Below are 57671 nucleotides of genomic sequence, written 5' to 3'. Positions count from 1 at the left end.
GACGCGGCGAGCAGCTCGGCGCGAACGTCGAGCGGCTCGACGCATACCTCAAGCAGCTCAACCCGGCCATGCCGACCATCGCGGAGGACATCCGGAAACTGGCGGTCGTGCTGGACAGCTACGACGCCGCGCTGCCCGACCTGCTCGCCTTGCTGCGCGACGTGACCGTCACCTCCCGCACCGTCACCGACCAGCGTGAACAGCTGGCGGCGTTCCTCATCGAGACCACCGACACGGCGGACCTCACGCGCGGCTTCCTGGACCGCCACGGCGACCAGCTCATTTCCCTTGGCCAGGTCAGCCGACCGGTGCTGCAACTGCTTGCCACGTACTCCCCGGAGTACGCGTGCATGATGAGCGGCCTGGTCGCCCTGCAACCCCGCGTCGAGGAGGTCTTCGCCGGCGGGCGGATGCACATCACCCTCGAGGTCACCCGCGACGGCGGCAAGTACGAGAAGGGTCGCGACGAGCCGGTCTACGGCGCGCACGACGGCCCGCACTGTCGGGGCGTGCCCGACCCGGGGAAGCCGGCGCCCGAGGTGCCCATCAACGACGGTTACGACTACCGGGGCGAGCGCCCTCGTACGCCGCTGCCGGTCGGCCTGCCGGGGACCTCGCCGGCCGGCGGGTCCCCGGGCATGGGCCGGGCCGGCACCGCTGAGGAGCGTGCCCTGGTCAATCCTCTCGTCGGTGCCGTCACCGGCACCCCGCCGGCGGAGGTTCCCGACATCGCGGTCCTGCTCTGGGGGCCGTTGCTACGCGGAGGGGTGGTGAACGCCCGATGACGAGCAAGACCATGGCGCCCCTGCTGAAGCTGGTGGTCTTCGCCGCGGTGACCCTGCTGCTGACCGCGCTGCTCGCGCAGACCCTCGGTGCCTTCCCGCCCGGCGGCGTCACCTACCGGGCCCGGTTCACCGACGTCACCGGGCTGCTCCCCGGGGACGACGTACGCGTCGCGGGGGTGAAGGTCGGCCAGGTCAGCCGGATCAAGGTGGTCGACAGCACCGTCGCGGAGGTGGCCTTCAACGTCACCCGCGACGTCCCGGTGGCTACCAGCGTTCGCGCCAAGATCCGCTACCGCAACCTGGTGGGTCAGCGATACCTGGCGCTCAGCGAGGGGCCGGGGGAGGGGCGGCCGCTGCGGGCCGACGGGCTCATCCCGCTCGGCCAGACCACGCCGGCGTTGGACCTCACCGTCCTGTTCAACGGGTTCCGGCCGTTGTTCACGGCCCTCGATCCCGACGACGTCAACAAGCTCGCCTACGAGATCATCCAGGTGCTGCAGGGCGAGGGCGGCACGGTGAGCAGCCTGCTGCAACGCACCGCGTCGCTGACCAACACCCTCGCCGACCGGGACGCCGTCATCGGACGGGTCGTCATCAACCTCAACGGCGTCCTGGCCACGCTGGCCGAACGGGACCGCAACCTCGACCAGAGCATCAGCCAGCTGCAGCAGTTCGTCTCCGGGCTCTCCGCCGACCGCAAGGCCATCGGCGAGTCGTTGGTCAGCATCGGTGAGCTCACCACCGCCACGTCCGCGCTGATCGACGAGGTACGACCACCGCTCGCCGCGGACATCCGAGCCCTGGACGAACTCAGTGGCAACCTCAACCGCAACGCGGCCGTCATCGACGGCACCCTCGGCCGGCTCCCGGAGCGGTACGCGTCCCTGACCCGCGTCGCCTCCTACGGCTCCTGGTTCAACTTCTACCTCTGCGACTTCGACGGCAACGTGGCGGTGGCCGGCCGGGCGCCGATCGACGTGCCCACGTTCAGCGCCCCGGCCGCCCGATGCGCGGGAGGCAGCCAGTGAGACCGTTCCGGGAACGCAACCCCGTCGTCGTCGGCACGGTCGGGCTGGCGCTGATCGTCGCCGCGCTGCTGGGCGCCTTCCAGCTCGACCGGCTGGCCGATCTCACCGGACGCGCCTACCAGGCGGCCTTCCACGACGCGAGCGGCCTCACCACCGGCAACGAGGTGCGGGTCGCCGGGGTGCGGGTGGGCAAGGTGACCGCGGTGGAGCTCGCCCGAGACGGTGCGCCCTACGTCCGGGTCCGGTTCCGGCTGGACGACGACAGCGTCCGCCTCGGCAGCGACACCAGCGCCATGATCAGGATCAAGACGGTGCTCGGCCAGAAGTACCTGGCGCTGATACCGGCCGGGCCCGGGCGGCTGCGCGAGGGCGGGCAGATCCCCCTCGCCCGGACGGCGGCACCGTTCGACGTGGTGCAGGCGGTCACCGGACTCGCCGACACCCTCGACAAGATCGACACCGAACAGCTCGCAGCCGCCTTCACCACCCTGTCCGAGACCTTCGCCGACACGCCCGACAGCGTGAACGCCTCCCTGGTCGGACTCTCCCGGCTCTCCCGCACGGTCGCCGACCGCGACGCCGAACTGCGGACCCTGCTCTCCCGCGCCCGCTCGGTCACCACGGTGCTGGCCAGCCGGGACGAGGAGTTCCGCAAGCTGGTCGCCGACGGCGAGGCGCTGCTGGCCGAGGTGAGCCGGCGTCGGGACGCCATCCACAAGCTGCTCGTCGGCACCGACGAACTCGCCACGCAGCTCTCCGGACTGGTCACCGACAACCGAGCCCGGATCGAGCCCGCGTTGCGCAAGCTGCGCGAGGTGGTAGCCATCCTGCAGCGCAACAAGGACGACCTGGAGAAGACCATCCAGCGGATGGGCCCCTTCGTCTCGACGTTCGCCAACGTGGTCGGCAACGGCCGCTGGTTCGACTCGTACGTGGCCGGTCTGCTCCAGCCGTACCAACCGACGAGGGGAGGCCGCTGATGCCCGGTCCCATCCAGCGCTGGCGACGACCGGTCGCCGTCGCCACCGCCCTGCTGGTGGCCGTCGCCGCCGGCGTGATCGTCCTCCGTGACGGCACACCCGACCGGCGGGTGGTCGCCTACTTCTCCCGTGCCGTCGGGGTGTACCCGGGATCGGACGTGCGGGTGCTCGGCGTTCGCGTCGGCGAGGTGCTCACGGTCACCCCGCAGGGCCGCAGTGTCAAGGTCACCATGTCGTACCACCCGGGGATCGACGTCCCCGCCGAGGCGCAGGCGCTCATCGTTCCGCCCAGCGTGGTCAGCGACCGGTACGTGCAGCTCACCCCCGCCTACGCCGGTGGCGCCAGGCTCACCGACGGGGCGGAGATCCCGCTGCAGCGGACCGCCGCGCCGATGGAGATCGACGATGTCTACCAGGCGCTCGACGACTTCAACCGCACCCTCGGCCCGGCGGGGGCCAACCGCGACGGCGCCCTGTCCGACCTCGTCGCGACCGGCCGGGCCAACCTGGAGGGCAACGGGCAGAACCTGCACGACACCCTCGACGGCCTGTCCCGGGCGCTGACCACCCTCTCCGACGGCCGGCAGGACCTCTTCGGCTCCGTCGCCAACCTGCAACGCTTCACCACCGCGCTGGCCCGCAGCGACCGGGAGGTGCGCGCCTTCAACCGGCAACTCGCCGACGTCGCCGAACAGCTGGCCGGCCAACGCGACGAGCTGGCCGCCGCGCTGCGCAACCTCGCCACCGCGCTGGCCGACGTCACCGCATTCGTCAAGCAGAACCGGGCCGCGTTGACCTCCAACGTCGCCGCGCTGACGGAGATCACCAGCGTGCTGGTCGGCCAGCAACAGGCGGTCATCGAGATCCTCGACGTCGCCCCGCTCGCCGTGAACAACCTCGCCCTCTCGTACAACCCACGCTCCGGGACCCTGGACACCCGCGACAACGCGATGGGCCCGTACGACCCAGCCAGCTTCGCGTGCTCCCTGCTGGTCGACCAGCTTCCCGCCGCTGAGGTGCCCGCGAAGTGCATGGCGCTCGCGCAGACCCTGCACCAGCGCGGGCTGCCCATGACCGACCAGCTGCGCAAGCTGCTCAAGCTGCCGCCCGGCGCCCCGGTGACCGGCGGGTCCTCACCGGGACCTCCCATCAGCTCCCCCGGTGCGCCGATCCCCGACCAGGCGCCGGGCGGCTCCGGCATCACCAGCGACCCCACCCTCGGCGGCATCCTGCGGGGCACCCCGTGACCGCCCGGGCGCTGCGCGCCCTGGCCGGCGCGGTCCTGGTGGCGCTGCTCCCGACCGGGTGCGGCCTGCCCGACCTCGCCGACCTGCCGCTGCCCGGCGGCGCCCCGAAGGGCGCCGGGTACACCGTCACCGCCGAGTTCAGCGACGTGCTCGACCTGGTGCCGCAGGCCGCCGTCAAGGTCGACGACGTGACCGTCGGAAGCGTGGAGAAGATCTCCCTCGCCGGCTGGACCGCGCGGGTCACCCTGCGTATCGGCACCGACGTGCGCCTGCCGTCCAACGCCACTGCCGCGGTCCGGCAGAGCAGCCTGCTGGGCGAGAAGTACGTGACCGTCGCGGCGCCGGTCAGCGGAGCCTCGACCAACCGACTCGTCGACGGCGACGTCATTCCGCTGTCCCGCACCAACCGCGGCGCCGAGGTGGAAGAGGTCCTCGCCGCCCTCGGCCTGCTGCTCAACGGTGGCGGGTTGGCTCAACTGCGGACCATCAACCAGGAACTCGGCACCGCACTCGCCGGACGGGAACCCGCCGTCCGGGACGCGCTGGGCCAGCTCGACGAGTTCATCGGCGGGCTGGACAAGCAGAAGGCCGACCTGGTCCGCGCCCTCGACGCCCTCGATCGGCTGACCGGCCGGCTCAACCGGCAGAAGCAGGTGCTCGGCGACGCGGTGGACTCCCTCGCCCCCGGCCTGACCGTGCTGGCCCAACAGCGCGCCCAACTGACCAGCGCGCTGACCGCCCTGGACAAACTCGGCGACGTCGGCACCCGGGTCGTCAACCGCAGCCGCGACGACACCGTGGCCAACCTCCGGGCGTTGCAACCAATCCTGGAGGAGCTGGTACGCGCCGGTGACGACCTGCCGAAGTCCCTGGACTTCATGCTGTCGTACCCGTTCCCGCCGAACGTCACCGGCGCGATCGTCGGCGACTTCGTCAACCTGTCCGTCACCGCCGACCTCGACTCGGCCTCGATCCTGGCGAACCTGGCCGCCGCGGCCCCCGCGCCGGCAGGCCCGACGGCGCCGCCGAGAACGGCCACTCCGGCCAGGCCGCCCGCCGCCGGCGGGCCGTCGCCCGCCGTCCCGCTGCCCGGCACCGGTTCGTTGCCCGGCCTGCCGATCCTTGAGTGCCTGCCCGACCCGGACAGGTTCCCCGCCACCTGGACGCCGCCGAAGGACTGTCTGCTGCCGGAGGGCTGCGTCCTGCTCAAGCCCGGCTCGACGGTGCCCGTCGGCGGACTGATCCTGCCCAAGGGCGTCGTGCCACCGGGCACCGCCTTCCCCGCCGGGACCGAACTGCCCCCGGGCACCGTCATGTCGGCGCAGTGCGTGCTGCCGGTGACCGGCGCGGTGACCGGACAGATCGGCGGCCTGCCGGACATCCTCGGAGGGGGACTGAAGCCATGATCGGACGTACCGCGAGACTGCAGGTTCTGGCGTTCGTGCTGGTGAGCGTCCTCGGCGTCGGCTACGTCGCCGTCCGCTACGTCGGTGTCGGCGACCGGCTGCTCGGCGGAAGCTACGTCGTCCACATGGACCTCACCCGAGCCGGTGGGATCTTCCCCAACGCCCCGGTCACCTATCGCGGGGTGCCGGTCGGCCAGGTCACCGCGGTCGCCCTGCACGGCGACGGGGTCCGCGCCGACCTGCGGTTGCAGCGCGACGTCCGGGTGCCCGACGATCTGCGGGCCGTGGTGGCGCAGCGCTCCGCCGTCGGCGAGCAGTACGTGGACCTGCGCCCGGACCGCGACGGCGGACCGTACCTCGCCGACGGGGCGGTGATTCCGGCGGACCGGACCGGCGTCCCGCTCGCCCCGGAGGTCCTGCTGACCAACCTCGACGCCCTGGTCCGCTCGGTCGACCCGGAGGACCTCACCGTCCTGATCACCGAACTCGGCACCGCGTTCGAGGGCAACGAGACGGCGCTGGCCAGCATCCTCGACGCCGGGGATGCGCTGCTGACCGAGGCGGACGCCCGGCTGCCGGAGACGCTCGCGCTGATCGACGACGGACGTACCGTGCTCACCACCCAAGCGGAGTCGGCCGAGGCGCTGCGCCGGTGGGCGGCCGGCCTGGCCCAGCTGGCGGCCACCCTCCGCGAGGCCGACCCGGACCTGCGGCGGCTGCTCGCCGCTGGACCTCCCGCCGGGCGTGAACTGTCCGCGCTGCTACGGGGACTGGAACCGACGGTCGGCACCCTGCTCGGCAACCTGGTGACCGTCAACGGCATCGCCGCCCGGCGGCTGCCCGGCATCGAGCAGATGCTGGTGGTGTACCCGATCGCCGTCGCCGGCGGTTTCACCGTCACCCCGGGCGACGGCACCGTGCACCTCGGTCTGGTGGTCAATGCCAACGACCCGCCGTCCTGCGTGTACGGGGGTGGCAACGCGAAGTGCGACGCCGGAGAGCGGGCGGCCGGCGCCAGCGTGCGCGGCAACGCCAACGCCCCCCGACCGGGGGGCCGGGAACCGGCGGCCGGCCCGGCGTCGTCCGGCGCCGCGCCGAGGGCCGGAACCACCACCGGTGGGTACGACCCGGCGACCGGCCTGGTGCTCGGCGCCGACGGTCGACCGTTGCAGTTCGGCGGGACCGGTGGTCAGTCCCGGATGGCCGGGGACCAGTCGTGGAAGCAGTTGCTGCTCGCCGGGGTGACCCCGTGACCGGCGCGAAGAAGGAGGTGGCGATGCAGGCACGCAGGAACCACACGCTGAAAGTCATCAAGGGGGCGAAGCCTGGAGTGCCGGGCCGGGCGGCGCAACGCCGGATGGTCCCCCGTCAGCTTCCCCAGCCGGAGGAGCCGATCGAGGACCTGCTGAAGCGGCTCGACCAGGAACCGGCCGAGGACCCGGCGGAGTTGGCGGATCCGGCGGCCGGTGACGACCCGGCGGACGCGGACGCTCCCCCGGAAAAGGCCGCCGGGGGCCGCCCCGCGGAGAAGCGGGCCACGCCAGCGCCGACGCGACGGCGGCGCCCGCTGATCGTCCTGCTCGTGGTGGTGCTCGCCGCGGCCCTCGCCGCCGCCGGCATGGCCGGTCACCGGTGGTACGTCGACCGGGCGACGGACCAGGCCCGGCAGGAGGCGATCGCCGCCGCCAAGCAGGCCAGCGTCAACTTCGTCTCGGTCAGCGCGGCCAGCGTGGACCGGGACATCCAACGGATCACGGCCGGGGCCACCGGTGACTTCAAGGACGAGTTCAGCCGGGGGCAGTCCCAGGTCCGGGCCGCGGTGGTGGAGAACAAGGTCGACTCGCGCGGGTCGGTGCTGCGGGCCGGGCTGGTCTCCGGTGACCGCAGCCGGGCGGTCGTGCTGGTGGCGGTCGACGCCACCGTCAAGAACATCAAGTCGCCCGAGGGGCGGCCGTCGCACTACCGGATCCAGATGGACCTGGTCCACGACAAGGACTCCGGCCGGTGGCTGGTGTCCCGCCTGCAGTTCGTCGGATGAGAAAGGGAGGACCCGTGCGTACCCTGGTCGACTTCGCGCGACGGCCGCGCGTGCTCCGGCGGCCCGCCGCCCGGATCGGGCTCGTCCCGGCTCTGGTCGTGGCGATCGTGGTCGCGACCGCCGTCGCCGGTCTGGCGTGGTGGGGCGACCACCGCGCCGAGCAGCGGGACACCGCCGTACGTCAGGCGCTGGCCACCGCGCCCGCCGCCGCCAAGGCGATCTTCTCCTACGACTACCGCACCTTCGACGACAGCGTCGCCAACGGCCGCAGCTTCGCCACCGGCTCCTTCGGCAAGGAGTACGAGCAGACCACGGCGGCGTTGAAGCAGACCGCCGCGAAGCAGCAGGCGGTCGTGGCTGCGGAGGTGTCCGCGACGGGCGTGGTGACCGCGACCACCGACCGGGTCGAGCTGCTGGTGTACCTCAACCAGTTCCGGCGCAACGTGAACACCGCCGGGGAGAAGGTCGACCAGAACCGCGTGGTGCTCACGCTGGTCCCGGTCGACGGCGAGTGGAAGGTAGCCAAGGCCACGGCCATCTGAGGTCCTCGTAGGCGGCTCTCCCGGACGGCATCGCCACCCCTTCTGTCCGACGGCGGCGATCCGGACCGACGGGCGCCGGCGGCGTACCGCTGGTCAGGAGCGGTGGCGGGTGACCGCCGTCGCCTGCAGCGTCGGACGACGCACCACGGCTATCCGGTCGCCGCGGGCGCGGATCGACGTGCGGCCGCCGCGGCGGCGGCGGACGGTGAGGTCGACGGTGGCCCGTCCCACCTGTACGCCCTCCAGCGTCAGGTCCGGCAGCCACTCCGGCAGGTGCGGGTCCACGAAGATCGTCCGCAGCGGTGCGGCCGGGCGCAGCGCCAGCAGCGCCTGGACCAGCGCGACCACCGAGCTGGCGGACCACGCCTGGGGCGAGCAGGAGTCGGGATAGACGCCGGGATGCGGATGGGCGTCGTCGCGGGGCAGGCCGCTGAGCACCTCGGGCAGGCGGTGGTCCGCGAAGAGCGCCGCCGCGGCGAACATCCCCTCGGCCAGCCGGTGCAGCTGCGTCCAGCAGCCGTACCGGGCCAGGCCGAGACCGATGGTGCCCGCCTCCACCGGCCACACGCTGCCCCGGTGGTAGCTGAACGGGTTGTACGCCGGATGCGCCGCCGACAGGGTGCGCACCCCCCAGCCGCTGAACATGTCGGGCGCCAGCAGCCGGCGGGCGACCAGGCCGGCGACCCGGGTCGGCACGATGCCGGTGGTCAGCAGGTGGCCGTCGTTGGAGTTGACCGACCGCACCTGCCGCCCGTCCGGCCCGAGCGCCATCGCGTAGCAGCCCTGATCGGGCATCCAGTAGGCCCGGTGGAAGCGGCGACGCAACGCGCGGGCCCGGGCCACCAGCTTCGCGCCGAGGGCGGGCCGGCCCGTCGCGGCGAACACCACGGCGGCGTGCCGCAGCGCGGCATACCAGTACGCCTGGAGTTCGCTGCTCGCGATCGGGTTCAACACCACCTGCCCGTGCTCGTCGACGACGGCGGTGTCCGAGTCCTTCCACCCCTGGTTCTTCAGGCCGGACCGGGCGCGGCAGTGGTACTCCAGGAAGCCGTCCCGGTCCAGGTCGCCGTACCGGTCGAGCCAGTCCAGGGCGCGGTGCGCCGTCGGCAGCAGTTCCCGCACCGTGTCCAGGTCCCCGGTCCAGGCCAGGTACTGCCCGAGGAAGACCAGGAAGTCCGGCGCCGTGGACCAGTCGCCGTGGTAGTGGGTGAACGGGTCGAGCCCGAGCACCGACACCGGGCCGAGGCGGGCCTCGTGCAGCGGTTTACCCGGCTCCTCGTCGCGCCGGTCGTCGACGCGCTGCCCGACGTGGCGGGCGTTGAGCCGCAGGCTGTCCGCCAGCATCGTCGGCCCGGCCAGCAACGCCTGCCACGACGCGGTCATCGTGTCCCGGCCGAAGATCTCCTGGTAGATCGGCAACCCGGCCATCGGCGCCGTCGGCCCGGCCGGCTCGCCGAGCGGCAGCACCGTCAGGTCGTCGACCGCGCACCGCCAGGCCGCCGTGACGTCGAAGTTGCTGCTGCTCAGCCGGGTGAACTCGCGGGCGAGGCGGGCGCCGGCGGCCGTGGCGGCGTCGGTGGGGCCGGTGAACGTCGGCGGCGGCGCGACCAGGCGCTCGCCGTCGAAGACCGGCTCGACGAGGAGATCCACCCGGCTGCTGCCACCCGGCGGCACCGTGACGTCGACGGCGAGCGCGCCGTCGACGTACCGGACGGGGACGTCGGCGCGTACCCGGATCGCCACCGCCCGGTCCAGGTCGTCGCGCAGGTAGGTCAGGAGCAGTTCCCGCTCCGCCGGGTCCCACGCCCGGTCGACGTCGCCGAACTGCCGGCGGCGTCCCGTCTCGGCCTCGCTGGTGTCCGCGAAGTCGGCGGCGAGGTGGATCCGCACCGGCAGGGTGCGTGGCCGGGCGGCGTAGCTGACCACGGTCAGCCGGGTGCGCAGCCCGTCGCCGACGAAGCGTTCCGTCAGCAGGTAGACCGCCTGCGCGGGCAGCGCCTCGCCGTCGCCGAGTTCGGCGTACGACAGTTGCGCGTGACCCCGCACGTTCGCGGTGCTGAACGCGACCGGTTCCCGGCCGTCCACCGTGAGCCGCTCGGCGCTGAGCACCCGGGTGTTGCGCGCGAAGAAGCCCTGCGGGTCGACGCCGGCGATCCGGCCCCGCACGTCGGTGACCAGGGTGCTCCACCCGCTCGCCACGTACAGCAGGTCGGGGCGGACGCGCAGGTTCCGGACCCGGCTCATCGGCGGTGCGGCGGCGGGTGGCGCGGGCCGGTTCGGACGCGGTGACCAGGTGACGCCTGCGCAACCAGCATCCCTCCTCACCCCCCCTGATCCCCGACTCAACCCCGGCCGCAGCCAGCCGGTCCGCCGGCCCTGCCTACCCCCTCCCACCGCCGGTACACCCCGCCGCCTCCCCGGTGCCCTCTTTCAGAGAAGGAGTGGCCATTCCGGCTCCCAAGGCCACTCTTTCTCCGAAAGTGCACCCGCATGCGCGGGCGGGCGTCGGCGCGGGCGGGGGGTGGCGGGTCGGGGCGCGCGGGGCGGAGGCACCGGCGGCGCCCGGACGCACGAGGGTGCGGGCGTGCACCGACAAGGTTTTGCCCCGACGGCGGCGGGTAGCCGTCGCCGGACAGATCCACCACCGACGGGAGACGGCCGTGGGGTACAGGGCGCGGCAAGGAAAGCAGCCGGTCGATCCGGAGCACGCCGAGGACGAGGCCGGCCAGGCCCGGCTCGTCCAGGTGGAAGCGGACACTGAGGTCCCGGCCCCGGACGACACCGACGTACGCCCGGACCTGGTCACCGAGGACGACGGCTCGGGCGTGGCCGGTGGTTCCTCCGGTGGCAGCGGCGGCAGCTCCGGCATGCGCGGGCACCCGGACGCCGCCCGCTGACCCGTCCACCGGTTGACAGCGGTACGCGACCAGCCGGGCGTTCACACCCCTGCACTCGACGGCAGCGAACAGCAGTACCCGGCGGTCCACGTCGCCTGGTTAGGGGACCGTGATGAACTGATGGTTAACGGGTCGGATGCGATGCTTCACACCCTTTGGGGTTCTTCGCTCGTTTAGCGGGCTTACCCGGCGGTAGCTATTGGCGCATGAAGAACCTGATGAATGCGCCGCGGTTGGCCGCGGGCGCGCTGACCCTCTCGTTGACCGTCGTCGCCGTCCCCGGCGCCCCCGCCTGGGGCAGTGCGGTAACCCCGCCGCCGGGGAGGTTCGAAGTGGACAGCACCTCCGACGCTCCTGATCCGACGCCCGGGGACGGGCGGTGCCGCACCGCCGACGGCCTCTGCACGCTGCGCGCTGCGGTGATGGAGGCCAACGCACAGTCGGACTCGACCATCGTGGTTCCCGCCGGGCGGTACACCCTGCGCATCCGCCCGCTGGCCGGCCGCGCCTTCACCGACTACACCCTCGCCGACACCGCGCACGGCAACCTGAAGATCTTCAAGCCCACCACCATCGTGGGCGCCGGCCGGGACCGTACTGTCATCGACGGCGGTCGGCTCGACCGGGTCTTCACCGTCCTGCGACCGGCCACCATCTCGGACCTCACCATTACCGGCGGCGTGTCGGCCCCGGTCGCCTCGGTCTACAACTACTACGGCGGGGGCGCCGCGCTGAACGCATCCGACCTCACGATGGAGCGGGTCCGGCTCACCGGCAACAGCGCCCGCTTCGGCGGCGCGGTCCAGAGCATCCCGTTCACCTCCTTCACCCTGCGCGACAGCCTGGTGGACGACAACGAGGCGGGTGAGGCTGGCGGGCTGCGGTTCGACTCGGTCGGCCTGGTCGAGCGGTCGACGATCACCCGCAACCGGGTCAGCAATCCGCACGACCCCACCCGCCCGGGGGAACTGGCCGGGCTGGGCGGTGGCATTGACGTCCGCGGCGTACGTACCGTCACCGTGGTCGACTCCGAGGTGACCGAGAACTACGCCGAGGACGGCGGGGGCGGTATCAACATCTCCCTGGCCTACCTGCCGGGGAGCACCGAGGACCGGTCCGGACCCGGCGCGGTGGAGCTGAAGGGCTCCGTGATCAGCGGAAACACCAGCCGGAGTGGTCCCGGCAACTGCCGGGCCGTCCGGGCGCGCATCGTCGACCTCGGCGGCACCACCGACTCCGACGGCAGCTGCACGACCACCCGGTAGCCCACCGGGCGGCGTCGCGCGGGTTGTTGGCCCGGTCTGCTGGCGCCGCCCACTGGCGCCCGGTTTCATGCCGAATGCCGGGGTTTACTGACCGTGACGGCGACAGGATCGACTCAAGAGTCGGCGTGATCTAGGTACGTCCTGCCGAATCAGGTACCGTCGCCTGTCACATCGTCTTTGCACCAACACTGGCTGCCTGTCATACGGGCGCCGAACCGGAGGGACACAGCGTGACTTTCCACAGCGCAGTCCGTAAGGCTGGCCTGATCGCGGCGATCGCCGCCCTCGCGGTGAGCGCAGGATGCGCCAAGAAGGATGACAGTGAGGTCCAGGCCAGCGGGGTCAAGCTCGTCGAGAAGGGCAAGCTGACCGTCTGCACCCACCTGCCGTACGCGCCGTTCCAGTCCAAGGATCCCAGCGGCAAGGTGATCGGGTTCGACGTCGACGTGATGGACCTGGTCGCCAAGGAACTGGGCGTGGAGCAGAAGATCGTCGATACACCGTTCGAGGGGATCAAGTCCGGCCAGGACCTGAACACCGGCAAGTGCGACGCGGCTGCCGCCGGCATGACGATCACCGAGGAACGGCAGAAGGTGATGAACTTCTCCGACCCGTACTTCGACGCGACGCAGGCGATGTTGGTCAAGACCGGCAAGCCGCTCAAGTCGCTGGACGACCTCAAGGGGAAGAAGCTGGGCGTCCAGGCGGCGACCACGGGCCGTGACTACGCCCGGAAGTTCGAGAAGGAGAAGGGCCTGCAGCTCGTCGAGTTCGAGGATCTCGCCGCCCTGCAGCAGGCCCTCGCCAACGGCCAGGTGGAGGCCGCCATCAACGACCTGCCGGTCTGGACCGAGTACATCAAGGAGCACCCCGGCGGCTTCGAGGTGGCGGCCGAGTTCGACACCGGCGAGCAGTACGGGTTCTCGGTGAAGAAGGACAGCAACCCGGAACTGCTCAAGAAGATCAACGAGGTGCTGGCCAAGGCCAAGCAGGACGGCAGGTACGACGCCGTCTACGAGAAGTGGATCGGCAAGCGGCCGAACGCCTGATCGAACCCCACGACCGGAGGGTGCGCGCCTGTCGCGCGCCCTCCGCGTATTCAACCTGTGCGTAGCGCGTATTCAACCTGTGCGTAGCAAGGAGCATCGAACAGTGAAGCTGCGACGCCGCCAGCGAGAGCGGCTGTTCCTCTGGCTCCAGTACCTGGCCTTCATCGCCGTCATCGCCGCGGTGATCTTCGCCGCGGACTGGGACAGGCTCAGCGAGGCGTTCTTCCGCGTCGACATCATCGAGTCGATGTTCCCGACGATCATCACCGTCGCGCTGCGCAATACGATCCTCTACACGCTGGGTGCGTTCGCCTTCGGCCTCGTGTTCGGCACCATCCTCGCGCTGATGCGGCTGTCCCGGGTGGCGCCGTACCGCTGGGTCGCAACCGCGTACATCGAGCTGTTCCGGGGTCTGCCCGCGCTGCTGGTGCTCTTCCTCGTCGGGTACGGCATTCCGATCGCCTTCCCGGAGCGCGAGATTCCGGGCGGCGTGTTCGGTTCGATCGCGATCGGTCTCGGGTTGACCGCCGCGGCGTACATGGCCGAGACCATCCGGGCGGGCATCCAGGCCGTGCCGAAGGGGCAGATGGAGGCGGCGCGCACCCTCGGCATGTCGCACTTCACCGCGATGCGCACCATTGTCATCCCGCAGGCGTTCCGGGTGGTGATCCCGCCGCTGACGAACGAACTCATCCTGCTCACCAAGGACTCGTCGCTCGCGTACGTGCTCGGCGTGACCGCGCAGACCATCGAGGTCACCAAGTTCGGTCGGGACACGCTGAACGACCGGGTGAACGCCACCCCGCTGCTGGTGGCCGGGTTCGCCTACCTGGTCATCACGCTGCCCCTCTCCCAGGTGGTACGACGTCTCGAACTCCGCTACGCCAAGGCTCGGTGACCAACATGACGACCACCCAACCCCGCCCCGCCGTCGAGATCCGCGACCTGCACAAGTCCTTCGGTCCGCTCGAAGTGCTCAAGGGCATCGACTTCGAGGTCGGCCACGGCGAGGTGGTCTGTGTCATCGGGCCGTCCGGATCCGGCAAGTCGACGCTGCTGCGGTGCGTCAACCTGCTGGAGGAGCCGACCGCCGGCAAGATCTGGGTGAACGGGGTCGAGATGACCGACCCGGATGTCGAGATCGACTCCGTACGTCGCGGCATCGGGATGGTCTTCCAGTCGTTCAACCTCTTCCCGCACCTGACCGTGCTGAACAACCTCACCATCGCCCAGCGCCGGGTGCTCCGGCGCGGCCGCGCCGAGGCAGAGCGGATCGCGCGCAACAACCTGGAGCGGGTCGGGCTGACCGACAAGGCCGACGCGTTCCCGGCGCAACTCTCCGGCGGGCAGCAGCAGCGGGTGGCGATCGCCCGGTCGCTGTCGATGGAGCCCAAGCTGATGCTCTTCGACGAGCCGACCTCCGCGCTCGATCCGGAATTGGTCGGTGACGTGCTCACCGTCATGCGCAACCTGGCCGAGGACGGCATGACGATGATGGTGGTCACCCACGAGATGGCGTTCGCCAGGGACGTGGCCGACCGGGTCGTGTTCATGGATGGGGGCGTGGTGGTCGAGCAGGGGCCGCCGCAGGAGGTGCTCGGTGCGCCGCGGCACGAACGGACCCGCTCGTTCCTCTCTCGGGTCCTCGATCCGACCCAGGTCGCGCAGCTTGGTCAGCCCGACCAGTCGCCCGAGCCGCCGGAACCGCCTCGCCTGCCGGCCGACGACCGCCACAATCTGTGACAGCCGCTCATCCTGACCTGCCGTGCCGGAACCGTACCGGAGGGCGGGCATGGGTACGCCGCCGCATTGACCCGCCCCGCGTCAGCTTCTCCTGAACGCGGCTTCGCTGTGTCGATCCCGTTGGTGGCGGATGCGATGTTCCTACCGCGGTGAGCGCGGCTGTGCGGACTGCCGCCGTCGTTGGCGTGGCCGATGCGGTGTGGCCGTGTCCTGTCCTGACGGATGCGGACGTTCGACGCGGGTGGGGTTGCCCCGTACGAGCTCGTCGTGGATGCGCCATCGGGCGGTGGTGGCGGCGCGCCGCGCTGTCTCGTCGCCGTGCTCGATGCGCTGGCGCAGCAACTGGATCGCAATGCGGCGGTTGAGGCTGAACTGCCGCTCGGTGTCGACCACGACGACGATGCCGGAGGGACGGTGGGTCGCCCGTACCGCCGTGCTGGCCTTGTTGCGGTGCTGGCCGCCGGGGCCGCCGGTACGGCAGGCGACGATGTCGACATCTTCTTCCGTGAAGGTCGTGACCGGGCTGTCGAGCCGACACGGTCGGACGGTGACGTACCAGTTCTTCCGGCCGGCGTCCGCGCGGTAGGGGCTGGGGGCCTGCCAGCACAGGGTTCCGCTCCACGAGGCGGCGAACGCCTCGGCGCCGGCGCCGGAGATCTCGACCAGTGCCGACCGGTAGGTGCCGGGCCGGTCCCCGGGTACGGTCTGGACCCGATGGGTCACCAGATTCTGCCGGGTGGCGTCGGCCGCCAGACGGCCCAGCAGCTGGGCCAGCGCCCAGGCGCACTCCTGCGGGCCACGCCCGGCGGACATGAGCAGGTGGACGCTCATGGCCGGCCCCGCTCACGGCGGTGGTTCCGGCGGTCCGATCGGGGCGCCGACCCGATGTCGGGCGTCTTGTAGGTGACCAGGGGGACGGTGGTGGCCACGGGGGTGGCCAGGTCGTGGTCGACGAGGTCGCTGATCACCTGCTCGATGCGTTTGTAGGCAGTGGGCGCCTCCTCGAAGAGCAGTTGACGGTCCCCGCACACCACCAGCGACCCCACCGGGGTACGGCGCAGTTCCTCGACGGTGTGCTTGGCCCGGCCCCGGCGCAGGGCGTCCGCCCGGGACATCTTGCGCCCCGCGCCGTGGGCCACGGAGTGGTTGGCATCCGGGCCGGCGTGGGCGGCCACGAGGTAGGAGGGAGTGCCTCGCGTACCGGCGATGAGCACGTCGCGGCCGTCACCCGGCGCCGCGCCCTTGCGGTGCAGGTAGACCCCGTCGCGGACCTCGACCAGGTTGTGGCACTGATCGACGATCGGCTCGGTGGGTTCCGCTCCCAGGGCGTGGGCGACCCGGGCGGCCATCAGCCGCCGGTTGAGCGAACCCCAGCGTACGGCGTCGCCATGCATCGCCAGGTAGGCGGCGGCATCAGGGGCGCGGCCCGCGCCGTGGACCTCGGTGTGCGCCCGCAGGATCCGCTCGCCCAGCCCTCGGGAACCGCTGTGGACGATGAGAACGAGGTCGCCTACGGCAAGCCCGAGACGGCTCGCGTGGCCCGGCTCGACGACGCTGTCGATCCGCGCCAGCTCGACGAAGTGGTTACCCCGGCCGACCGTTCCGAGGCCCTCGACGTGACCGGCGGGAACGTCGCCCTCCACGACGGCCCAGGCCCGGTCGTCGGCATCCCGCTCGGGGTCCAGCGGGCGGTCGAGGTCGGGGAATCGGGCGGCGAGCTTCTCGGGTACGGCGCGCTTGAGCTTCATGGGAAACACGGCGATGCCGCAACCGATGTCGGAGCCCACCAGGAACGGATACAACACGGTCGACGCCATGGCGGCGCCGATGGGGGCGCCCTTGCCCGGGTGCAGGTCCGGCATGCCGGCGACGTGGATCATGCCGTCGAGGGCGGCCACCTGCTGGCACTGCGCGAGGGCATTCGACTCGATCCAGCTTGTGGGGGAGGCGAACACGGTGACGGTGGCCGGGGTGGACGGCGGCAGGGACTCCCGCCGGGAGTGGTGCTGAGACAAGGACGCTCGCTTCTCGCGGAAGGGTACGGACGGGCGGCATGACGGCGCCGGTCGGCGCCGCGATGGCCTGGAGCAGGGGGTGCTGTCCGTCAGAGCGTCATGGACACACCATCCCGGAGCCCACCGTGCGCGGCAAGCGACTTTCGACCGCGCGGGGCGGAGGGACAGCGGACCGGAGAGCCTCCGGCAGCTCCTCGCCTGATCTGATCAGCGCGCGCTTCCCGCCTGCGCAGGCGTCACTCAGCCGCCGCGGGCGAACAGGGCCAGGCGTACCCGGTTGGGGCTGTTGGTCTTGGTCATCAGGCTGGTGATGTGGGTCTTCACCGTGGTGACGCCGATGTGCAGCCGGTCGGCGATCTCCGTGTTGGACAGCCCCTCGGCGACCAGGTTCAGCACGTCCTGCTCGCGCGCCGTCAGCCCCGGGGCCGGCTGCGGCGTCTCGGGGCGGGCGTGCACCGCGCGCTGGACCAGGCGTTGCAGCACCTCCTGGCTGAACGGGCTGTCGCCCACGGCGGCGCGGCGGACGCCGTCGAGCAGGTCGGCGGGCGGTGCGTCCTTGAGCAGGAACCCGCAGGCACCGGCGGTCAGGGCCGGATAGAGGTGGTCGTCGTCGCCGAAGGTGGTCAGCACCAGCACGCGGGTGGCGGGACGGTCGGCGAGGATCCGGCTGGTCGCGGTGATCCCGTCGACGCCGGGCATGCGCAGGTCCATCACGACGACGTCGGGTACCAGCCGCGCGGCGAGGCTGATCGCGTCGCGACCGTTGTCGGCCTCGCCGACGACCTCGATGTCGGGCTGGGCGTCGCAGAGCATGCGCAGGCCCGCGCGGATGAGGTGCTGGTCGTCGACCAGCAGGACGCGGATCATGCGAGCTCCGTCCCGTGGGGTGCGGCCGAGCCGGCGCGGGGGACCGGCGGGCAGGGGGAAGCGGTCGACGCGGCGGCCGGGAGCACGGTGCGTACCCGCCAACCCGCGCCGGTCGGGCCGGCCTCCAGCCGGCCGCCGAGGACCTCGACGCGCTCGCGCATGCCGGTGATGCCGTGGCCACCGCCGGGCGGTACCGCCGCCGGCACCCGCCCGCGCCCGTCGTCGCGGACCTCCCAGTGCACGGCCCCGTCGACCACCGACACCGCCAGGCGCGCCCGCGCGGACGTGCCGACGTGTTTGGCCACGTTGGTCAGTGCCTCCTGGGTCAGCCGCAACACCGCCAGGCCCCGGACGGCGTCGAGCGAACCGACCGCCGGGTCGATGTCGGCCTCCACGGTGACACCGGCCTGGCGGGCCCGGTCGACCGCCGCGCCGAGGGCCGCCGGAAGCGCCGCCGGCTCGATCGCGGTCAGCGCCGCGTCCCCGCGTACCCCGGCGGGGTCGCGCAGGACCGCGACCAGCCGGCGCAGGTCCGCCAGGGCGGCGGTCCCCGTGCCGTGCACGTCGTCGAAGACCTCGCCCACCCGCGGATCCAGCTCCGTCAGCACGTGCCGGGCCACGCCCACCCGCAGCACCATCGACGCCACGTGGTGCGCGACCACGTCGTGCAGCTCGCGGGCGATGGCGCTGCGTTCGTCCGCGCGGGCGGCGCGGCTCTCCGACTCGCGCCGGCGCTGCTCGGCCGCGGCCCGCTCCTCGGCCTGCCGGCCGAGCTCCCGGGTGGTACGGATGACCAGGCCGAGCAGCAGCGGCACGCCGACCTCCGCGGTCAGCCCGAAGACGCCGGAGAGGAACCGCCGGAACTCCTCGCCGATCGAGTCGGTCAGGTCCACCGCGGCCAGTAGCCCGGCGGCCAGCCAGATGAGCCGCGGCCGGTCCGCCCGCATGGCCAGCTCCAGCAGGGCCCAGCTGGCACCGACCTGGTTGATCGTGGTGTCGTCGACGAGCTGGATGGCGACCGCCAGCAGCGCGGCCTGCGCCACCAGGTTGACCAGCGCCCGGCGGTGGCACACCAGCCCGACGGCGAACGCGACCAGCGCGAGGATCCACTGTGTGGTCGTCGGTGACCGTCCGGCGTGGGCGCCGAAGACCAGGTAGCCGACGCCGCTGAGGTCGAGCAGCAGCATCCGCGCGAACGTGTCGCGCGCGTCGAAGAGCCGTCCCACCCACCCCATCGGATCAGCCTAGGCGCTGCGGCTCGCGGGCCGGAACGACCGCCGGCCGGGCCCACCTCGCCCGGAGACCGAGGTAGGCGGCCAGCCCGAGCGGCCCGAGCAGGATCGTCAGCACCAGCACCGGAGCCATGACCAGCGCCGGCACCCCCCGTTCCCGACTGTCCAGCCAGGCCCACCGGCCGACGAACAGGTCGAACCCGACCATGTGCGCCCAGGCCGCCGCCGCGCCGCCGGTGCTGCCGAGCAGGTCGCGCACCCCCGGCAGGGTCGGCGCCGTCACGGCCGGCAGCACGTCGGCGAGCGCCGGGAGCACCAGCAGCGCGTAGCTCACCAGGACCGGCAGCACGATCAGCGGAGAGGAGATGATCCAGGCGGTCCCGGACCAGCGCGGCAGCAGCAGCATCAGCGCCCAGAACGGCGCGGCCAGCGCGAAGGTCAGGGTGAACAGCGTCCCGGTCATGCGGCCAGCGCCAGTTCGCGGCGGCGTCGGCGGACGAGGACCAGTGCGGCGGCGGTCGCGGTGGCGGCCGCCAGGGCCGCGGCGGCGGCCAGCGTGAGGGCGTCCGGCCGCAGCAGCGGCTGTCCGCGCAGCGCCTGCCAGGTCAACAGGATCGTGAGTACGCCGTAGGCGGCGCCCGCGACGACCACCAGCCGCACCTGGCTGCGCTCGTCCAGCCACGTCCCGAGGAACCGGCTCAGCAGGATCGCCAGGATCGGCAGTGCCTGCAGGGCGTGCAGCCCCACGAAGTGCCCGATCCGCAGGTCCCCGCCGGTGGTGCTCCAGCCGACCAGCGGAAGCCCGGGCCCGCCGTCCGGTACGCCCACGCTGTGCGCCCCGGCGATCCCCTCGGCGGCCACGTCCTGGCCGGGCACCACCATCGGTATCGCCGCCAGCATGCCGAGCAGGGACAGGCCGAGCCCCCACCCGACCGCGTACCTGGCGACCCGGTCCGCCATCGGCTGCCGCAGGACCACGATGCCGATGACGAGGTGCGCGACGAAGAGCACCATGATCGACGCGCCCATCACCTGCCACAGCGCGGCGTTCAGCGGAGTCGTCTCGTTGTAGTGGCTGGTCGTGCCGCGCAGCACCTGCCCGACGATCACCGCCATCTCGGCCAGCGACATCGCGACGATGACCGTGCCCGCCCGCTCCGCGGTCCGGCTGCTTCGCGGCAGCAGGGAGAGCATCCAGGCGAGGGTGGTGCCGTACAGCACGAACGACACGGCGAACTTGAACGGCTTGAGCCAGATCGGGACGCCGGTGAGGACGCGGGGATCGGCGAGGATGCCGATCGCGGCGACGACGGCGAGCACCGCCATCCCCGCGACGAAGACCATCATGGGGCGGTGCCAGTGTGCCGCCCGGCGCAATGCGGTAGCCATACCTGTAGATGCTCGTGAACCCGCCTCCCGATCGCGCCCGACCTCGGGCCCTTGAAGCGGCCGGCGGTCGGAGCCGCGCCTCCTCCCGAGGGAGGAGACGGACCATCGGACCCGGGAACGGCTGCTGGCCCGCGTACCCGGAGCGAGAGGCTTGTCCTCGTCGCCGGTCGAGGTGGGCGGCGGCCTGTCCGGAGGTGACCGCCCCGGCCCGGATCCGGGCCGGGGCGGTCGGGCGTCGGTCAGAAGGTGGCGACGTTGAGCAGCTTCTCCTGGATGCCGTCCGGGTCACCCGCCGGCCAGCTGTAGTTGGTGGTACCGGCCGACTGGAGGGCCGACTTCACGGCGCTCGGGGTGGCCGTGGGGTGGGTCGCCTTGTAGAGGGCGGCGCCACCGGCGACGTGCGGGCTGGCCATCGAGGTGCCGGAGATGGTGTTGTAGCTGCCGCCCTTCCAGGTGGAGTAGATGCAGACACCCGGGGCCATCAGGTCGACGTCCGCGCCGAAGTTGGAGAAATCGGCGATGGTGTCGTCGACGTCGCTGCGGCAGGTGGCTGCCGCGCCGCCACCGGGGAGCCCGTTGAAGTCGGCGAGAGCGCTGACGGTGATGACCTCGTCGTATGCGGCGGGTACGTGGTTGGCGGCGTTGTCGGTCTCGTTGCCGGCCGCGACGACGTACGTCACGCCGGAGGCGACGGACCTGCAGACCGCCTCGTGCATGGCGTCCTTGTTGCTGCCGCAGGCACTGTCGGAGCCGGATCCGCCCAGGCTCATGTTGGCGACCTCGATCTCGCTGGCGTGCGCGGTCACGTAGTCGATGCCGCAGATGATGGCCGAGAACGTGCCGCTACCGGCGTTGTTGAGCACCCGTACCGGCCAGACCCGGGCGCCCGGGGCGACGCCGACCGCGCCGATGCTGTTGTCGAGCGCGCCGATCGTGCCGGCGACGTGCGAGCCGTGGCCGTTGCCGTCGTTCGCGCTGTTGCCGGTGGAGCAGTTCTTGGCGCCGGCGGTGTAGACGTTCAGGTCGGGGTGGGTGAGGTCGATGCCGGTGTCGATGACCGCCACGTCGACGTCGACCCGCTCGTCCGCGCCATTGATCTTCGCGGTCGGGCTCAGCTCGGCGTCGGCCCGGTTGATGCCGGTCGGCGTGGTCTGGGCGGTGGCCGTCACCACCCCGTCGGGCTGGACGAAGAGCACCCGCGGGTCCCGGGCGATGCGGCCGGCGGCGGTCGCGCTCATCCGGGCGGAGTAGCCGCGCAGGGCGTGCTCGTAGACGTGGCCGATCGTGGCGCCGTTGGCCCTGGCCTGCTCGGCGGCGACCGACGACGAGTTGGCGTCGGCGCGGAGGACGACGATGTAACCGCTGTCCGCCTCGGCGCGGGGGGCGGCGGTGGCGCCGGTCGCCGAGGCGGCGACGACGATGCCGGTCAGCATCGCGACGCCCAGTGTCTTGCGCATGGGGGTTCCTCTCCACGTGCGGTAGGGGCGGTTGGCCCATGCCGAGGTTGCCGCAGCCGGCCCCGCCCGAACCAGAGGACAGGGGCATCCGTTATTGGAAATATATAAATCAGTACAAAATGGGGCACGACGTCGGACCTGGCGTCGGCGGCCAGGTGGGCGGAGCGCTCGTACTCCTGCCGGGTTATCGCCGGATGTCGGTGCGGTGTTTCATCACCGTCGTGTTGGCGGCGGGACGGCGGACGGCTACCGTCGATCCAGCTGCACCGAGAAGGGCCCGCGACCGCGATGGACACACCGCCACCCGATGTCGTACGTCGCGCCGCCGCCGGTGACCCGGCCGCCGTCGCCGAGGTCCTGAAGGGAATCAGGCCGGTCGTCGTGCGCTACAGCCTGGCCAGGCTGGGGCATGTCGGCGCCGGTGGCGCCACCGCCGAGGACGTCGCCCAGGAGGTCTGCCTCGCCGTGTTGCGCGCCCTGCCGCGCTTCACCGATGAGGGGCGTCCTTTCCTCGCCTTCGTCTACGGCATCGCCGCCCGCAAGGTCGCGGACGCGTGTCGGGCCGCGAGCCGCGACCGTACGGACAGCGTCGCGGCCGTTCCGGACGCGCCGGACCCCCGCCCCGGCCCGGAACTACGTGCTGTCACGGCTGACCTGGGCGCCAGGCTCAGCGCCCTGCTGGCGCAACTGCCGGCGACGCACCGGGAGATCCTGGTGCTGCGGCTGGGGGTCGGGATGACCGCCGAGGAGGTCGGTACGGTGCTCGGTATGACCGGAGGCGCGGTACGGCTGGCGCAGCATCGCGCCCTGAACCGGTTGCGCGTCCTCGCCGGCGACACCCTCGCCCGGATGATCCCGTGACCGCCGACGTACCCCCGCCGACCGACCCGGTCCTGCGGGACGACCGACTGTTCGACGCGCTCAACCGCGGCGAGCCGCCGCCCCCCGATCACCCCGCCGACGACCCGGTGACCGCCCTGCTCGCCGACTGGCGCACCGAGCTGGTGACGCGATCGGAGCAGGTGGAATCCAGGATGGAGCGGAATCAGTCCGGGGAGGGGACGGGCTCCCCGGCGGCTTCGCCGTCCGCAGCACCCCCGGCCCGCCGGCTCCGGCCCGCCGCAACCGCCGGGCCCGCTACTTCGGCGCGGCCCGGGGGACGGCGGCGGACGGCGCTCGTCGGTGCGGCCCTCAGCCTGCTCACCGTCGTCGGGGGCCTGTGGCTGGGTGCGGCCCGGGCTGAACCGGGCGGCCTGTTCTGGCCGGTCACCGAGCTGGTCTACGCGGACCGGGCCGATTCGCTGATCACCGAACGGGACATCGGCCGGCTCCTGGACGAGGCGCGGCAGGACCTCGCCGACCGCCGGTACGCCGACGCCCGCCACCACCTGGAGCGGGCAGCGGTCCTGCTGGGCAGCCTCGGCGACGACGAGACCGTCGTCCGGTTGCGGGGCGACATCGACGAGCTCCGGCGCCTGTTGCCGTCCCCCGCCGCGACGGCCCCGGCGACGCCCGGCGCGGAGATCGACACCGCGACCGTGCCGGTGCCGTCCGACCCGGACCCCGCCACGTCCACGGTCCCCGTGCCTGTGCCGACTGATCCGGCGTCGTCGCACACCCCGGCCCGGCCGACACCGACCGCACCGGCAAAGGCGGTCCGGCCGACGAAGCCGACCGGAGGGGCGCCGGACGGCCGGCTGCGCACCCCGATGGGGGGCCCGCCACGGCAGTTGCCGTCGGTGCCGGCCCCCACGGCCCTGCCGCTCGGCGGGAAGCCCCACCCGGACGGCGCGCCCGTGGCGCGCCCCGGGCGGCCGGTCGGCGCTCCGTCCGCCCCGCCGTCCGCGATTACGCCATGGCCGGCCGGGCCAGATCGCGCCCCGGTGTCCCCGAGCGGGCCGGGGAGGGCCAGTCGACCATCAGAGACCTGACCCTCCCCGGTAGATCTCGTGACCACGCCTCCTGATCGCGCCCGACCTCGGGCCCCGGTCGCGGCCGGCGGTCGGCGCGCGCCCTCCTCCCTGGGGAGGCGCCCACGGGCGCTACCCGGGGGTCGGTGCCACGCAGTAGACGTCCCCGGAGTTGACCTCGTGCGGCAGCGACCTGAGCCGCTCCGCCAGCTCCGTCGCCGACATCCACTCCCCGAAGGCCAGGGCCATGTCGTCGCCGAACGCGATGTTGAACGCGTCGAAGCCGAGCGCGGTGAGGCGGGCGACGCAGCGCCGCGCCACGGCCCGCTCGATCGTGGTGAACTCGAAGGACAACGCGGGCAGCGGGCGGCTCAGCCCCGCCAGCACCGCCTCCTCGAAGCCCTCCACATCGATCTTGACGAAGGTCGGCGTGCCGTGGCGGCTGATCAGGGCGTCGAGCGTCGTGCCGGCCACCTCGACCGTGGCGTCCCACACCTCGTCCTCCCAGCCGCCGGCGCCGTGCGCCGCCTGCAGGAAGTGCGAGGACGCCGTGGTCACCGTGGGATTGCGGGAGTTGACGTGCAGGCGGACGCTGCCCTCGTCCGCTCCGCAGGCCGCCTCGACGACCACGACGTCGTCCTCCCCGGCATAGATCCGCCGGATGGCGCGCACGCACAGCTGTTGCGGCTCCACGGCCACGACGCGTGCCCCGAGGCGACGGAAGCTGCCGGTCCGGTCGCCCACGTGGGCCCCGATGTCGAAGACCACGTCGCCGGGCCGGACGAAGCGGGCGTAGAACTCGTCCATCGCCGCCTCGCGCTCCGGATCGCCGTAGTAGGACTCCAGCGACCGGCGCAGCGACGACATGGCCGGATCAGCCTTGAGTGCCTCCACCGCGCGGGTACGAGCCCTCACCGGAAGACCGTAGCCCGGACCGGGCCCGGAAACGCCGGCAATCGACAACAGTCAGGCGATCCCCGGCCGGGCGGGGGAGGCTCCGCCGACCACGGGACGGGGCAGGATGGGTGGGTGGACATCGAGTCGGTCGACTGCGCCCCGCAGCAGCGGTTCCGGCGGGCGATCCTGGGGCAGCGCTGGGAGCACCTCACCTTCCTGCACTGGGCGGTCGCGCCGGAGGTGGTCGCGCCCCTGCTGCCCGCCGGCACCCGTCCGGACACGCTCGACGGGCTCAGCTACGTCGGCCTCATCGGTTTCCGGATGGTGGGGCTGGGCCTCGGCGCCGGGCCGGGGGTGCCGTACTTCGGCACCTTCGCAGAGACCAACGTCCGGCTCTACTCGGTCGACCACACCGGCCGGCGGGCCGTGGTGTTCCGTTCGCTCGACGCGTCCCGGCTGGTGCCGGTGCTGGTCGCCCGGGCGACCCTGCGACTGCCGTACCTGTGGTCGGCGATGCGGCTGGACCGCGACGGTGACCGGTACACCTACCGGTGTCGGCGGCGCTGGCCCGGACCGGTCGGAGCGACGAGCCGGATGGTGGTCCGGGTGGGGCAGCCCATGGCCGACCCGACCCCGCTGGAGCACTTCGTCACCGCCCGCTGGGGGCTGCACACCCGCGCGTACGGGCGCACGCTGCACCTGCCGAACTGGCATCCCCGCTGGCCGCTGCACCGGGCCGAGCTGTTGCGCCTGGACGACGAACTGGTCGCCGCCGCCGGGTTGCCGCCGCCGGCGGGACCGCCGGCCAGCGTGCTGTACTCGCCTGGCGTCCCGGTCCGGTTCGGGCCGCCGGTCACCCTGCCCGAGACCCGGTGACCGCGGCGCCCGTCGCTCGGCGAGGTGGGACGGGACCGGCGCGCCGCCGTCATCTGGTGGCGGTGGCCGACAGGATGGGCAGGCGGGCCAGGACGTTGGCGGTCGCGACGCGCACCGGATCGGGGTCGGCCCAGCTCCAGTTCGGGTGGGCCCGGTTGGTGAGGAGCACGAAGACGGTCCGGCGGGCGGGGCTCACCAGCAGCGACGTGCCGGTGAAGCCGGTGTGCCCGAAGGTGGTGGGGGCGCTGAGCCGACCCATGAACCACGGTTGGTGCAGCACCACGCCGAGCCCGTGGTCGGCGGTCCGGTTCGGGCGTTCCGGGTCGACGGCGGGCAGCCCGGGGTTGGCGTTGGTCAGCATCCGGCGGACGGTGCTCTCGGCCAGGATCCGCTGTCCGCCGTACGTGCCGCCGTCGAGCAGCAACTGGCCGATGACGGCGACCTCCTGGGCGGTGCTGAAGATGCCGGCGTGCCCGGCGATGCCGCCCAGGTGGTTGGCCACGTCGTCGTGCACCACGCCCCGGAGCAGCCCCCGGGAGGAGCGCGCGTCGGTGGCGACCAGCCGGGCGGCCCGGTCGGTGGCGCTGAGCCAGGTGTTCGGGTTGAAGCCGGTCCAGCGCAGCCCGAGCGGGTCGGTCAGCTCGGTCTTCAGCGCCTGGTCCAGCCGCTGCCCGGTCACCTTCTCCACCAGCTTGCCCACGACCATCAGCCCCACGCTCGAGTAGCGGAACACCCGGCCCGGTATCGCCCCGCTGACCAGCGGGGTGGCCAGGACGGCCTGCCACTTCTCGGCCAGCGTGGCGTAGCCGGTCACCGTGGCGCCCACGGGCAGCCCGCTGGTGTGCGCGAGCAGCATCGCCACCGTGACGGCCGACTTGCCGGCGCCGGTGAACTCCGGCAGGTAGCTCACCACCGGCGCGTCGAGGTCGAGTCGGCCCTTGTCGACCTGCCGCAGGGCGAGGATGGACGTGTAGACCTTGGTGATCGAGGCGAGGTCGAAGATGGAGTCGGTGCGCATCCGGACCCGCTCGCCGGCGGGCAGGAGAACCGGCCCGGCAGCGAAGCGCAGGGCCTCGCCGACGGCCGCCTCGGCGTACGGCTGCCCGCCGTTGAGCGCGAGCGCGACCGCCCCGGCGTACATCGGGTGGGCGGGGTTCTGGCTGGTCGGCTTCAGGTGGCCGGTGAGCACGGTGGTCAGCCGCCGGCTGACCGGGGAGGTGCGGACGACCGGCCCGGTGACCGCGGCGGCGCCCTGGCCCGGGGCCGACGCGCCCGGCGTCCGCCACGCACCGGCGTGGCCCGCGGGCGGTGCCGCCCGGCAGCCGGCGAGTGCCGCGGTGGCGGCGGAGAGCCCGAGTCCGAGCAGCGAGCGACGGTTGACCGGCATGGCTGGATCATGCCAGGCCAGCGGGTGCGGAGACACGTCGTCCGGAACACCGCCGTGGTCGCCGCCACCCGGTGCCTCGTCGAGCACGTCGCCGGCGGGGTCACCGACGCGCCGCACCGCTAGGCCGGTGGCTCGTCGCCCGCCTGTTCGTGCCAGCGGGCGCGCCAGGCGGCCTCGTGCTTCTCGTAGCTCGTCCGCTCGTTGAGGGCGGCCCGCCGCAGGGCTCGCCGGGCGTCCGCCATCACCACGACCTCCACGGCCACCAACGCCACGCAGATCGCGGTCAGCAGGGCGAAGGCGGCCAACCCCGGCAGGTGCGTCGCGACCGGTATGGCGGCGGTGAGCGCGAGCACGGTGCCGACCCGGCTCCAGGACAGGGTGTGCAGGGTGCGCAGCTGGAACAGCAAGTCCGCGCACAGGTAGCAGATCACCCCGCCGAACAGCAGCGGCACGCCGGGACCGTGCACCGGCTCGGCGAGGCTGATCGACGGGTCGGCGATCTGCCGTACGATCTCCTCGGCACCGAGGGCGAACAGGATCACCCCGGCGATCATCACCAGGTGCAGGTAGGCGTACGCGTCGCGGGCCATCGACACCCGGGCCTGCCCCTGCGCGACGTGCTGCGCGATCCGGGCGGCCGGCGCGACCACGTCGTAGTGCGCCCACCACAGGGCGGCGGTGAAGACGATGCCCAGCACGGCCGCGGTGATCGCCGGCCAGGTGACCGGCTGGCCGAGGAGGTTGCCGCCGACGCCGACGGAGATGATCGACTCGCCCAGCGCGATGATCAGGATGAGGTCGTAGCGCTCCGTCCAGTGTTCGGCGGAGGTGACCATCCAGCCCCACGCGCCGGCGATCAGTCCGGCGCTGTACTGCAACAGGACGACGCTGACCCACAGCCCGTCCCGGACCAGCCCGGCCACGCCCGCGTCCTCGATCCGCGGCGGGATCAGCGCGGCGCCCAGCAGCAGCAGGGTGCTGGCCACCAGCTCCGGGGAATACTTCAACAGCAGTCGCCGCTCGCCCGGCCGCTCCTTGGCGACGTGCCAGTACAGCAGCAGGTGCACCCCGCGGAACACCACGTAACTGATCGCCACCACCATCGGCCCGGCGGCCGTCTGTTTCGGGTGGTCGAATGCCTGCGGCAGCGACAACGCGAAGCAGAACACCGCCGCCATCCCGGCGACCATCAGCACCGGGACGAAGCCTTCGCCCAACCGGACCCGGGTGGCCACCACGCTGTGCACCACCCAGCACCACCACAGCACGGCCAGCACGAGCATGGCGTGCAGCAGTTGCCGGCCGGTGATGTTGGCGGCGGTGGCCCGGGTGAGGATGAAGAAGGAGAAGACGAAGACCAGGTCGAAGAAGACCTCGAACCGGTCCACCCGGGCACCCGGCGCGATCCCGACGGCCGGCCCCAGTCGCCCGCGCCACCGGTTTCCCACCAACCCACTGTGCCAGCCGAGGACCGGCCGGGGGTCGAATTGGCAGCCGGCCCCGTCGCCCGATCGCTACTCGCACCTGTCCTCGGAGCCCCGGCCGTACGGTTCGCAGCAGTCGACGCGGTGCCGGTAAACCCGCAGGTCACGCCCTCCCTCATACTTAGGCCGATGGCTAAGTATTCCGGCGATGGTGGCGGCGCGGTCGACGCGCCGCTGGACGACGTGTTCCACGCGTTGTCGGACCCCACCCGCCGGCGCGTCGTCGAACTCCTGGGCCGGGGCCCCGCCACGACCAGCGACCTCGCGCGTCCGTTCGAGATGACCCTGCCGTCGTTCACCCAGCATCTGAGTGTTCTCGAACGCTCGGGCCTGGTGACCTCGGAGAAGAAGGGACGGGTGCGGACCTACCGCCTGGCGCCCCGGTCGCTGGAACGGGCCGACAATTGGCTCGCTGCGCAACGGGCGCTCTGGACCCGCCGCCTCGATCAACTCGATTCGCTTCTCTACGACCTGAAGGAGCAGCAGACATGACCGCCTACACCACGAACCCCGAGCTCGACCTCGTCCTGGAGCGCACCGTCGACGTCGCCCCGGAACTGGTCTGGAAGGCCTGGACCACGCCCGAGCTGATCGTGCGGTGGTTCGCCCCGAAGCCCTGGTCGACCTCGTCCTGCGAGATCGACCTCCAGCCCGGTGGCCGGTTCCACACCGTCATGCGCTCGCCGGAGGGTGAGGAGTTCCCCAGCGACGGCTGCATCCTGGTGGTCGAGGAGGGCTCGACCCTGGTGTTCACCTCCGCCCTGGGCCCAGGGTTCCGCCCGCAGGTCGCCGAGGACGGCTTCCCGTTCACCGCGGTGGTCCGCATCGCGCCGGACGGCGCCGGTACCAGGTACACCGCCACGGCGATCCACGCCGACGCCTCGGCCCGCAAGCAGCACGAGGACATGGGCTTCGCCGAGGGCTGGGGCGCGGCGCTCGACCAGCTGGTGGACGTCGTCAAGTCCCGCTGACCCGCGACCGGGGCCCACATCGGACCGGACCGGCCGGGGCGGTCGACGTCGGGCGCCCGGTGGCGGCGGCCAGGGGTCGGCCGCCGCCACCGGATCGCGGGAGACCGCCGTCAGCCGCGATGCCACTTCTGGTTCGCGCCGCCGGTGCACTCCCAGAGCTGGAGCACCGCGTCGTTGTCCGGGTTCCAGCCGGCGATGTCCACGCACTTGTTCGCCTGCGGGTTGACCAGGTCACCCGCCGCGCTGAGCACGAACTGCTGGGCCGGGTTGCCGGAGCAGGTCGCGATCTGGATGGCGGCGCCGTTGGCGGTGGAACCCCAGGCGACGTCCATGCACTTGTTGTTCTGGGTGCGTAGGGTGCCGTTGACGAACTCCCAGCGCTGGTTGGTGCCGCCGTGGCAGTCCCAGACGATGAGCCGCTGGCCGTCGGCGAAGTTCCAGTTCGGCACGTCGACGCACTTCTGGTGCCAGTTGCTGACCACCAGGTCGCCGGTGGCCGGCGGGGTGGTCGGCGGCGGTCCGGTCGGGCCGCCGGCGCCGAACGGCGTCAGGGTGATGGCGGCCGAACGCGGATCGCCGCTGTGCACCAGCGACTCGAAGCCGCCGACGTCGTCGTAGGCGAAGCCGTACGCCTTACCGTCGACCATGTTGGCGTGGATGATGCGGGAGTAGTGGTTCGGGGCGCTGTTCCGGTAGAAGGTGGTGGCGTCGAGCCGGGGCTCGGTGTCGAACTGGCCGAGCGTGCCGCGGTTGAGCGCGGTGCAGAGGGTGCGCTTGATCTCCGGCTCGATGAACGGCGGGGTGTTCGGGGCGTTGAAGACGCCGTCGCAGCCCCACACGTTGCCGGTGGTCGGCCTGGCGACCGTCGCCACCTGGGCGCCGGAGGAGTCGGTGAAGACCATGGTGCTGCCGACGGTGCGGCCGAAGAACCGGCGGTTCGGCTCGTTGGTGCGCGGCACCACCGTGAGGGTACGGCTGGTGTACGCGTTCCACGCCGAGCTGATGTACGAGTCGAGGTAGGCGGGGTCCATCAGGCCGGCGTCCATGGCCTTGCCCGGCGCGAGGACGCGCAGCACGGTGCCGTCGGCGCGGGTGACGACCGACCGGGCGAAGGCCGGTTGCGCCTTGACGGCGTTGATGACGTTGTTCCGGCCGTTGTTCAGCAACTCGCCGGTCTTCGTGGTGACGCCGCTGCCGCTGGTGACGGAGACGGCGTGCGGCACGGCGAACTGGTCCACCTGCGAGCTGTTCAACCAGAGGCCAGCGTCGTTGTAGGTGAACTCGGACCAGTCGAACAGCACGTCCCGGTTCGGGTCGCCGGCCGCCCAGGGCGCGGGCTGGACGACCCCGTCCGGGGTGAGGCGGAAGTCGAGCTTGCGGCCGAACGAGAAGTACATGCGCCCGGAGATGAAGCGCGGAATCCGGACGGTGACGCTGCCGCCGTTGGGCGGGCCGGCGATCGACACGTCCGGCGCCGGGGTCGGTGGGATGCCGCCGGCGGGCCAGCGGGTGAACGCGCCGGCGGCGTTGACGTAGCCGAGGCCGCCGCCGGGGCGGATGTCGGTGCCCAGGATGTAGAGGTGGACCGCCTCGCTGCGGCCGGTGTTGTTGGCGACGGTGACGGGAAGCAGGTCGGGACCGACGGCGAGCGCCCGGGTCTGGGTGGCGGTGAGCGTGACGGGTACGGCGAGCACGAGTGCGGCCAGCGCACCGATGGCGGCGGCGAGTCGTGCCCGGTACGAGCGGCTGTTGGTCACGGGAAACTCCTCGATGGTGGGGACGGGCACCATCTCGTCGACCCCGGGTCGCGGCCGGCCGACGAAGGGCGTGGGGGATGGGGGGTACGTCGCGCGGGACGGGTCTAGGCGCGCGACCACTTCTGGTTGGCGGCGCCGGTGCAGTCCCACAGTTGGAGCTTGCCGCCGTTGGCGGTGACCCGGTCGCGTACGTCGACGCAGCGGTTGGCGCTGAGGTTGACCAGGTCACCCGCGGCGGTGAGGGTGAACCGTTGGGCCGGGTTTCCGTTGCAGCTCACCAGGTTGACCTCGGTGCCGTTGGCGGTGCCGGCCCAGGCCGGGTCCATGCACTTGCCCATGGCGCGCAGGGTGCCGTCGGCGGCGAAGGTCCACGCCTGCGCGGCGGTGGTGTTGCAGTCCCAGATCTGCAGCTTGGCCCCGTCGACCGGGTTCGCGCCGGGAATGTCGATGCACCGGCCGCTCGCCGCGCCCCGGATCCGGGTGGTCCCCGGCGCCGGCTCGCCGCCACCCGAGGTGTAGCCGGAGACCCGGACGTAGTCCACCAGCATCTGCTGCGGGAACTGGGTCGACGCGTCCGGGTAGCCCGGCCAGTTGCCGCCGACCGCCACGTTCAGGATCATGAAGAACGGGTGGTCGAACACCCAGCGGTTGCCGCCGAGCCGGGCGGGGTCGACGCGGTGGTACTCGACGCCGTCGAGATACCAGACGATGGAGTTCGGCTCCCAGTCCACCCGGTAGGTGTGGAAGGCGTCGGCGAGCGGCGCGGCGATGGTCCGGCTGCCGGTGATCCCGCCCGCGCCGGAGTAGCCCGGGCCGTGGATGGTGCCGTAGACGGTGTTCGGCTCCCGGCCGATGTTCTCCATGATGTCGATCTCGCCGGCGTTCGGCCAGCCGACGCTGCCCATGTCATTGCCGAGCATCCAGAACGCCGGCCAGATGCCCTGCCCCCGAGGGATCTTGATGCGGGCCTCGAAGCGGCCGTACGCCTGCGTGAAGGTGGCGGCGGTGAGCAGCCGGGCCGAGGTGTACTCGCACCGGCCGTAGTGGCACTGGTAGTTGGCCGGGTTCTCCCGGCGCGCGGTGATGACCAGGTTGCCCTGGCCGTCGTGCACCGCGTTGCTGGTGCTGTTGGTGTAGTACTGCCGTTCGTTGTTGCCCCAGCCGCTGCCGCCGATGTCGAAGCGCCACCGGCTCTGGTCGACCGGGGTGCCGGCCGCGGCGTTGAATTCGTCCTGCCAGGTGATGCCGCCGATCGCCGCCTCGGCGGGGCGGGAGTGAACCGGTACGGCGAGGGCCACCGTGGCCGCGACGAGCGCGGCGCCGGCGAGGGCGAGCGCGCGTGGCCGGCGGCGGGTGCGGACGGGGAACATGGGACCTCCTGCGGGACGGGCGCGAACCTGTCGCGGGTTCGACGGGGGAGAGGCGACCGGCGCGGCGGCGGGATCGGTGGGGTGTCGGGGGTGCCGCCGCGCCGGGGCAGAGCGGTGGTGTCAGCCGCGACGCCATTTCTGGTTGGCGGTGCCCGCGCAGTCCCACAGTTGGAGGCGGGCGCCGTCGGAGTTGTTCCAGTCGGTGATGTCGACGCACTTGTTGGCCTGGGGGTTGACCAGGTCGCCGGCGGCGGAGAGGACGAACTGCTGGGCGGGGTTGCCGCTGCAGTTGGCGATCTGGATGGTGGCGCCGTTGGCGGTGGAGCCCCAGGCCACGTCCATGCACTTGTTGTTCTGGGTCCGCAGCGTCCCGCCGGTGAAGGCCCAGGCCTGGGCGCTGGTGCCGTTGCAGGTCCAGGTCTGCAGGAGTACGCCGTCGGAGAAGTTGGAGTTCGGTACGTCGATGCACCGGTTGTTCCAGTTGCTGACGATCCGTTGCCCGCCGCCGGTGGTGACGAGCGACAGCCCGTAGACCCCGAGGATCTCGTTCACCGGCTGGAACCAGGTGGTGCCGCCGGAGGAGCAGTTGCCGGAGCCGCCGGAGGTCACCCCCTGGGCCTGGTTGCCCGAGATCCACGCGCCGCCCGAGTCGCCGCCCTCGGCGCAGGCGTTGCTGCGGCTCAGCCCCGACACGGCGCCCTGCGGGTAGACGACGGTCTCGTTGCGGCCGAGGATGGTGCCGCAGCGCCAGCCGGTGGTGCGCCCGGAGCGGCAGACCGAGCTGCCGATGGCCGCGTCCTGCGATCCGGCCACGGTCACGTTGCCCCCGGAGTAGCTGTTGACCCACGGCTGCGGTGTCCAGGAACTGTTGGTGCGCACCCAGGCGTAGTCGTCGCCGGGGAACGACGAGCCGGCGAATGTGCCCTGCGAGACGTTGTTGAAGCCGAGGGTCGGGCTGCCGGCACGTCCACAGTGGCCGGCCGTGACGAACCCGCCGACGACCGCGAAGCCGACCGAGCACAGGGTGTTGCCGTTGATGACGTACTGGTCTCCGCCCCGGATGTCGTAGAGCGGGCGCGGGGCGGCCGGGGAGGTGACCACCCGGACGGCCTCGGCGGGAACGCCGCTGGCCCGGACGTACGCGGTGGCCGCGGCGGTGGCGCCGGGTCGGGCCGTCACGACGACGCTGTTGCTGACCACGTCGACGTGCCAGCCGTGGAGGTCCCGGGAGTCGGCCCTGGCGCGCCGGCTGTCCAGCGCCCGTTTGACCGCGTCGAGCCTGCTCTCGCTGCGGTCGGCGACGGTGACGTCGGCGCCCTCGGCGCGGACCACCGGGGCGAGCGCGGGATCGGTGACCGCGACGGTGAGGCGGTTCCCGTCGGTGGGCAGCCACGCGCCGGCGAAGGCGGGGCCGAGCTTCGCGCGCAGCCGCCGCTCGACCGCCGGGGCGGCGGCCTCGGTGCGCAGGCGGTCGCCCACCTGTGCGGCGGTGAGACCCAGGTCGCGGCGCATCGCCTCGACCAGGCCGGGAGGGAGGTCCGCCGGGGCGGCGCGGTGGGTGGCGGCGGTGGTGGCCGGCGGGCCGGCGACGGCCGCCGCCGGCGCCGCGCCGACGAGCAGGAGGGCGGCGGCGAACGAACCGAGCAAGCGCGGGTGTGGGGACATGGGGGGCCTCCCGGGGTACGGCGAGGGCGGCGGGCGGAGCGGACGAGAGAGCGCTCTCACGATGAAGTTTGTCGATGGTTAACAAATCTGTCAAGAAGGTTGCCTATTGTGCGCCCCGGACCCGCCCGCGCCCGCCCGGTCAGCCGGCCCGGAGGTGGCCGACCGGCGGCGTCACGCGCCGACGGTGTCGGTGGACAGCAGTCCGTGGCCGTCGAGCGGCCGGTCGCCGCCGTGGCGCTGCTGCTTCACCCGATAGAGGCGCCGGTCGGCCACGTGCAGCAGGGTCTCCAGCGTGTCGCCGTCGCGCGGGGCGGTCGCCGCGCCGATGCTGACGCCGGTGTGCCGGCGTACCGCCGCTTCGATCCGGGCCGCCACCGTCCGTGCCGTCGCCTCGTCGGCGTCGCTGAGAACGACCACGAACTCGTCGCCGCCGACCCGGGCGACGGCGTCCTCGGGGCGCAGCACCTCCCGCGCCGCCGCCACCGTCCGCTTCAGCAGCTCGTCGCCGGCGGCGTGCCCGAGGCGGTCGTTGACGCTCTTGAAATCGTCGAGATCCAGACAGAGCATGGCCGGGCCGGCGCGACCGCATCTGCGGAACAGGTGTTGGGTGAAGTCCGCCAGGCCGCGCCGGTTCAGGGCGCCGGTCAACGGGTCCAGCGCCGCCAGGGCGCGCAGCTGGGACCGCTGCCGCGCCAGCTTCCGGGTCTGCGTGCCGCAGACCGAGATCAGGACCAGCATGCCCGCCATGTAGAGGAAGACGTGGCCGGGCCGTGGCGGTTGCCCGAGGGCGGCCACGGCGAGGTACGACGCGAGCAGGAGCGCCTCCAGCGCCATCATCAGCCGCAGGTGCGGGGTGTAGGTGGCCACGAACACCGTGGTGGTCACGAACCCCAGGGCGGCCGGTGAGGCGGCCCCGCCGTCGCAGTACGCGCCGAGCGCCGCCATGGCGATGGTGACCAGCAGGATGGTGAACGAGACCCGGTAGCCGGCGGCCTTCGTGGTCACCGTCCGTGCCGCCCAGATGCCGACGGCGCCGGACGCCATCCCGCAGCTGTAGGCGGCGAGCATCAGGGGCCGATGCGGCTCGCCGGGCGTCATCAGGCAGTAGAGGACGGCGATGCCGTGCGAGACGACGTGCAAGGCCGCGGTGAGCAGCATCCTTCGCCGGCGCTCGTTCACTCCGCCCACCGCACCCTGACGACGGCTCCTGGGGAGGCAGCAGCACGAACGGTCGGGGTGGCCATGTCGGTGGTACGTGTCGAGGCCGCTGCGCGGAGGGGCCCTGCCACGCCGCCATTCAATGATGTGTGTTACATCACCGTCAATACCCGAAACGGCGCATCTGCCCTGGCCAGCGCACAGGTGGCCGAATTCGGTCGGCCGCCGCACTGTGCGTGCCCGTCCCGCTGCGCCCCGCGCTGGCCGGTCACGGGGGATGACAGCCCATCCGGCGGCGTGCCACCATACCGACCAGTCGGTATTCCATCTCGAGGGGGCCCGCGATGCCGGGAACGACTGCGACGCGTACCGCGTACCGCACCTGTCCGCTCTGCGAGGCGACCTGCGGGCTGACCCTGACCATCGCCGACGACCGGGTGACGCACGCCCGGGGCGACCGCGAGCACGTCTTCAGCCACGGCTTCGTCTGCCCGAAGGGAGCCGCGTTCCCGCAGCTCCTCGCCGACCCGGACCGCCTGCGCCGACCGCTGCTGCGGGTCGACGGCACGCTGCGCGAGGTGGGCTGGGACGAGGCGTTCGCCGCCGTCGAGGCCGGCCTGACCGCCGCCCGGGCCGGCGGCCGCGACGCGGTCGCCGCCTACCTCGGCAACCCCACCGTGCACACGATGGCCGGCGGGCTCTACGCCGGCCCCCTCCTGCGGGCGCTCGGCACCCGCAACGTCTTCACCGCCAGCACCGTCGACCAGATGCCCAAGCACGTCTCCTCCGGCTACCTGTACGGCGACCCCAACACCATCCCGGTACCCGATCTCGACCGCACCGACCTGCTGGTGCTGCTCGGCGCCAACCCCTGGGAGTCCAACGGCAGCCTCTGCACCGCGCCCGACTTCCCGGGCCGGCTGCGTGCGTTGCAGGCACGCGGCGGCCGGTTCCTGGTCGTCGACCCCCGGCGCACCCGCACCGCGGCGGCCGCCGACGAGCACCTGCCCATCCGGCCCGGCACCGACGCGCTGCTGCTCTTCGCCCTCGTGCACACGCTCTTCGACGAGAACCTGGTCCGGCTCGGCCGGCTGGCGGAACACGTCACCGGCCTGGACGACGTCCGGGACCTGGCCACCGCGTTCGCGCCCGAGCGGGTGGCCGATCAGTGCGCGGTGCCCGCGCCGCGCATCCGGCAGCTCGCCAGGGAACTGGCGGCCGCCCCCACCGCCGCCGTCTACGGACGCGTCGGCACCTGCACGGTCGCGTTCGGCACGCTGACCAGCTGGCTGGTCGACGTGGTCAACGTGCTGACCGGCAACCTGGACCGGCCCGGCGGGGCGATGTTCCCGCTCGCCGCCCACCAGCGAACCCGGACCGCCGGCCCAGGCAAGGGGTTCCGCACCGGGCGCTGGGCCAGCCGGGTGCGAGGCCTGCCCGAGGTCAAGGGCGAACTGCCGGTCGCCACCCTCGCCGACGAGATCGAGACGCCGGGGGAGGGCCGGATCCGGGCGCTGATCACCGTCGCCGGCAACCCGGTGCTCTCCACCGCCAACAGCGACCGGCTGGACCGCGCGCTCGCCTCGCTCGACTTCATGGTCAGCGTCGACCCGTACCTGAACGAGACGACCCGGCACGCGGACGTGGTGCTGCCGCCACCCGACCCCGCCCGCGCCGGCCACTACGACTTCGCGTTCCTCACCCTGGCCGTGCGCAACGTCGCGAGCTACTCGCCGCCCGTCCTGCCGCTGGCTCCCGACAGCCTCGACGAGTGCGACATCCTGGCCCGGCTCACGCTGATCGCCGCCGGGCAGGGCGTCGACGCCGACCCGGCGGGGCTGCACGAACAGCTGCTCGGCCAGGTGCTCGCTGACGCCGCCGAGGCACTGGACCGGCCGGCGGAGGAGCTGCGGGCGCTGGTCGCCGGGGACCGGCCGGCCGAACGCCTGCTCGACGCGCGGCTGCGGCTCGGCGCGTACGGCGACCGGTTCGGAGAGCGACCGGACGGGCTGTCCCTGCCCCGGCTGCTGGAGCACCCGCACGGCGTCGACCTCGGGGCGCTGCGACCGCGGCTGCCGGAGGTGCTGCGCACCCCGAGCGGCACCGTCGAGCTGTGCCCGCCGCCGATCGCCGCCGACGTGGCCCGGCTGCGCGCCGCCCGCGACGCGCCCCCGGAGGGCTTCGTCCTGGTCGGGCGTCGGCACCTGCGGTCCAACAACAGCTGGATGCACAACGTGCCGGCGTTGGTGAAGGGCCGCGACCGCTGCACCCTGCAGGTGCACCCGGAGGACGCGGCGAAGCTCGGGCTGGCCGCCGGGGAGGACGCCCGCGTCACCTCGCGGGTCGGCTCGCTCGTCGTGGCCGTGGAGGTCACCCCCGACACCATGCCGGGCGTGGTCAGCCTGCCGCACGGGTGGGGCCACGACGTGCCCGGCACCCGGCAGGCGGTGGCCCGCGCCCACGCCGGCGTCAACGCCAACGTGCTCACCGACGAGACAGCCGTCGACCCGCTCTCCGGAAACGTCGTGCTCAACGGCATCCCGGTGCGCGTCCAGCCGGCCTGATCGGCGGCGCCTTGCGTACGCTGGCGCACCGGGCCGGCGGGCGGCCCGGAAGGGCGGGGGCACCGGTGGGTCGGACGGGCGACGGGGAGGCGCTGCCGCAGCGGCTGCTGGCGGTCGCCACCAGGCTGTTCGCGGAGAAGGGCTTCGAGAAGACCTCGGTCCGGGAGATCGTCGAGGCCGCCGGGGTCACCAAGGGCGCGATGTACCACTACTTCGCCGCCAAGGACGACCTGCTCCAGGAGATCTACCAGCGGCTGCTGCGCATGCAGCGCGACCGCCTGGAGGCCATCATGGCCCGCGACCAGCCGGTGGCGCTGCGGCTGCGGGCGGCCGCCGCCGACGTGGTGGTGACCGCGATCGCCAACCTGGACGACGCCACGATCTTCCTCCAGTCGATGCACCTGCTCTCGGCCGATCGCCGGCGCGCGGTGCGGGCGGCCCGCCGGGAGTACCACGAACGCTTCCGCGAGCTGGTGGAGGAGGGCCAGCGCGCCGGGACCTTTCGCGCCGACGTGCCGGCCGACCTGGCCGTCGACTACTTCTTCGGCGCGGTGCACCACCTCGGCGCCTGGTTCCGTACCGGCGGCCGGCTCACCGCCGAGCAGGTCGGCGCGAACTTCGCCGACCTGCTGCTCTCCTCGCTGCGCCCGGACCCGGCCGCCGACCCGCGGCCATCGCGGTGACGGTGCGTTGTCGGGCCGGTCGCACCCGTCGAGCCGAGCCGCTGCTGGCCGCGCCCGTCGTTCGCCGGCCAGCCGCGCGAGCAGAGCCGGCCGCTAGGCGGCCTTCTCTCCTCGACGGGGGAGCTTCCAGTCCGGCCGGACGAAGTGGCAGGTGTAACCACCGGGATTGCGCTCCAGGTAGTCCTGGTGTTCGGGCTCGGCCTCCCAGAACGGGCCGGCGGGAGTGACCTCGGTGACCACCTTGCCCGGCCACAGGCCGGAGGCGTCGACGTCGGCGATCGTGTCCTCCGCGACCTGCCGCTGCTGCTCGTCGGTGTAGAAGATCGCCGACCGGTAGCTCACTCCCACGTCGCCGCCCTGACGATTCTTCGTGGTCGGGTCGTGGACCTGGAAGAAGAACTCGAGAAGATCCCGGTAGGAGAGCTTCTCGGGGTCGTAGACGATCTCGATCGCCTCGGCATGGGTGCCGTGGTTGTAGTACGTGGCGTTCGGCACGTCCCCGCCGGTGTATCCGACCCTGGTGGCGAGCACGCCAGGGCGTTTCCGGATGAGATCCTGCATCCCCCAGAAGCAGCCGCCGGCCAGGATCGCCTTCTCCGTCGTCTCGCTCATCGCTCTGCCCTCCGGTGCGGGTGCTCGTGCTCGTACCTCGGGAACCCTGTGCGTCCTGCTGGCGATCCTGGCCTTCCCGTTCCGGCTGCCACCATGCCGACCGACGAGAACCTGGCGGCCGGTACGGGCGACCCGCGCCGCGCCGGGCGGGCTTTCCACCGGATCAGCAGAACCAGCCGTCCAGACCGTCTCGAGGGCCGCTGACCGAGTCGTAGTTGTCGTAGCAGCTTGCGCTCTGCAGATGACCACGGCGTGCCGGGGCACCACCGGTATCAAGAACGTCAACATCTGGCGATGTCCGACCCATCGGCGGTCACCGCTTGTCGGTGCGCTCGGGCGGCCACCTCCGCGGCCGTACGGCGATGGGCGGCGGCGTCGTCGGGACGGCCGAGCGCGGTGGCGAGGTCGGCGAGGTGTCCGGCCACCGGCCCGAGGGTGACGACCCCGCTGCCCGCGCCGGCCAGCTCGTCGGCGGCGGGCAGCAGCTCCACGTACGCGTACCGCATGGTGGTGCGGTCGTCGAGGGCGAGCGCGGCGCGGGCGGCGAGGCACAGCCGCGCCTCGCGGAGCAGGTCGTGCGGTGACTCGGGGAGGGCGCCCAGCGCCGCGCCGGCCTCGTCCCGGCGGCCGGCGGCGAGCAGGACCAGCGGCCGGACCCAGGGCTCGTGCGGTCCCCAGTCCTCGCGCTGCCACCTGTCGGCGGGCCCGTGCGGGTCGGCCGGCCGGTCACCGGCGGCCGGTTCCGGCAGCCGCAGCGACAGCAGCGCAAGTGGGAGCAGGCCGTTCTCCATGCCGGGCATCCCGGCGGCGGGGAGGCTCGCATGGGCGGCCCGGTACGCGGCCTCGGCCGCGGCGACCTGCCCGCCGACGGCGAGGCGCAGCGCCGCGTACCAGCGGGTGAAGACGCCCACCAGCGGCAGCTCGTACCGGTCGGCGAGGCGGTCGGCGGCCGCGGCGTGGGCGTCGGCGGCGTCGAGATCGGCGAGCGCGCAGCGGGCCTGGAGCAGGACCAGGTGCCCGAGCACCTCGAAGGTGACCAGCTCGTGCTCGCGGGCCAGCTCGACCAGTTCCGCGCCGATGCGCGCCCGCTGCGGGGCCAGGCCGGCGCGGGCGAAGGCGTGCATGAAGCGGGCGTTGAGGGCGAACGCCAGCAGCGCCGGATCGGCCAGGCGCCGGGCGATCGCCGCCGCCTCCACGGCGGCCCGGTGTCCCCGGTCGGTGGTGTCGCCGCGCAACTCCAGCGCCAGCGTGCTCAACAGGCGGCTGCGATCCGCCGGCCGGTCCCCGCCCAGGGCGGCCAGGGTGCGCTCGGCGGCCTCGACGATGCGGTGGGAGAGGCGGTCGTCGTCGTTGCGCGTCCAGATCGCGGGCACCTCGAAAGCCGCGAGGACGTCCGCGGTCACCCGGGGGTCGTCCAGCCGCTCGGCGGCGGTGAGCGCCGCGCCCCGGTGCCGGCGTGCCCGGTCCAGGTGCCCGGTGACGGCGAGCGCGCGGCCCAGCCCCATCAGCGCCCGCAGCCGGCCGTGCGGATCGTCGTCGGCGAGCTCGTGGGCGTCGAGCGCCTGCTGCCACAGCCGGGCGGCCAGGTGCGGCAGGGAGCGGCGTTCGGCCTGCTCGGCGGCGGCGGTGGCGTACCGGGCGGCGCGCGGCGCGGCCCCCCGCGTCCCGGCTCGGGAGAAGTGGTGGGCGAGGACGGTGACGTCGTCGGGGTGCAGCCGTTCGAGGGCGGTACCGGCGGCGGTGTGCCAGCGGCTGCGGCGCGGTGCCGACAGGTCGCCGTACACCGTGTCCCGGACCAGGATGTGCGCGAACCGCAACCGCGCCGCCGGACCCTGCTCGGTCAGGACGCCGGCGCGCACCGCGTCGTCCAGCGCGTCCAGGACGGCCGCCTCGTCGCCGGTCATCGCGGCCAGGAGGTCCGGGTCGACGTCGCGCCCGAGGACGGCCGCCTGCTGCACCACCGTGCGGGCGGGGCCGGGCAGCTGTGCCAGGCGGTGGCGGATGACGTCGCGGACCCCGGGTGGGACGGTCTCCAGCGCCGCCGGGCCCTCCGCCGCGAGCAGCCGGGCCAGCTCCCGGACGTAGAACGGGTTTCCGCCGCTGCGGCGGTGGATCAGGTCGACGCTCGGCGGGTCGAGGTCCCGGCCGACGACCGTCCGGGCGAGTTCGCCGGTGGCCGGTGCGTCCAGACCGTCGAGGTAGACCCGGACCGGTTCGCTGCGGGCGAGGCGGGCCAGGGCGGCCGTCAGCTCGGGGCCGATCCCGGTGGACCGGAAGATGCTCACGACGAGGACGGGACCGGTGACCGGCTCCGGTTCCGCGAACAGCGCGGCCAGCAGGTCCAGGGTGTCCTCGTCGGCCCGGTGCAGGTCGTCGAGGACCAGCAGCACCGGTCCTCGGCCGGCCGCCGCGGTGAGCAGGTCGACGGCGGCCCGGTGCCGGCGGAACCGGGCCACCGCCGGCTCCTCCGTCGGGTTGCCGGATGACGGGTCCGCGACGGCCAGCGCCCGGGTGATCTGGGTCCACGGCCAGGCCACCGGCGCGCCCTCGTACTCCGGGCTGCGTCCCCAGGCGGTGACCCAGCCGTCGTCGGCCAGCCGCCGGGTGAGCGCCTCGGCCAGTGCCGTCTTGCCCGCCCCCGCTCCGCCCGAGACCAGGGCGAGGGCCGGCCGGCGGTGCCGGGCCACCGCCGCGGCCGCGGCCCCCAGCAGCTCCTGCTCTTCGCGCCGGCCCACGAAGGTACGCGGCGCCTCCGCCGCCATCCCGCCGACGGTGGGTGCCGCCGCCGGAACCTCGCCCGGCGACGGCCCGACGTCGGCCCTGCTCACCGGGGGCGCCGGGTCCAGGTGCGGCGCCTGGGCGAGGATGTCGGCCTCCAGTCGACGCAGCCCGGGACCGGGGTCCAGGCCGAGCTCGGCCACCAGGGTCTCGCGGGCCCGGCGCAGCGCGGCCAGTGCCTCGCCCTGCCGACCGGACCCGTAAAGGGCGGTGGCCCACAGCCGCCAGGCGTCCTCGCGCAGCGGCTGCGCGGCGGCGTGCTGTTCCAGCTCGACGGCGGCCTCGGCGGCCCGCCCCAGCGCCAGCAGCGCCTCGCTCCGCCGTTCCACCGCCAGCATCCGCAGCTCGTCGAGCCGGGTGACCTCGGCGCGCGCCCAGCCCTGGTCGGCGAACTCCGCGTACGCCGGGCCACGCCAGCAGGCGAGCGCGTCGGTCAGCCGGGCCAGCGCCGAGCCGGCGTCGCCGTCCCCGATCAGCCGGCCCGCCTCGGTGACCGCCGTCTCGAACCGCCACGCGTCCACCGCCTCGGGGTCGGCGCGCAACGCGTAACCGGGGGGCGCGGTCACCAGCAGCCGGGCCGGCTGGCGGGGCGCCCGTTCCGGCTCCAGGGCCCGGCGCAGATCGGCGACGAAGGTACGGACCGCCGCCACCGCCTGCTCCGGTGGCGTCTCCCAGAGGTCACCGACGAGCCGGTCCACCGACACCACCTGGCCCCGCGCGACCAGCAGGCGGGCCAGCACGGCCCGGTGACGCGGACCTCGCAGCGGCACGGGCCCGGCCGCGCCGATCGCCTGCACGGGCCCCAGCACGCCGAACGTCACCGCCGGTGCCCCCGCCCGCCGACTCATGGCACCCACTCTAGGCACCGCCGCGCCGGGCACCGGTCGGCGGCCGGGCACTCATCCGCTGCTGATCCGCTGCTCATCGCCGCCGGTCAGGCTCGATCCCAGGACCGGTCACGGGGTGCCGCCCCGGCCGGTCGACGGACACCCGAACGAGCAGGAAGGTTCCCGGTGAACCCCAGGATCAACAGTTTCGATCATCAGCGCGTCACCGTCGCCGACGGCGTGGCCCTGCACGCCGCGGTCGGCGGCTCGGGCAGCCCGATCGTGCTGCTGCACGGCTTCCCGCAGACCCACCTCATGTGGCGGCACGTCGCCGCCGACCTCGCCGCCGACCACACCGTCATCTGCCCCGACCTGCGCGGCTACGGCGCCAGCGACAAGCCCGCGGCGACCGACCCGGAGGTGTACGCCAAGCGCACCATGGCCGACGACATCGTCGCGCTCGCCCGCGCCCTGGGCCACGACCGCTTCGCCCTGGCCGGCCACGACCGCGGCGCCCTGGTCGCCGTGCGGGCCGGCCTCGACCACCCGGAGGCGGTCACCCACCTGGCCGCGCTCGACGTCCTGCCGACCCTCGACATGTGGGACGTCATGCGCGGCACCTCCGCCGCCGTCGGCTTCCACCTGTACCTGATGGCCCAGCCGCCCGGCCTGCCCGAGCAACTCATCGCCGCCAGCTCCGACGCCTTCTTCGGCCACTTCCTCGACAGCTGGACCCGGGACCCCGACGCCATCCCCGCCGAGATCCGGGCGGCCTACCTGACGGCGTCCCGGGCGGCCGTCCCGTCCATCGTCGCCGACTACCGCGCCTCCGCCGGCATCGACGTGGAGCACGACACCGCCGACCGCGCCGGCGGCCGGCAGCTGCGCATGCCGGTGACGGTCCTGCAGCAGGACTGGGGCGCCGCGCTGGGCTTCGACGCCGCCGGCCGGTGGCGCGCCTGGGCGCCGGACCTGCACCACCGCACCGTCTCCTGCGGGCACTTCATGGCCGAGGAGGCGCCCGCCGAGGTCGTCAAGGCCCTCCGGGCGCTGCTGACCCGGTGACTGGCGCGGGCTCCGCGCGCGTGGTCCCGGTCCGGAGCCCGCCGGCGTTCCCGGGCCGTTCCGGTCGCGGGCCGCTCCGCGTGCCGGGCCGATTCGTCCCCGGGCCGGCTCCGTCCCGGACCCGCTCCCTGGGCCGCTCGCTCACCCGCGGGTGCGACCCGATGTCCTGGCCTGGGCGGATCAGGACCCCGATGCGACCTGACGGCCGGGGTGGACGCGGCGTCGGCGGCATGGTCGGCGGCGGCCAGGGTAGGCCGCAGTCCGGCGAGTGGCGAGGCGAGGTGAGGTGGACGATGGCGGGTACCTGGTTGCTCGGTGCGGGGGCCGAGACCTCCCGGCAACGGCCGACGGCGGTGCTGGTCGCGGTGCGCGAGGACGACGGCGCGGGCGGCAACGGCCCCGGCAGTGAGGTGTCCCTGGAGGAGCTGCGACGGCTCGCCGACACCGACGGCCTCAACGTCGCCGACGCGGTGGTGCAGCACCGCCCGAAGCCGGATCCGGCCACCTTCCTCGGCTCCGGCAAGGTCGACGAGCTGGCAGCCGCCACCGAACGCGCCGGTGCCGAGCTGGTCATCGCCGACGGTGAGCTGAGCCCCGGCCAGGTGCGGAACCTGGAGGAACGGGTCGGGGTACGGGTGGTGGACCGCACCGCGCTGATCCTGGACATCTTCGCCGAGCACGCCCGCACCAGCGAGGGCCGGGTCCAGGTGGAGCTGGCGCAGATCGCGTACCAGTTGCCCCGGCTGCGGGGCGACGGCCGGTCGATGTCCCGGGTCGGTGGCGGCCGGGTCGCCGGCGGCGCCGGTATCGGTGTGCGTGGACCGGGTGAGATGCGGCTGGAGACCCAGCGTCGGACGCTGCGCCAGCGGGCCACCCGGCTGCGGCGCAACGCCGGTGAGCTGGCCCGGCGGCGGGAACGCACCCGGGGCCGACGGGCCCGCAACCAGATCCCCTCGGTGTCGATCACCGGGTACACCAACGCCGGAAAGTCCGCCCTGCTCAACCGCCTGACCGGCGCGGACGCCCAGGTGCAGGACGTCCTCTTCGCCACCCTCGACCCGACGGTACGGCGGATCAGCACCGGCGAGCTGACCTACACCGTCACCGACACCGTGGGTTTCGTCCGGCACCTGCCGCACCAACTGGTCGACGCGTTCCGCTCGACGCTGGACGAGGTCACCCGCAGCGACCTGGCGATGCACGTGGTGGACGCGTCCGCGCCGGACGCGTTCGGCCAGATCACCACGGTGCACGGCGTGCTGCACGAGATCGGCGCGGGCCAGGTGCCGGAACTGCTGGCGCTCAACAAGATCGACATCGCGCCGCCGGAGTGGGTCGACGCGCTGTGCCGCGCGTACCCGGACGCGGTGCCGGTGTCCGCGCTGACCGGCGCCGGCATCGACGAACTGCGCCGGACGCTGGCCCGCCGCCTGACCGGGCGCTGACCGCTCGGCGGCAGCCCCGCGTGGGGCGAGCTGTCCCGGAGGTCGGTGGTCGGGGAACACGGCGTGGCGACCCCGGCGAAAGTGCTTCAATCGGGACGAAGGGCAACGTGCCCGCTGAGCGGAGGAGTGCGGGATGCAGACGACCGCGACCGACAACCATGCCGTCGCCCAGGCCGTCCACGACGTCGGCTCCGCGCTGTGGTTCGGCGGCACCGTCATGGGCGTCGCCGGCGTCAACAAGTCCGGCAGCGACCTGCAGCAGGGCATCGACCGGATCCGGGTCGCCGAGTCCGCCTGGAACCGGTTCAGCCCGGTGCAGTGGCTCGGCATCGGCGCGACCCTGCTCGCCGGGTTGCGGCTCACCCAGGTTGGCGGACGCCGCATCGCATTGCAGAAGGGATTCGGCACGGTGGGCGCGTTGAAGGCGGGGATCACCGTCGCCGGTGCCGTGGCCACCGCCTACTCGGCCTACTGCGGCAACCGGATCGGTCAGCTGGCCGAGGCGGCGCACCAGCGGGGCGACCGCCTGGAGGTGCACGACGCCACGGTCCCGGCCGCGGGGACCCCGGCGGAGATCGCGACGTGGCAGCGGCGCCAGCGCCTGGCGCAGTTCGCCGTGCCGGCGCTGGCCGGCGCGAACATCGTCTGCGGCTCGTACCTCGTGCAGTCGTACCGGCTGGGCGCCACCGGGAAGGGTGTCCTCCGGCGGCTGTTGCCGGACTGACCCGCCGTCACGAGGCCGGCCCCGCGAGGGCCGGCGGGGGAGAGGAGCGTCGGCATGACCGATGGACCGTTCGACGTGCCGCCGGAGGCCGACGCGATCGAGCAGCGCCAGCCGCTGCTCGACGAGGGGCAGCCCGACGAGCCGCCGGAACCGCAACCGCGGGACGCCACCGAGGCCGACCTGGCCGAGCAGGGCGCCTCGGTGCCGGGGGAGCACGCACTGCCGTCGACCTCCCTGCCGGAGGACGCCACCGCCGCGGACGCCCTCGAGCAGCGCCAGGTGGTCGGGCCGGGCGACGAGGACCGCCGGGACTGACCCGGCCGGCACCGCAGGTCCGGGGCGCGGCCAACGAGCCTCAGCCCGCGTTGCCTGCGCACCGAGAGGTGCCGAACGACGGTGAGCCGCCCGGCGTGCCCGCGGCAAGCGAGATCCGTCATGGCCCGGCAGCGCGTCCGTCTCATCGCTACCGTCGATCTGATGGGACGGATGCGCGGCGTCCAGGAGCGACCGGCGGGGCTGACGTATCAGGCTGAGCTGGTCAGCCCCGACGAGGAACGCTCGCTGCTGTCAGTGCTCGGGGCGATGGACTACCGCGAGATCCGGATGCAGGGTCAGGTCGCCCGGCGCACCGTCCGGCACTTCGGTGTCGACTACGACTACGGGTCGTTCCAGCTCACCGAAGCCGAGGCGCTGCCGGTGGAGCTGCACGAGGTCCGCCGGCGCTGCGCCGACCTCGCCGGCGTCGCGGTGGCCAGCTTCGCGCAGGCCCTGGTCACCCGCTATCCGCCCGGTGCGGTGATCGGCTGGCACCGGGACGCCCCCGCGTTCGGCCCGACCGTGGCCGGCGTGTCGCTGGGCGCCGCCTGCCTGTTGCGTTTCCGGCGAGACACCGCGGGACAGCGCCGGGTGTACGAGGTGGAGCTGGCGCCCCGCTCGGCGTACGTGCTGGCCGGCGCCGCCCGGTCGACCTGGCAGCACAGCATTCCACCGGTCCCGGAGCTGCGGTATTCCATCACCTTCCGCCAACTCCGCCGGCCCTGACCCGCGGCGCCCGCCCGCCCCGGCACGCGGACGGGCCGCGACGGTGGCGGGCCGGCGGCCCGCCCGCCGCGACGCCCGTCAGACGACGCAGAACTCGTTGCCCTCGGGATCGCCCAGGACCACGGCGTAGTAGTCCATCGCCGGCTCGTCCATCGTCCGCAGGATCGTGGCCCCCGCCCGGACGACCCGGTCGACCACCGCGTCGACCCGTTCGGTGCGCAGCTTCAGGTCGACCGTGCGGCCGCCGCCGACCTTGAGATCGAGGTGGACCCGGTTCTTGGTCACCTTGGGCTCGGGCACTTGGCGGGAAGGAGTAACCAGCCGCCGGCATCTCGACCTGGTGCTCGGCATCGTGGTGCCGACCGTCGATGTGACCGACATCGACTTCTACCACGTGACCGGCCTCGATCTCGGCTACGTCGCGCGCCAGCAGTCGGCGGGGGTGACCCAATGAACGCCGGACCGCCTGCGGCAGGCAATCGAATGGGCCGCTGAGCACGGACTGCCGATGAAAGACTTGACGGTCCTCGCGGTGCAGAACGATCCGTTCCGGGTCGACACCGACGCCCGGCACCGCGACGGTGAATGGCTTGCCGTTACTGCCCGCGAACTTGGCCTCGGTGATCGAAAGATCCACCTGCGCGGCCTGCACTACATGGTGATCGGACGGCCGAAGCCTGACGGCACCGCGTACACCAACACGGAGCAGGACTGGCTCTGGCTGTCCGGCGACGCTGGCAAGGCCGCCCGGTGGCTGGGGTACATCCCGTTCGACCAGATCGTCGACCAGCGCAACAGCGACCCAGTGGTGCGGATCTTCAAACGGCCGGAGCAGCCGCGGCCGTACCTGCACGTCGGGGTCCACGTCGATATTCCTGATGTTGACTACCTCGATCCTGCTGTCAGCCTGTTCGACTTCACCGGCGTCCAGCCGTACAAGCTGGTCCTCGTCGGGGAAAAGTCCTCGCTGGACGACGTCTTGGCCCCGATCGCCAGCAGCTACGGCGCTGACTTGTACCTGCCGACCGGGGAGCCGTCCGACACGATGCTGTATCGCATGGCCAAGGTCGGTGCCGAGGACGGCCGACCGATGGTGGTGCTGTACTTCTCCGACGCCGACCCCTCCGGGTGGCAGATGCCCATCAGCGTCGCCCGGAAGTTGCAGGCGTTCCAGACGCTGCTCTTCCCGGAGTTGCAGTTCACAGTGCACCGTGTCGCGCTGACCCCGATCAGGTCCGTGAGTACGGGCTGCCGTCGACGCCGTTGAAGGAGACCGAGCGCCGCGCCGACCGGTGGCGAGAAGCCACCGGGGTCGAGCAGACCGAAATCGATGCTCTGGCGTCGCTGCGCCCGGACCTGCTGCGCCGGATCGCCCGCGACGCGGTCGCGCCGTTCTACGACGTTACGCTCGACCGGCGGGTGTACGAGACCAAGGCGCGATGGATCGACCAAGCCCAGACCATGGTGGACGGCCAGCTCGACGCCACCGCGCTTGGAGGACCTGCGCAGCGAGGCTGCCGAAAAGCTGGCCGAGCTGCGCGCGGAAGTCGACGCGATCAACAACGCGCTGCGGGTCGACGTCCGGAACATCGACTTGCCGCCGATCCCGCCGGTCCCGGACGCGGACGCCTCCGGCGTGTATGGCTTGCCATTACTCGACTCCGACTGGCCGTTCGCTGAGCAGTGCCGCCGACTGATCGCGTCCAAGGCGTACCGCGCGGGGGTGGAATCGTGATCCCCTACGGCACCAAGGCGAACGGCATCACCGACGACGACCTCGTGGTGGACCGCGCGATCGCGGCGGGATTCCTCGATGAGACACCGGTCGATCCGGCGGCCGGACCCTCGCCACCGTCGACCGATCTCTGTTCGATGACGATGCCTATCTTGAGCCGGTCCGATTCGCGCTCATCCCTGCGATACCCGACGATGCCCGCGGCCTGACCGACCACCGCGGCATCGATGACGACCTAGATGCACCGCCGTCCGACGCCGCATGACCCGACGCTGATCAGGGGGCCGACGCGACCCCCCGGCATCCCCGCGATTCAGGGGCCGCGTCAACCCCGGCACCCTCGCCGATTTTCAGGGGGCCGCCGCGAAGCCACTCCCATGATCAAAAACTAGGGGGCCGACGCGACCCCAACGGGGTGGATCTTCGAAGGGGCTACCCCTCTCGTAGAGCCCGTGGTGATCCCGGTGATCCCGGCGATCCCGGTGACCACCGGCACCGATCACCCAAACCACCGGACCACCGGACCACCGGGCCATCGGGCCATGGCCGCCATCGGGCCGACCGGACCACCACGACTGGCACCAGGACCACAGACACCAGGTCGCCCGGCACCCCCACCCAGGGGCAGGGTGGTGGCACAGCACCAGTGCCACCCACCACCTACAGCACGTCGACCATCACCATCACGACGACGATGTCGATGTCGATCGAGTCGAAGTGATCGAGTTGATGATGAGAAATTGATCGATGAGACCGCCCCACACGAACGTGATGCCGTCGGCGTCGGGCTGTATCCGGACGCCGTGCTGGCCGGTGCGCTGGCAGTGGTCGAGGGTCGGGCGACCCCGACACGGGTGTCCTTGGTCAACCAGGACGGACACATCTACCTGCCCAGTAGTGCTGATTGCCCTGCACGCGGCCGTCGCCATCTAAGCTACTCAAAGTACGGTGCTCGAATGACCCACGGTCCCTTGGATCCGTCGCAGCCGCCGACTCAGCCAGTGCAGCCGATGAGCCCATACCCGCCGCCGCAGTACACCCCCACTTCCGGCGGCCCGCCGGTATACCCGCCGAGTGGGCCGCCTCAGTACGGTCCAACGACCGGCGGGCCGCCGCCGTACCCACCAGCCGGGCCGATGCCCTTCTATCCCGCGCCTGTCCGGCCGAAGAGGAAGAGTTTCTGGTCTTCCACGGGCGGGATCCTGACCATCGTCTTCGGCTCGCTCGCACTGGTGGTCGTGTTCGTGCTGTGCACGCCCTTGGTCTTGGTCGCGGTGATCGGGGACAGGGGGGACAGGGCCGCCGTCTCCAAGATGGAGGTTCGGGTCACCTCGTGCGAGGTGTTCGGCTCGGTCGCGAAGGTTGGGTTCTCCGTGAAGAACATCGGGGACACGACTCGCAGCGCCACCCTCAAGATTGAGTATCGGGACTCGGCTGGCGCCCGTCTGGACACGACAACGTCGTACGTGCGAAACGTGGCGCCGGGAGACACGGTGCGCGGCGAAGAGTCGACCATTTTGGATGTCCCGACGACGTCCGGAAGCTGCAAGATCGTCGACGTGAGCTGACCCCAACGATCGTGCTGACCCGGCAGGCCGCGCAGCCCCCCGTCGTCTTGTAAGTTCTCTGCGGACGCTGCGTGGTACGGCCACATCGCCACTCTCAATATGGCGCGGCAGTTCGAGACCACGAACGGCTCCAAGGAGCACCCCGGCCTGTTCGATGTTCCGCCGTCGATGCTGTCCCGGCCGTTCTGGGAGCTGAGCAACATGGACGGGGTTTCCCTGGGGCCGCTTTCCCGTGCCCCCGCGATACCGGCAGTGCCATGATGAACGTCGATGTTCTCGAGGTCGATGCGCGGGGCGACGCGATGGCGCGGGCGCGGGCGCGCGGTCAGTTGACCGACGCCGGTCGATTGCTGCTGACCGGGCTGGCGTGGCTGTTGTACGCCGCCGGGTGGTCATTCGCGAGGCTGTGCCGCGTGGTCGCGGTCACAGTCGGCGGGCTGCTCTACGGCGTCGGCTGGTCGGCGGGCCGGGTGGCGCTGGCGGTCCAGTGGACGTGGGCGGCGGTCCGCGTCGGGTGGGACGACGGGCGGCAGCCGGTCGGCGGGCGTCGCTGATGCTCCGGTACATGACCGTCGACGAGATCCGGATCTTGTATCGTCGCCCCGTCGGTACAGTTCACCGGCTTGCTAGTACCGAGCACTGGCGCCGATGTGACAATAGGCGACCGGCCCTGTACAACGCGTCAGACGTGGAAGAGACGTTCGCGAGGCTCAACGGGCACCGGTAGGCGCTGAAAGCCTTACAGCGTAAGCGATCCGGCAAATCAGTAACGTGCTACTGATCTTGCGATACGGCGTCTCGGGGTCGCTGTGATGGTGGTTAGTCTTCGCGCAAAGTCCCCTCGGGCACCTGCTGGAACCAGATGCGCGGCCCCCGGCCGGTCGGGTCGACGACCGACTCCGGGGTGTCGCCGGCCCCCTCGGGCAGCTCCTCCGCCGGCACGCCCGTCGCCGCCCAGTAGTCCCGCCAGGTGCGGTGGCCGCCCGGCGGTGGCTCCGGCACGTAGCCCAGCGCCTCGGCCCAGAACGCCACCACCCGCCGGGGGTCGGCGCAGTCGATCGTCACCTGCAGTGTCATCTCCACCGCGGGAGCTTCCCAGCCGGGTACGACAGGTGCCGCCGGTCGGTCACCCCGAGGACGTGGCTTTCGTCACTCGGTCACCCGCACCGCGCCCGCGTCCCCGAGCCGCCGTCGCGACACCCGGTCGCCCGCTCGCCGGGGACCCGGGGCGGCGGTAGCCTGGGGCCCTGCTCCGGCTCGGGGGGTCGTTTCCCCTGCTCGCGCGGTGGCAGCAGGGTCGGGCGATCGAGGGGGCATGGGTGCCGGAGCGGGGCGGCCGGGGGTCGGTGGCGAACGGCCGGGCGGCGCGCCGTCCGACCTCGGGCGCCGTGCTGCGACCGGGCGCGCGATCCTCGTCCCGGGCACCGAGGTTCGGCGGACCCGGCGACGGGGTACGGGCACGGCGATGAGGTGTACTCGAACGTGACCAGCCCCACCGAGGAGCTGTTCGGCAGCGGCAGCGCCACCGGGCGGTTGATGGCCCGGCTCGACTGGGCGGCCACCCCGCTCGGCCCCGTCCAGTCCTGGCCGCAGAGCCTGCGCGCCGCCGTACGGATCGTCCTGTCCTCCCGGTACCCGATGCTGCTGCTCTGGGGCGAGCAGTTCACCCAGCTGTACAACGACGCCTACTCGGCCCTGATCGGCGACAAGCATCCGGGTGCGCTCGGGGACGACGTCCGGACCACCCTGGCCGAGGGCTGGGACGTGCTCGCGCCGCTGATCGACGACGCGATGGCGACGGGCGTGGCCAGTTGGGTGCCCGCCCTCCAGCTGCTCCTCGACCGGTCCGGCTACCGGGAGGAGGCCTACTTCAGCGTCTCCCACGCCCCGGCCCGGGACGACGACGGCCGTACCGTCGGCGTGTTCACGGTGTGCAGCGAGGTCACCGAGCAGGTGGTCGGGGAACGGCGGCTGGGCCTGCTGCGGGACCTCTCGGTGCGCGGCGACGGGCGCACGGTGGACGTCGCCAGCACCTGCGCCCGGCTGGTCGAGGCGATCGGCGGGCACCGGTTGGACGTACCGTTCGCCGCGATCTACCTGCGGGAGGGTACGGCGCTGCACCGGGTGGCCTGCACCGGTGACGGTCCGGTGGCGGCGGTGCTGCCCGACGTCGTGGTCGACGGCGACCCGGCCTGGGGACTGTGGGCCGCCGGCGGGGGAGCGATCACCGAGGTCCACGGGGTCGCCCAGCGGATGACGCTGCCGGCCGGGGCGTTCGACGAGCCGGCGGCCACCGCCGTGGCGCTGCCACTGCCCTCCGCGGAGGCCGATCAGCCCCTCGGGGTGCTGGTGGCCGGGGTGAGCCCCAGCCGCGCGCTGGACGAGGCGTACCGGTCGTTCTTCCACCTGCTGGCGCAGCAGGTGGCCGTCGCGGTGCGCAACGCCCGGGCGTACGAGGAGGAACGGCGCCGGGCCGAGGCGCTGGCCGAGCTGGACCGCGTCAAGACCAGCTTCTTCACCAACGTCAGCCACGAGTTCCGCACGCCGCTGACGCTGATGCTCGGCCCGCTGACCGACGCCCTCGCCGACGAGCGGCACCCGCTGCCACCGGAACAGCGGGAACGGGTGGACACCGCCCGGCGCAACGCCACCCGGCTGCTCACCCTCGTCAACAGCCTGCTGACCTTCTCCAGCCTGGAGGCCGGGCGTGCCCGCAGCCGGGCGCGGCAGGTGGACCTGCCGGAGCTGACCGCCGAACTGGCCGGCGTGTTCCGCTCGGCGGTGGAACGCGCCGGGCTGCGGCTGGAGGTGGACTGCCCGCCGCTGCCCCGGCCGGTGGCGCTCGACCCGGCCAACTGGGAGCGCATCGTCACCAACCTGCTGTCCAACGCGCTGAAGCACACGTTCGTGGGGCGGATCAGCGTCGGGCTGCACGCCCACCCCACGGAGCTGCGGCTGACCGTCGCCGACACCGGCATCGGCATCGCCGAGGAGGAGATGCCCCGGCTCTTCGAGCGCTTCCACCGGGTGGACGGGGCCCGCTCCCGCAGCCACGAGGGCACCGGCATCGGGCTGGCCCTGGTCGGCGAGCTGGCCCGGCTCGAGGGCGGCGACGTACGGGTGGCCAGCCAGGTCGGGCGCGGCAGCACGTTCACCGTTGCGCTGCCCTGGTCGGCGCTGCACCGCGGCACGGACGACACCGCGGCGGCGAGCGACCTCGGTGACACGGCCCGCGCCGCGGCGCAGGAGGCGAGCGGTTGGCTGGTCGACCCCGGCCGGCCCGAGCCGGCCGAGGAGGGGTCGCCCGGGACGCTGCCCGACGACGGGCGGGGCGTGCGGATCCTGGTGGCCGACGACAACGCCGACATGCGCGCGTACCTGGCCCGGTTGCTGACCGCGCAGGGCTGGCGGGTGGACACGGTCGGCAACGGTCGGCAGGCCCTCGATGCGATCCGGCGGGACCCGCCGGACCTGGTGCTGACCGACGTGATGATGCCCGAGGTCGACGGCTTCGCCCTGGTGCGCACCCTCCGGGGACAGCCGGACACCCGGGCGCTGCCGGTGGTGGTGCTCTCCGCCCGCGCCGGCGCGGACGCCGCCGTCGAGGGCCTCGACCTCGGCGCCGACGACTACGTGGTCAAGCCCTTCACCGCGGCCGACCTCGTCGCCCGGGTACGGGCCACCCTCGAGGGTGCGCGACGGCGCCTGCGGGCACCGGACGCCGAGGACGACCGTCCGGAACCGCCGCGGTCGACCCGTCCCGCCGGTGCGGCCCCGAGCGCTGCTCCGCCGGCTACCGGCCCGGTCGGGGGCTCCTCCGCCGGGGCGGCCACGGACTCCACGCCGTCGCTGACCGGTACCGCCGAGGCGGCCTCCGCCGGGGCGACCGCGAACCCCACGCCGTCGTTGACCGGTACCGCCGAGGCGGCCTCCGATCCTGCGCCCGCGGCGGCCAGGACGATGGACGCGGCCTTGTCCGACGTGGGCCCAGCCGTCCTCGGCCATCCGGAAGCGGGGCCCCGGCGGACCGCCGCCCCCGCCGGGATGCCGACCGCCGTGGGGGTTCCGAACGGCCACGAGAGGGCCTCCGTGGTGGACACCGGATGGAGCTACCCCTCGGCGGCCACCTCCACCTGGGCGATGCGGCGGGACGTGCGGAGCTCGCTGGAGGCGCTGCACGTGCACCCCGATGTCGTGCAGGACCTCCTGGTGGCCGCGTCCGAGGCGTTCAACAACGCCGTCGAGCACGCGCAGCAGCCGTCCCGACCCGAGGTGCGGGTCCGGCTCCAGGTCGGCGCCGGCACCGCCCGGCTCACCGTCCGCGACTTCGGCACCTGGCGGGACCGGCGGTCGGCGATGGACCGCGGCCGCGGCGCCACCCTGATGAACGCCTTCGGCGACGTGCGGCTGATGTCGACCGCCTCCGGCACGACGGTGACCATCGAGCGTCGCCTCACCGACGACCAGGGCTGACCGGCTGCGCACCCGCCGCCGGTCCAGTCCCGGGCGATCACGCCCGGCCCGGCTCTAGTCCCGGGCGATCAGGCCCGGCCCGGCGAGCAGGGCGATGTCGGCGTGGTCGACCTCGTGACCCTGCTCGCAGCGGAGCACGGTGCGGACCCGGCAACCGCAGTCGCGGTGGGTGGCCAGTACCGGCGGGCCGGTCTCGTCGGCTGCCCAGGTGTCCCCCCACTGCCGGAGCGCGGTGATCACCGGCAGCAGCTCGCGCCCCTTGGGGGTGAGCTGGTACTCGTACCGGGTGCGCTGCCCCTGCTCGCGGTAGGGCGTCCGTTCCAGGAGGCCGGCGCCGACCAGTTCCCGTAGGCGGGCGGCCATCGCCGGCTCGCCGATGCCCACCCGGCGGACGAAGTCGTCGAAACGGCGCGTGCCGAGAAACGCGTCCCGCATGATCAGCATCGCCGACCTGCTGCCCACGATGTCCATGGCCCGCGCGATCGAGCAGTTCGTCATGGACCACGCCTCCCGATCGTCCCGCAGATCCTGCATGCCCCCAGCCTACGGGCTGACTTGCGTTGACGCTAGTCAGGTGCTTCACTGGGCGAGCTGACTTTTCTCAGGAAAAGCCAGACCCGCGCAGCGAACCTCACAGACAGGATTTTCATGGACATCTCCGCCACCACCGCACTGGTCACCGGCGCCAACCGGGGCTTCGGCCGCGCCCTGGCCAGCGAGCTGCTCGCCCGGGGCGCCACCGTGTACGCGGCGGCCCGCAACCCGGCCCTGATCGACCTTTCGGGCGCCCGGCCACTGGCGCTGGACATCACCGATCCCGCGTCCGTGGCGGCGGCCGCGGCGACCGCCGGCGACGTCACCCTGCTGGTGAACAACGCGGGCACGTCGACCGGTGCCGACCTGCTCACCGGCGACCTGGACCAGATCCGCCTGGAGCTGGAGACGCACTACCTCGGCACCCTCTCCGTGGTACGGGCCTTCGCCCCCGTCATCGAGCGCAACGGCGGCGGCACCGTCCTCAACGTGTTGTCCGCGCTGTCCTGGTTCGCGCTGCCCACCGACGGCGCCTACGTGGCGGCCAAGGCCGCCGAGTGGGGCATGACCAACTCGCTGCGCCTCACCCTCGCCCCGGCGAAGATCCGCGTCGCGGGCCTGCACGTGGGCTACATGGACACCGACATGGCCCGGGCGGTCACCACCCCCAAGGCCGACCCGGCCGACGTGGCGGCGTACGCCGTCGACCAACTGGCCGCGGACGCGTACGAGATCGTCGCCGACGACGTCAGCCGCGGCGTACTCGCCGGGCTCTCCGGCGGCGTGGCGGCCCTCTACCCGCAGCTGCCGTAGCCGGACACCGCCCTCCACCCGCGCCGGCGGGCTCCGTCCGGCCGACCCCATCACCTCTGCAAGGAGTAGCTGTGCCCGAACAGCAGATCGCCACGACGGGTTGGCGGGCGCCCACCCCGCCCACCACGCCGGCCGCCGCGCCCACCGGGCGGACGACCGTCCGTGGTTCGCACGCGGCGACCCTTGTCGCCATGTGCCTGGGTGCGATGGTCACGTTCCTGCACCTCACCGCGACCGTCTCCGCGCTGACCACGATCCAGCGGGACCTGCGGGTCGACCCGACCAGCCTGGTCTGGATCCCCAGCGCCTACACCCTCATGCTGGCCGGCCTCGTGCTCTCCGCCGCCACGCTCGGCAGCCGGTACGGCCGCAAGCGGATGTTCAGCGCCGGTGTCGCCGCCATGATGGCCGGAGCTGCCGTGGTCGCCCTGGCCACCGCCCCCGGCTGGGTCGTCGCGGGACAGCTCGTGGCCGGTGCGGGCGGGGCGCTGATCCTGTCGAACAGCCTGGCGATCCTCGGCGTGACGTTCACCGACCCGCACCGCCGTACCGAGGTCATCACCGCCTGGGCGGCGGCGTCCGGCGTCGGGCTGTCGGTGGGCCCGCTCATCACCGGGACGCTGCTGGCGCACGTCCACTGGCACGGCGTCTTCCTGTCCACCGTGGTGCTCGGTCTGCTCACCCTGGCCGTCACCACCCGCTGGGTGGCCGAGTCGCGCCAGCCCACCAGCCGCGTCGACCTGCCCGGCCTGCTGCTGGGCACGCTCGCCGTCGCCGCCGCCGTCTACGCGCTGATCGAGGGCGGCCGCCAGGGCTACACCAGCCCGACGGTGGCGGCCGCGTGGCTCAGCGCCGGCGCCGCACTCGTCGCCTTCGTCGTGGTCGAGCTGCGTACCGCCGCGCCGATGCTGGACGTCCGGCTGTTCCGGTCGCCGTCCTTCAGCGCCGTCATGCTCGTCGCCGCCGTGTCGCTGTTCGGCTTCACCGGCGTGTCGATCCTGCTGGTGCTCTTCCACGAACGTGCCCAGGCGCTCAGCCCGCTCGACACCGGCTGGCGGATGCTGGTGCTGTTCGGCCTCTACGCGGTCACCGCCTTCGCCGCCGGTCAGGCGATCCGCCGCACCGGCTTCAAGGCACCGCTCACCCTCGGCCTGCTGCTCGGCGGCCTGGCCAGCCTGGGCCTGTCCACCCACACCCCGGGCACGCCGTTCAGCCAGAGCTGGCCGCTGCTCGCGCTCTTCGGCGCCGCCTGCGGCCTGGTGGCCGCGCCGGCCACCGCGGCGGCGCTGGCCAGCGTCGCGCCTGCGCAGGCGAGCATGGCCGCCGCGGCGGTCAACACCGCCCGCCAGTTCGGCGCCGTGATGGGCGCGTCGCTGCTGGGTACCCTGCTCAGC

Annotated in this window: 53 protein-coding genes (1 of these 53 running past the window's edge); 33 read left to right on the top strand and 20 right to left on the bottom strand. The window is 72.9% G+C overall.

Annotated elements, in window-relative coordinates; all coding sequences use genetic code 11:
• The 8 genes in view from KBX37_RS11620 to KBX37_RS11585 are tightly spaced (at most 14 nt apart) and all read left to right on the top strand, a layout consistent with a single transcriptional unit that may run on beyond the window.
• Positions 1-785, top strand: the 3' portion of a protein-coding gene (locus tag KBX37_RS11620) for an MCE family protein (protein ID WP_210775906.1). It extends 499 nt beyond the left edge of the window; only the last 785 of its 1284 coding nucleotides appear in the window; its start codon lies beyond the left edge, outside the window; it ends in the stop codon at positions 783-785.
• The gene (locus KBX37_RS11615) at positions 782-1813 is read left to right on the top strand and encodes an MCE family protein (RefSeq protein ID WP_247657674.1); all 1032 of its coding nucleotides are present in this window, start codon (positions 782-784) and stop codon (positions 1811-1813) included. Before KBX37_RS11620 ends, KBX37_RS11615 begins: the two co-directional genes overlap by 4 nt.
• Positions 1810-2793: an MCE family protein gene (locus tag KBX37_RS11610; RefSeq protein ID WP_307849039.1), complete on the top strand. Its 984-nt coding sequence runs from the start codon at positions 1810-1812 to the stop codon at positions 2791-2793. The genes KBX37_RS11615 and KBX37_RS11610 overlap by 4 nt, the downstream gene beginning before the upstream one ends.
• On the top strand, positions 2793-4040 hold the full coding sequence (locus KBX37_RS11605) for an MCE family protein (protein ID WP_210775904.1): 1248 nt from the start codon (positions 2793-2795) through the stop codon (positions 4038-4040). Before KBX37_RS11610 ends, KBX37_RS11605 begins: the two co-directional genes overlap by 1 nt.
• On the top strand, positions 4037-5446 hold the full coding sequence (locus KBX37_RS11600; RefSeq protein WP_307849038.1) for an MCE family protein: 1410 nt from the start codon (positions 4037-4039) through the stop codon (positions 5444-5446). Before KBX37_RS11605 ends, KBX37_RS11600 begins: the two co-directional genes overlap by 4 nt.
• The gene (locus KBX37_RS11595; protein ID WP_210775903.1) at positions 5443-6699 is read left to right on the top strand and encodes an MCE family protein; all 1257 of its coding nucleotides are present in this window, start codon (positions 5443-5445) and stop codon (positions 6697-6699) included. The genes KBX37_RS11600 and KBX37_RS11595 overlap by 4 nt, the downstream gene beginning before the upstream one ends.
• The gene (locus KBX37_RS11590) at positions 6696-7484 is read left to right on the top strand and encodes a hypothetical protein (protein ID WP_210775902.1); all 789 of its coding nucleotides are present in this window, start codon (positions 6696-6698) and stop codon (positions 7482-7484) included. Before KBX37_RS11595 ends, KBX37_RS11590 begins: the two co-directional genes overlap by 4 nt.
• A 14-nt stretch (positions 7485-7498) precedes the next feature.
• The gene (locus KBX37_RS11585) at positions 7499-8026 is read left to right on the top strand and encodes a hypothetical protein (RefSeq protein WP_210775901.1); all 528 of its coding nucleotides are present in this window, start codon (positions 7499-7501) and stop codon (positions 8024-8026) included.
• Positions 8027-8119: 93 nt separating this feature from the next.
• Here the strand turns inward: KBX37_RS11585 and KBX37_RS11580 are convergent, their stop codons facing one another.
• Complete coding sequence (locus KBX37_RS11580) at positions 8120-10270, bottom strand: glycogen debranching N-terminal domain-containing protein (RefSeq protein WP_210775900.1); 2151 nt, start codon at positions 10268-10270, stop codon at positions 8120-8122.
• A 416-nt stretch (positions 10271-10686) separates the two neighbouring features.
• On the opposite strand from KBX37_RS11580, the gene KBX37_RS11575 reads away from it, so the two are divergent.
• The 5 genes from KBX37_RS11575 (at position 10687) to KBX37_RS11555 (ending at position 14980) form a co-directional block, all read left to right on the top strand.
• Positions 10687-10923 carry a preprotein translocase YidC gene (locus KBX37_RS11575; protein WP_210775899.1) on the top strand — a complete coding sequence of 79 codons (237 nt, stop codon included), beginning with the start codon at positions 10687-10689 and terminating at the stop codon, positions 10921-10923.
• A gap of 206 nt (positions 10924-11129) precedes the next feature.
• Entirely contained in the window at positions 11130-12188 is a 1059-nt protein-coding gene (locus KBX37_RS11570) for a hypothetical protein (protein ID WP_210775898.1), read from the top strand.
• 230 nt (positions 12189-12418) lie between these two features.
• Positions 12419-13237, top strand: coding sequence for a basic amino acid ABC transporter substrate-binding protein (locus KBX37_RS11565; protein WP_210775897.1), 819 nt, complete (start codon positions 12419-12421; stop codon positions 13235-13237).
• 103 nt (positions 13238-13340) lie between these two features.
• Positions 13341-14135 carry an amino acid ABC transporter permease gene (locus KBX37_RS11560; protein ID WP_210775896.1) on the top strand — a complete coding sequence of 265 codons (795 nt, stop codon included), beginning with the start codon at positions 13341-13343 and terminating at the stop codon, positions 14133-14135.
• A 5-nt stretch (positions 14136-14140) separates the two neighbouring features.
• Positions 14141-14980 carry an amino acid ABC transporter ATP-binding protein gene (locus KBX37_RS11555; RefSeq protein WP_210775895.1) on the top strand — a complete coding sequence of 280 codons (840 nt, stop codon included), beginning with the start codon at positions 14141-14143 and terminating at the stop codon, positions 14978-14980.
• 141 nt (positions 14981-15121) lie between these two features.
• Here the strand turns inward: KBX37_RS11555 and prfH are convergent, their stop codons facing one another.
• The 7 genes from prfH to KBX37_RS11520 all read right to left on the bottom strand — a co-directional run bounded on the left by prfH (position 15122) and on the right by KBX37_RS11520 (position 21940).
• Positions 15122-15811: a peptide chain release factor H gene (gene prfH, locus KBX37_RS11550; RefSeq protein WP_210775894.1), complete on the bottom strand. Its 690-nt coding sequence runs from the start codon at positions 15809-15811 to the stop codon at positions 15122-15124.
• Entirely contained in the window at positions 15808-16995 is a 1188-nt protein-coding gene (locus KBX37_RS11545) for an RNA ligase RtcB family protein (RefSeq protein ID WP_210775893.1), read from the bottom strand. The genes prfH and KBX37_RS11545 overlap by 4 nt, the downstream gene beginning before the upstream one ends.
• A 240-nt stretch (positions 16996-17235) precedes the next feature.
• Positions 17236-17862 (bottom strand): response regulator transcription factor, encoded by a 627-nt coding sequence (locus KBX37_RS11540; RefSeq protein ID WP_210775892.1) that lies wholly within the window; start codon positions 17860-17862, stop codon positions 17236-17238.
• The gene (locus KBX37_RS11535; protein ID WP_210775891.1) at positions 17859-19097 is read right to left on the bottom strand and encodes a sensor histidine kinase; all 1239 of its coding nucleotides are present in this window, start codon (positions 19095-19097) and stop codon (positions 17859-17861) included. The genes KBX37_RS11540 and KBX37_RS11535 overlap by 4 nt, the downstream gene beginning before the upstream one ends.
• 4 nt (positions 19098-19101) lie before the next feature.
• Positions 19102-19557 carry an ABA4-like family protein gene (locus tag KBX37_RS11530; RefSeq protein WP_210775890.1) on the bottom strand — a complete coding sequence of 152 codons (456 nt, stop codon included), beginning with the start codon at positions 19555-19557 and terminating at the stop codon, positions 19102-19104.
• Positions 19554-20483 (bottom strand): hypothetical protein, encoded by a 930-nt coding sequence (locus KBX37_RS11525; RefSeq protein WP_210775889.1) that lies wholly within the window; start codon positions 20481-20483, stop codon positions 19554-19556. Before KBX37_RS11525 ends, KBX37_RS11530 begins: the two co-directional genes overlap by 4 nt.
• Positions 20484-20722: 239 nt before the next feature.
• The gene (locus KBX37_RS11520) at positions 20723-21940 is read right to left on the bottom strand and encodes a S8 family peptidase (protein ID WP_247657670.1); all 1218 of its coding nucleotides are present in this window, start codon (positions 21938-21940) and stop codon (positions 20723-20725) included.
• A gap of 288 nt (positions 21941-22228) precedes the next feature.
• Between KBX37_RS11520 and shbA the strand changes: the two genes are divergently transcribed.
• Both shbA and KBX37_RS11510 read left to right on the top strand, forming a co-directional pair.
• A complete protein-coding gene (gene shbA / locus KBX37_RS11515) occupies positions 22229-22801 on the top strand; it encodes an RNA polymerase sigma factor ShbA (RefSeq protein ID WP_210775888.1) in 573 nt (190 codons plus the stop codon).
• The gene (locus KBX37_RS11510) at positions 22798-23871 is read left to right on the top strand and encodes an anti-sigma-D factor RsdA (protein ID WP_210775887.1); all 1074 of its coding nucleotides are present in this window, start codon (positions 22798-22800) and stop codon (positions 23869-23871) included. Before shbA ends, KBX37_RS11510 begins: the two co-directional genes overlap by 4 nt.
• 111 nt (positions 23872-23982) lie before the next feature.
• Here the strand turns inward: KBX37_RS11510 and KBX37_RS11505 are convergent, their stop codons facing one another.
• Positions 23983-24717: an FkbM family methyltransferase gene (locus KBX37_RS11505; RefSeq protein WP_210775915.1), complete on the bottom strand. Its 735-nt coding sequence runs from the start codon at positions 24715-24717 to the stop codon at positions 23983-23985.
• A 162-nt stretch (positions 24718-24879) separates the two neighbouring features.
• On the opposite strand from KBX37_RS11505, the gene KBX37_RS11500 reads away from it, so the two are divergent.
• Positions 24880-25623 carry a YqjF family protein gene (locus KBX37_RS11500; RefSeq protein ID WP_210775886.1) on the top strand — a complete coding sequence of 248 codons (744 nt, stop codon included), beginning with the start codon at positions 24880-24882 and terminating at the stop codon, positions 25621-25623.
• A 49-nt stretch (positions 25624-25672) separates the two neighbouring features.
• Here the strand turns inward: KBX37_RS11500 and KBX37_RS11495 are convergent, their stop codons facing one another.
• Together KBX37_RS11495 and KBX37_RS11490 are read right to left on the bottom strand one after the other, a co-directional pair.
• Positions 25673-27010 (bottom strand): serine hydrolase, encoded by a 1338-nt coding sequence (locus KBX37_RS11495; RefSeq protein ID WP_210775885.1) that lies wholly within the window; start codon positions 27008-27010, stop codon positions 25673-25675.
• Positions 27011-27129: 119 nt separating this feature from the next.
• A complete protein-coding gene (locus KBX37_RS11490; protein WP_210775884.1) occupies positions 27130-28461 on the bottom strand; it encodes a low temperature requirement protein A in 1332 nt (443 codons plus the stop codon).
• A 162-nt stretch (positions 28462-28623) separates the two neighbouring features.
• Between KBX37_RS11490 and KBX37_RS11485 the strand changes: the two genes are divergently transcribed.
• The gene (locus KBX37_RS11485) at positions 28624-28986 is read left to right on the top strand and encodes a helix-turn-helix transcriptional regulator (protein ID WP_210775883.1); all 363 of its coding nucleotides are present in this window, start codon (positions 28624-28626) and stop codon (positions 28984-28986) included.
• Positions 28983-29465 (top strand): SRPBCC family protein, encoded by a 483-nt coding sequence (locus KBX37_RS11480; RefSeq protein WP_210775882.1) that lies wholly within the window; start codon positions 28983-28985, stop codon positions 29463-29465. Before KBX37_RS11485 ends, KBX37_RS11480 begins: the two co-directional genes overlap by 4 nt.
• A gap of 110 nt (positions 29466-29575) precedes the next feature.
• Here the strand turns inward: KBX37_RS11480 and KBX37_RS11475 are convergent, their stop codons facing one another.
• From KBX37_RS11475 to KBX37_RS11460, 4 genes are all read right to left on the bottom strand, one after another.
• Entirely contained in the window at positions 29576-31222 is a 1647-nt protein-coding gene (locus tag KBX37_RS11475; RefSeq protein WP_307849037.1) for a beta-1,3-glucanase family protein, read from the bottom strand.
• A gap of 104 nt (positions 31223-31326) precedes the next feature.
• Positions 31327-32592 carry a glycoside hydrolase family 16 protein gene (locus tag KBX37_RS11470; RefSeq protein ID WP_210775880.1) on the bottom strand — a complete coding sequence of 422 codons (1266 nt, stop codon included), beginning with the start codon at positions 32590-32592 and terminating at the stop codon, positions 31327-31329.
• 120 nt (positions 32593-32712) lie between these two features.
• On the bottom strand, positions 32713-34257 hold the full coding sequence (locus KBX37_RS11465) for a ricin-type beta-trefoil lectin domain protein (RefSeq protein ID WP_210775879.1): 1545 nt from the start codon (positions 34255-34257) through the stop codon (positions 32713-32715).
• 171 nt (positions 34258-34428) lie between these two features.
• Positions 34429-35415, bottom strand: a complete 987-nt coding sequence (locus tag KBX37_RS11460) for a GGDEF domain-containing protein (RefSeq protein WP_210775878.1) — start codon at positions 35413-35415, stop codon at positions 34429-34431.
• 344 nt (positions 35416-35759) lie between these two features.
• On the opposite strand from KBX37_RS11460, the gene KBX37_RS11455 reads away from it, so the two are divergent.
• The gene (locus KBX37_RS11455) at positions 35760-37979 is read left to right on the top strand and encodes a molybdopterin oxidoreductase family protein (protein WP_210775877.1); all 2220 of its coding nucleotides are present in this window, start codon (positions 35760-35762) and stop codon (positions 37977-37979) included.
• A gap of 65 nt (positions 37980-38044) precedes the next feature.
• Entirely contained in the window at positions 38045-38662 is a 618-nt protein-coding gene (locus KBX37_RS35205; protein ID WP_210775876.1) for a TetR/AcrR family transcriptional regulator, read from the top strand.
• Positions 38663-38755: 93 nt separating this feature from the next.
• On the opposite strand, the gene msrA is transcribed toward KBX37_RS35205, so the two are convergent.
• Complete coding sequence (gene msrA / locus KBX37_RS11445) at positions 38756-39274, bottom strand: peptide-methionine (S)-S-oxide reductase MsrA (RefSeq protein ID WP_179804930.1); 519 nt, start codon at positions 39272-39274, stop codon at positions 38756-38758.
• Positions 39275-39555: 281 nt separating this feature from the next.
• On the bottom strand, positions 39556-42900 hold the full coding sequence (locus KBX37_RS11440; RefSeq protein ID WP_210775875.1) for a BTAD domain-containing putative transcriptional regulator: 3345 nt from the start codon (positions 42898-42900) through the stop codon (positions 39556-39558).
• A 165-nt stretch (positions 42901-43065) separates the two neighbouring features.
• Between KBX37_RS11440 and KBX37_RS11435 the strand changes: the two genes are divergently transcribed.
• The 5 genes from KBX37_RS11435 (at position 43066) to KBX37_RS11415 (ending at position 47154) form a co-directional block, all read left to right on the top strand.
• Positions 43066-43944: an alpha/beta fold hydrolase gene (locus KBX37_RS11435; protein ID WP_210775874.1), complete on the top strand. Its 879-nt coding sequence runs from the start codon at positions 43066-43068 to the stop codon at positions 43942-43944.
• A 293-nt stretch (positions 43945-44237) separates the two neighbouring features.
• Positions 44238-45389, top strand: coding sequence for a GTPase HflX (gene hflX / locus KBX37_RS11430; protein WP_210775873.1), 1152 nt, complete (start codon positions 44238-44240; stop codon positions 45387-45389).
• A gap of 133 nt (positions 45390-45522) precedes the next feature.
• Positions 45523-46113 carry a hypothetical protein gene (locus KBX37_RS11425; protein WP_210775872.1) on the top strand — a complete coding sequence of 197 codons (591 nt, stop codon included), beginning with the start codon at positions 45523-45525 and terminating at the stop codon, positions 46111-46113.
• A gap of 54 nt (positions 46114-46167) precedes the next feature.
• The gene (locus KBX37_RS11420) at positions 46168-46428 is read left to right on the top strand and encodes a hypothetical protein (RefSeq protein ID WP_210775871.1); all 261 of its coding nucleotides are present in this window, start codon (positions 46168-46170) and stop codon (positions 46426-46428) included.
• A gap of 162 nt (positions 46429-46590) precedes the next feature.
• Entirely contained in the window at positions 46591-47154 is a 564-nt protein-coding gene (locus KBX37_RS11415) for an alpha-ketoglutarate-dependent dioxygenase AlkB (RefSeq protein WP_210775870.1), read from the top strand.
• Between the two features lie 78 nt (positions 47155-47232).
• On the opposite strand, the gene KBX37_RS11410 is transcribed toward KBX37_RS11415, so the two are convergent.
• Positions 47233-47454, bottom strand: coding sequence for a VOC family protein (locus KBX37_RS11410; protein ID WP_210775869.1), 222 nt, complete (start codon positions 47452-47454; stop codon positions 47233-47235).
• A 232-nt stretch (positions 47455-47686) separates the two neighbouring features.
• On the opposite strand from KBX37_RS11410, the gene KBX37_RS11405 reads away from it, so the two are divergent.
• From KBX37_RS11405 to KBX37_RS11385, 5 genes are all read left to right on the top strand, one after another.
• Positions 47687-48421, top strand: coding sequence for a hypothetical protein (locus KBX37_RS11405; RefSeq protein WP_210775868.1), 735 nt, complete (start codon positions 47687-47689; stop codon positions 48419-48421).
• 225 nt (positions 48422-48646) lie between these two features.
• Positions 48647-48889 carry a hypothetical protein gene (locus KBX37_RS11400; RefSeq protein WP_210775867.1) on the top strand — a complete coding sequence of 81 codons (243 nt, stop codon included), beginning with the start codon at positions 48647-48649 and terminating at the stop codon, positions 48887-48889.
• A complete protein-coding gene (locus KBX37_RS11395; protein WP_210775866.1) occupies positions 48886-49098 on the top strand; it encodes a hypothetical protein in 213 nt (70 codons plus the stop codon). Before KBX37_RS11400 ends, KBX37_RS11395 begins: the two co-directional genes overlap by 4 nt.
• Before the next feature lie 927 nt (positions 49099-50025).
• The gene (locus KBX37_RS11390) at positions 50026-50457 is read left to right on the top strand and encodes an FxLYD domain-containing protein (protein ID WP_210775865.1); all 432 of its coding nucleotides are present in this window, start codon (positions 50026-50028) and stop codon (positions 50455-50457) included.
• Between the two features lie 257 nt (positions 50458-50714).
• Positions 50715-51011, top strand: a complete 297-nt coding sequence (locus KBX37_RS11385; protein WP_210775864.1) for a hypothetical protein — start codon at positions 50715-50717, stop codon at positions 51009-51011.
• A 265-nt stretch (positions 51012-51276) separates the two neighbouring features.
• Here the strand turns inward: KBX37_RS11385 and KBX37_RS11380 are convergent, their stop codons facing one another.
• Positions 51277-51534, bottom strand: a complete 258-nt coding sequence (locus KBX37_RS11380; RefSeq protein ID WP_210775914.1) for a VOC family protein — start codon at positions 51532-51534, stop codon at positions 51277-51279.
• 405 nt (positions 51535-51939) lie between these two features.
• On the opposite strand from KBX37_RS11380, the gene KBX37_RS11375 reads away from it, so the two are divergent.
• The gene (locus KBX37_RS11375) at positions 51940-54930 is read left to right on the top strand and encodes an ATP-binding protein (RefSeq protein ID WP_307849036.1); all 2991 of its coding nucleotides are present in this window, start codon (positions 51940-51942) and stop codon (positions 54928-54930) included.
• Between the two features lie 54 nt (positions 54931-54984).
• Here KBX37_RS11375 and KBX37_RS11370 read toward each other — a convergent pair whose 3' ends face one another.
• Positions 54985-55464: a helix-turn-helix domain-containing protein gene (locus KBX37_RS11370; protein ID WP_210775863.1), complete on the bottom strand. Its 480-nt coding sequence runs from the start codon at positions 55462-55464 to the stop codon at positions 54985-54987.
• Between the two features lie 114 nt (positions 55465-55578).
• Here KBX37_RS11370 and KBX37_RS11365 point away from each other — a divergent pair, with 114 nt between their 5' ends.
• Both KBX37_RS11365 and KBX37_RS11360 read left to right on the top strand, forming a co-directional pair.
• Entirely contained in the window at positions 55579-56277 is a 699-nt protein-coding gene (locus tag KBX37_RS11365; RefSeq protein WP_210775862.1) for an SDR family oxidoreductase, read from the top strand.
• 71 nt (positions 56278-56348) lie between these two features.
• A partial coding sequence (locus KBX37_RS11360) for an MFS transporter (protein WP_307849035.1) occupies positions 56349-57671 on the top strand: 1323 nt, incomplete at its 3' end.

It is taken from the genome of Micromonospora sp. U56 (assembly GCF_018070095.1).
GTDB classification, from domain to species: domain Bacteria; phylum Actinomycetota; class Actinomycetes; order Mycobacteriales; family Micromonosporaceae; genus Micromonospora; species Micromonospora purpureochromogenes.
This window is presented reverse-complemented; position numbering and strand designations above follow the sequence as displayed.

Coding starts and splice junctions, on each gene's coding strand:
- KBX37_RS11390 (WP_210775865.1), top strand. CDS start 50,026: ATGCCCTTCTATCCCGCGCCTGTCCGGCCGAAGAGGAAGAGTTTCTGG.
- shbA (WP_210775888.1), top strand. CDS start 22,229: ATGGACACACCGCCACCCGATGTCGTACGTCGCGCCGCCGCCGGTGAC.
- KBX37_RS11420 (WP_210775871.1), top strand. CDS start 46,168: ATGACCGATGGACCGTTCGACGTGCCGCCGGAGGCCGACGCGATCGAG.
- KBX37_RS11530 (WP_210775890.1), bottom strand. CDS start 19,557: ATGACCGGGACGCTGTTCACCCTGACCTTCGCGCTGGCCGCGCCGTTC.
- KBX37_RS11535 (WP_210775891.1), bottom strand. CDS start 19,097: ATGGGGTGGGTGGGACGGCTCTTCGACGCGCGCGACACGTTCGCGCGG.
- msrA (WP_179804930.1), bottom strand. CDS start 39,274: ATGAGCGAGACGACGGAGAAGGCGATCCTGGCCGGCGGCTGCTTCTGG.
- hflX (WP_210775873.1), top strand. CDS start 44,238: ATGGCGGGTACCTGGTTGCTCGGTGCGGGGGCCGAGACCTCCCGGCAA.
- KBX37_RS11595 (WP_210775903.1), top strand. CDS start 5,443: ATGATCGGACGTACCGCGAGACTGCAGGTTCTGGCGTTCGTGCTGGTG.
- prfH (WP_210775894.1), bottom strand. CDS start 15,811: ATGAGCGTCCACCTGCTCATGTCCGCCGGGCGTGGCCCGCAGGAGTGC.
- KBX37_RS11425 (WP_210775872.1), top strand. CDS start 45,523: ATGCAGACGACCGCGACCGACAACCATGCCGTCGCCCAGGCCGTCCAC.
- KBX37_RS11470 (WP_210775880.1), bottom strand. CDS start 32,592: ATGTTCCCCGTCCGCACCCGCCGCCGGCCACGCGCGCTCGCCCTCGCC.
- KBX37_RS11520 (WP_247657670.1), bottom strand. CDS start 21,940: ATGCGCAAGACACTGGGCGTCGCGATGCTGACCGGCATCGTCGTCGCC.
- KBX37_RS11440 (WP_210775875.1), bottom strand. CDS start 42,900: ATGAGTCGGCGGGCGGGGGCACCGGCGGTGACGTTCGGCGTGCTGGGG.
- KBX37_RS11505 (WP_210775915.1), bottom strand. CDS start 24,717: ATGTCGTCGCTGCGCCGGTCGCTGGAGTCCTACTACGGCGATCCGGAG.
- KBX37_RS11485 (WP_210775883.1), top strand. CDS start 28,624: ATGGCTAAGTATTCCGGCGATGGTGGCGGCGCGGTCGACGCGCCGCTG.
- KBX37_RS11415 (WP_210775870.1), top strand. CDS start 46,591: ATGGGACGGATGCGCGGCGTCCAGGAGCGACCGGCGGGGCTGACGTAT.
- KBX37_RS11455 (WP_210775877.1), top strand. CDS start 35,760: ATGCCGGGAACGACTGCGACGCGTACCGCGTACCGCACCTGTCCGCTC.
- KBX37_RS11615 (WP_247657674.1), top strand. CDS start 782: ATGACGAGCAAGACCATGGCGCCCCTGCTGAAGCTGGTGGTCTTCGCC.
- KBX37_RS11540 (WP_210775892.1), bottom strand. CDS start 17,862: ATGATCCGCGTCCTGCTGGTCGACGACCAGCACCTCATCCGCGCGGGC.
- KBX37_RS11370 (WP_210775863.1), bottom strand. CDS start 55,464: ATGCAGGATCTGCGGGACGATCGGGAGGCGTGGTCCATGACGAACTGC.
- KBX37_RS11605 (WP_210775904.1), top strand. CDS start 2,793: ATGCCCGGTCCCATCCAGCGCTGGCGACGACCGGTCGCCGTCGCCACC.
- KBX37_RS11525 (WP_210775889.1), bottom strand. CDS start 20,483: ATGGCTACCGCATTGCGCCGGGCGGCACACTGGCACCGCCCCATGATG.
- KBX37_RS11385 (WP_210775864.1), top strand. CDS start 50,715: ATGATGAACGTCGATGTTCTCGAGGTCGATGCGCGGGGCGACGCGATG.
- KBX37_RS11460 (WP_210775878.1), bottom strand. CDS start 35,415: ATGCTGCTCACCGCGGCCTTGCACGTCGTCTCGCACGGCATCGCCGTC.
- KBX37_RS11380 (WP_210775914.1), bottom strand. CDS start 51,534: ATGACACTGCAGGTGACGATCGACTGCGCCGACCCCCGGCGGGTGGTG.
- KBX37_RS11480 (WP_210775882.1), top strand. CDS start 28,983: ATGACCGCCTACACCACGAACCCCGAGCTCGACCTCGTCCTGGAGCGC.
- KBX37_RS11495 (WP_210775885.1), bottom strand. CDS start 27,010: ATGCCGGTCAACCGTCGCTCGCTGCTCGGACTCGGGCTCTCCGCCGCC.
- KBX37_RS11555 (WP_210775895.1), top strand. CDS start 14,141: ATGACGACCACCCAACCCCGCCCCGCCGTCGAGATCCGCGACCTGCAC.
- KBX37_RS11570 (WP_210775898.1), top strand. CDS start 11,130: ATGAAGAACCTGATGAATGCGCCGCGGTTGGCCGCGGGCGCGCTGACC.
- KBX37_RS11580 (WP_210775900.1), bottom strand. CDS start 10,270: ATGAGCCGGGTCCGGAACCTGCGCGTCCGCCCCGACCTGCTGTACGTG.
- KBX37_RS11365 (WP_210775862.1), top strand. CDS start 55,579: ATGGACATCTCCGCCACCACCGCACTGGTCACCGGCGCCAACCGGGGC.
- KBX37_RS11465 (WP_210775879.1), bottom strand. CDS start 34,257: ATGTCCCCACACCCGCGCTTGCTCGGTTCGTTCGCCGCCGCCCTCCTG.